Source organism: Variovorax sp. GW821-FHT09B01, assembly GCF_059418345.1.
The window spans coordinates 22,520-76,496 of sequence record NZ_JBWKPQ010000002.1 but is presented as its reverse complement, the minus strand read 5'-3'; the positions used below and the strand labels follow the sequence as shown (position 1 = coordinate 76,496).

54 protein-coding genes, 1 tRNA gene and 1 pseudogene (1 of these 56 only partly in view) are annotated in these 53,977 nt (G+C 69.9%); 24 read left to right on the top strand and 32 right to left on the bottom strand.

The window, feature by feature from the left end:
* On the bottom strand, positions 1–239 hold the start of the coding sequence (locus tag AC07RV_RS07465; protein WP_296781885.1) for an HAD family hydrolase. The gene continues 493 nt to the left of window position 1, outside the view; 239 of the gene's 732 nt are visible here — the first part of the coding sequence; it begins with the start codon at positions 237–239; the stop codon falls past the left edge of the window.
* Between the two features lie 15 nt (positions 240–254).
* Here AC07RV_RS07465 and hemH point away from each other — a divergent pair, with 15 nt between their 5' ends.
* Positions 255–1,277: a ferrochelatase gene (hemH, locus tag AC07RV_RS07460; protein WP_296781887.1), complete on the top strand. Its 1,023-nt coding sequence runs from the start codon at positions 255–257 to the stop codon at positions 1,275–1,277.
* Positions 1,274–2,122, top strand: coding sequence for a class I SAM-dependent methyltransferase (locus AC07RV_RS07455; RefSeq protein ID WP_296781889.1), 849 nt, complete (start codon positions 1,274–1,276; stop codon positions 2,120–2,122). The genes hemH and AC07RV_RS07455 overlap by 4 nt, the downstream gene beginning before the upstream one ends.
* 19 nt (positions 2,123–2,141) lie before the next feature.
* Here the strand turns inward: AC07RV_RS07455 and AC07RV_RS07450 are convergent, their stop codons facing one another.
* The 8 genes from AC07RV_RS07450 to AC07RV_RS07415 all read right to left on the bottom strand — a co-directional run bounded on the left by AC07RV_RS07450 (position 2,142) and on the right by AC07RV_RS07415 (position 9,397).
* Entirely contained in the window at positions 2,142–2,705 is a 564-nt protein-coding gene (locus AC07RV_RS07450; protein WP_296781935.1) for a thioredoxin family protein, read from the bottom strand.
* A 153-nt stretch (positions 2,706–2,858) separates the two neighbouring features.
* The gene (locus tag AC07RV_RS07445; RefSeq protein ID WP_296781890.1) at positions 2,859–3,365 is read right to left on the bottom strand and encodes a DUF1993 domain-containing protein; all 507 of its coding nucleotides are present in this window, start codon (positions 3,363–3,365) and stop codon (positions 2,859–2,861) included.
* Positions 3,366–3,431: 66 nt separating this feature from the next.
* A complete protein-coding gene (locus AC07RV_RS07440) occupies positions 3,432–4,322 on the bottom strand; it encodes an alpha/beta fold hydrolase (protein WP_296781891.1) in 891 nt (296 codons plus the stop codon).
* A gap of 21 nt (positions 4,323–4,343) precedes the next feature.
* Positions 4,344–5,417, bottom strand: a complete 1,074-nt coding sequence (locus AC07RV_RS07435) for a branched-chain amino acid ABC transporter permease (RefSeq protein ID WP_296781893.1) — start codon at positions 5,415–5,417, stop codon at positions 4,344–4,346.
* 10 nt (positions 5,418–5,427) lie between these two features.
* On the bottom strand, positions 5,428–6,408 hold the full coding sequence (locus AC07RV_RS07430) for a branched-chain amino acid ABC transporter permease (protein ID WP_209545137.1): 981 nt from the start codon (positions 6,406–6,408) through the stop codon (positions 5,428–5,430).
* Entirely contained in the window at positions 6,405–7,130 is a 726-nt protein-coding gene (locus AC07RV_RS07425) for an ABC transporter ATP-binding protein (RefSeq protein WP_203201312.1), read from the bottom strand. The genes AC07RV_RS07430 and AC07RV_RS07425 overlap by 4 nt, the downstream gene beginning before the upstream one ends.
* Positions 7,127–7,894, bottom strand: a complete 768-nt coding sequence (locus tag AC07RV_RS07420) for an ABC transporter ATP-binding protein (RefSeq protein WP_208508136.1) — start codon at positions 7,892–7,894, stop codon at positions 7,127–7,129. Before AC07RV_RS07420 ends, AC07RV_RS07425 begins: the two co-directional genes overlap by 4 nt.
* 45 nt (positions 7,895–7,939) lie before the next feature.
* Complete coding sequence (locus AC07RV_RS07415; protein ID WP_296781897.1) at positions 7,940–9,397, bottom strand: extracellular catalytic domain type 2 short-chain-length polyhydroxyalkanoate depolymerase; 1,458 nt, start codon at positions 9,395–9,397, stop codon at positions 7,940–7,942.
* Here AC07RV_RS07415 and AC07RV_RS07410 point away from each other — a divergent pair.
* Positions 9,360–9,593 (top strand): hypothetical protein, encoded by a 234-nt coding sequence (locus AC07RV_RS07410; protein ID WP_492713620.1) that lies wholly within the window; start codon positions 9,360–9,362, stop codon positions 9,591–9,593. The genes AC07RV_RS07415 and AC07RV_RS07410 overlap by 38 nt on opposite strands.
* Here AC07RV_RS07410 and AC07RV_RS07405 read toward each other — a convergent pair.
* The 5 genes from AC07RV_RS07405 to AC07RV_RS07385 form a co-directional block, all read right to left on the bottom strand.
* Positions 9,577–10,764 carry a substrate-binding domain-containing protein gene (locus AC07RV_RS07405; protein WP_057594307.1) on the bottom strand — a complete coding sequence of 396 codons (1,188 nt, stop codon included), beginning with the start codon at positions 10,762–10,764 and terminating at the stop codon, positions 9,577–9,579. The genes AC07RV_RS07410 and AC07RV_RS07405 overlap by 17 nt on opposite strands.
* Positions 10,765–10,908: 144 nt before the next feature.
* Complete coding sequence (locus AC07RV_RS07400) at positions 10,909–11,184, bottom strand: hypothetical protein (RefSeq protein ID WP_093344253.1); 276 nt, start codon at positions 11,182–11,184, stop codon at positions 10,909–10,911.
* A complete protein-coding gene (locus tag AC07RV_RS07395; RefSeq protein ID WP_057594309.1) occupies positions 11,181–11,513 on the bottom strand; it encodes a hypothetical protein in 333 nt (110 codons plus the stop codon). The genes AC07RV_RS07400 and AC07RV_RS07395 overlap by 4 nt, the downstream gene beginning before the upstream one ends.
* A 49-nt stretch (positions 11,514–11,562) precedes the next feature.
* On the bottom strand, positions 11,563–12,672 hold the full coding sequence (locus AC07RV_RS07390; protein WP_296781899.1) for a DUF4272 domain-containing protein: 1,110 nt from the start codon (positions 12,670–12,672) through the stop codon (positions 11,563–11,565).
* 40 nt (positions 12,673–12,712) lie between these two features.
* The gene (locus AC07RV_RS07385; protein WP_296781900.1) at positions 12,713–14,239 is read right to left on the bottom strand and encodes a sigma-54 interaction domain-containing protein; all 1,527 of its coding nucleotides are present in this window, start codon (positions 14,237–14,239) and stop codon (positions 12,713–12,715) included.
* A 302-nt stretch (positions 14,240–14,541) separates the two neighbouring features.
* Between AC07RV_RS07385 and AC07RV_RS07380 the strand changes: the two genes are divergently transcribed.
* From AC07RV_RS07380 to AC07RV_RS07365, 4 genes are read left to right on the top strand one after another with little or no spacing between them, the layout of a single operon-like run.
* A complete protein-coding gene (locus AC07RV_RS07380) occupies positions 14,542–15,306 on the top strand; it encodes a CerR family C-terminal domain-containing protein (protein ID WP_296781901.1) in 765 nt (254 codons plus the stop codon).
* Complete coding sequence (locus AC07RV_RS07375) at positions 15,303–16,901, top strand: efflux transporter outer membrane subunit (RefSeq protein ID WP_296781902.1); 1,599 nt, start codon at positions 15,303–15,305, stop codon at positions 16,899–16,901. The genes AC07RV_RS07380 and AC07RV_RS07375 overlap by 4 nt, the downstream gene beginning before the upstream one ends.
* Entirely contained in the window at positions 16,898–18,106 is a 1,209-nt protein-coding gene (locus AC07RV_RS07370) for an efflux RND transporter periplasmic adaptor subunit (RefSeq protein WP_296781903.1), read from the top strand. Before AC07RV_RS07375 ends, AC07RV_RS07370 begins: the two co-directional genes overlap by 4 nt.
* A 21-nt stretch (positions 18,107–18,127) precedes the next feature.
* The gene (locus AC07RV_RS07365; RefSeq protein ID WP_296781904.1) at positions 18,128–21,232 is read left to right on the top strand and encodes an efflux RND transporter permease subunit; all 3,105 of its coding nucleotides are present in this window, start codon (positions 18,128–18,130) and stop codon (positions 21,230–21,232) included.
* On the opposite strand, the gene AC07RV_RS07360 is transcribed toward AC07RV_RS07365, so the two are convergent.
* The 6 genes from AC07RV_RS07360 to AC07RV_RS07335 all read right to left on the bottom strand — a co-directional run bounded on the left by AC07RV_RS07360 (position 21,229) and on the right by AC07RV_RS07335 (position 28,582).
* Positions 21,229–23,658 (bottom strand): TonB-dependent receptor, encoded by a 2,430-nt coding sequence (locus tag AC07RV_RS07360; RefSeq protein WP_296781905.1) that lies wholly within the window; start codon positions 23,656–23,658, stop codon positions 21,229–21,231. The genes AC07RV_RS07365 and AC07RV_RS07360 overlap by 4 nt on opposite strands.
* A gap of 126 nt (positions 23,659–23,784) precedes the next feature.
* Positions 23,785–24,765 carry a FecR domain-containing protein gene (locus AC07RV_RS07355; RefSeq protein ID WP_296781906.1) on the bottom strand — a complete coding sequence of 327 codons (981 nt, stop codon included), beginning with the start codon at positions 24,763–24,765 and terminating at the stop codon, positions 23,785–23,787.
* Positions 24,762–25,274 (bottom strand): sigma-70 family RNA polymerase sigma factor, encoded by a 513-nt coding sequence (locus AC07RV_RS07350; protein ID WP_208507840.1) that lies wholly within the window; start codon positions 25,272–25,274, stop codon positions 24,762–24,764. The genes AC07RV_RS07355 and AC07RV_RS07350 overlap by 4 nt, the downstream gene beginning before the upstream one ends.
* Positions 25,275–25,444: 170 nt before the next feature.
* The gene (locus AC07RV_RS07345; RefSeq protein WP_093344269.1) at positions 25,445–26,965 is read right to left on the bottom strand and encodes a tripartite tricarboxylate transporter permease; all 1,521 of its coding nucleotides are present in this window, start codon (positions 26,963–26,965) and stop codon (positions 25,445–25,447) included.
* 1 nt (position 26,966) lies between these two features.
* The gene (locus AC07RV_RS07340; protein WP_296781936.1) at positions 26,967–27,506 is read right to left on the bottom strand and encodes a tripartite tricarboxylate transporter TctB family protein; all 540 of its coding nucleotides are present in this window, start codon (positions 27,504–27,506) and stop codon (positions 26,967–26,969) included.
* A gap of 116 nt (positions 27,507–27,622) precedes the next feature.
* Positions 27,623–28,582, bottom strand: coding sequence for a Bug family tripartite tricarboxylate transporter substrate binding protein (locus AC07RV_RS07335; RefSeq protein ID WP_093344272.1), 960 nt, complete (start codon positions 28,580–28,582; stop codon positions 27,623–27,625).
* 178 nt (positions 28,583–28,760) lie between these two features.
* Between AC07RV_RS07335 and AC07RV_RS07330 the strand changes: the two genes are divergently transcribed.
* The 5 genes from AC07RV_RS07330 (at position 28,761) to AC07RV_RS07310 (ending at position 32,506) form a co-directional block, all read left to right on the top strand.
* Positions 28,761–29,441 carry a response regulator transcription factor gene (locus AC07RV_RS07330; RefSeq protein ID WP_093344273.1) on the top strand — a complete coding sequence of 227 codons (681 nt, stop codon included), beginning with the start codon at positions 28,761–28,763 and terminating at the stop codon, positions 29,439–29,441.
* Positions 29,438–30,859 carry a sensor histidine kinase gene (locus AC07RV_RS07325; protein ID WP_296781907.1) on the top strand — a complete coding sequence of 474 codons (1,422 nt, stop codon included), beginning with the start codon at positions 29,438–29,440 and terminating at the stop codon, positions 30,857–30,859. Before AC07RV_RS07330 ends, AC07RV_RS07325 begins: the two co-directional genes overlap by 4 nt.
* A 3-nt stretch (positions 30,860–30,862) precedes the next feature.
* The gene (locus tag AC07RV_RS07320) at positions 30,863–31,291 is read left to right on the top strand and encodes an RNA-binding S4 domain-containing protein (protein WP_093344276.1); all 429 of its coding nucleotides are present in this window, start codon (positions 30,863–30,865) and stop codon (positions 31,289–31,291) included.
* A 62-nt stretch (positions 31,292–31,353) separates the two neighbouring features.
* Positions 31,354–32,160, top strand: a complete 807-nt coding sequence (locus AC07RV_RS07315; RefSeq protein WP_093344277.1) for a PPK2 family polyphosphate kinase — start codon at positions 31,354–31,356, stop codon at positions 32,158–32,160.
* 151 nt (positions 32,161–32,311) lie between these two features.
* Positions 32,312–32,506 carry a hypothetical protein gene (locus AC07RV_RS07310; protein WP_143129176.1) on the top strand — a complete coding sequence of 65 codons (195 nt, stop codon included), beginning with the start codon at positions 32,312–32,314 and terminating at the stop codon, positions 32,504–32,506.
* Between the two features lie 61 nt (positions 32,507–32,567).
* Here the strand turns inward: AC07RV_RS07310 and AC07RV_RS07305 are convergent, their stop codons facing one another.
* Positions 32,568–33,236 carry a hypothetical protein gene (locus AC07RV_RS07305; protein WP_093344280.1) on the bottom strand — a complete coding sequence of 223 codons (669 nt, stop codon included), beginning with the start codon at positions 33,234–33,236 and terminating at the stop codon, positions 32,568–32,570.
* A 146-nt stretch (positions 33,237–33,382) separates the two neighbouring features.
* Here AC07RV_RS07305 and AC07RV_RS07300 point away from each other — a divergent pair, with 146 nt between their 5' ends.
* From AC07RV_RS07300 to AC07RV_RS07285, 4 genes are all read left to right on the top strand, one after another.
* On the top strand, positions 33,383–35,206 hold the full coding sequence (locus AC07RV_RS07300; protein ID WP_296781908.1) for an ABC transporter ATP-binding protein: 1,824 nt from the start codon (positions 33,383–33,385) through the stop codon (positions 35,204–35,206).
* A 55-nt stretch (positions 35,207–35,261) separates the two neighbouring features.
* A complete protein-coding gene (locus AC07RV_RS07295; protein ID WP_296781909.1) occupies positions 35,262–36,320 on the top strand; it encodes a LacI family DNA-binding transcriptional regulator in 1,059 nt (352 codons plus the stop codon).
* Positions 36,321–36,464: 144 nt separating this feature from the next.
* Positions 36,465–37,316 carry an SDR family NAD(P)-dependent oxidoreductase gene (locus AC07RV_RS07290; protein ID WP_296781910.1) on the top strand — a complete coding sequence of 284 codons (852 nt, stop codon included), beginning with the start codon at positions 36,465–36,467 and terminating at the stop codon, positions 37,314–37,316.
* A 26-nt stretch (positions 37,317–37,342) separates the two neighbouring features.
* Positions 37,343–37,906 (top strand): carboxymuconolactone decarboxylase family protein, encoded by a 564-nt coding sequence (locus AC07RV_RS07285; protein ID WP_296781911.1) that lies wholly within the window; start codon positions 37,343–37,345, stop codon positions 37,904–37,906.
* Positions 37,907–37,912: 6 nt separating this feature from the next.
* Here the strand turns inward: AC07RV_RS07285 and AC07RV_RS07280 are convergent, their stop codons facing one another.
* Complete coding sequence (locus tag AC07RV_RS07280; protein WP_296781912.1) at positions 37,913–39,163, bottom strand: TetR/AcrR family transcriptional regulator; 1,251 nt, start codon at positions 39,161–39,163, stop codon at positions 37,913–37,915.
* Between the two features lie 218 nt (positions 39,164–39,381).
* Here AC07RV_RS07280 and AC07RV_RS07275 point away from each other — a divergent pair, with 218 nt between their 5' ends.
* Positions 39,382–40,614: an acyl-CoA dehydrogenase family protein gene (locus AC07RV_RS07275; RefSeq protein WP_296781913.1), complete on the top strand. Its 1,233-nt coding sequence runs from the start codon at positions 39,382–39,384 to the stop codon at positions 40,612–40,614.
* 23 nt (positions 40,615–40,637) lie between these two features.
* Positions 40,638–41,402 carry an SDR family NAD(P)-dependent oxidoreductase gene (locus AC07RV_RS07270; protein ID WP_296781914.1) on the top strand — a complete coding sequence of 255 codons (765 nt, stop codon included), beginning with the start codon at positions 40,638–40,640 and terminating at the stop codon, positions 41,400–41,402.
* Positions 41,403–41,430: 28 nt separating this feature from the next.
* Here AC07RV_RS07270 and AC07RV_RS07265 read toward each other — a convergent pair whose 3' ends face one another.
* Together AC07RV_RS07265 and AC07RV_RS07260 are read right to left on the bottom strand one after the other, a co-directional pair.
* Positions 41,431–41,658, bottom strand: a complete 228-nt coding sequence (locus AC07RV_RS07265) for a hypothetical protein (protein WP_093344290.1) — start codon at positions 41,656–41,658, stop codon at positions 41,431–41,433.
* 171 nt (positions 41,659–41,829) lie between these two features.
* Complete coding sequence (locus AC07RV_RS07260; RefSeq protein WP_296781915.1) at positions 41,830–42,108, bottom strand: hypothetical protein; 279 nt, start codon at positions 42,106–42,108, stop codon at positions 41,830–41,832.
* A 361-nt stretch (positions 42,109–42,469) separates the two neighbouring features.
* Between AC07RV_RS07260 and AC07RV_RS07255 the strand changes: the two genes are divergently transcribed.
* A complete protein-coding gene (locus AC07RV_RS07255) occupies positions 42,470–42,706 on the top strand; it encodes a hypothetical protein (protein WP_296781916.1) in 237 nt (78 codons plus the stop codon).
* Positions 42,707–42,879: 173 nt separating this feature from the next.
* Here AC07RV_RS07255 and AC07RV_RS07250 read toward each other — a convergent pair.
* The 6 genes from AC07RV_RS07250 to cysS all read right to left on the bottom strand — a co-directional run bounded on the left by AC07RV_RS07250 (position 42,880) and on the right by cysS (position 48,379).
* Positions 42,880–42,972 (bottom strand) — tRNA-Ser (locus AC07RV_RS07250).
* A 27-nt stretch (positions 42,973–42,999) separates the two neighbouring features.
* Positions 43,000–44,268, bottom strand: coding sequence for an aspartate kinase (locus AC07RV_RS07245; protein ID WP_057594462.1), 1,269 nt, complete (start codon positions 44,266–44,268; stop codon positions 43,000–43,002).
* A gap of 79 nt (positions 44,269–44,347) precedes the next feature.
* Positions 44,348–45,313, bottom strand: a complete 966-nt coding sequence (gene tilS / locus AC07RV_RS07240) for a tRNA lysidine(34) synthetase TilS (RefSeq protein WP_296781917.1) — start codon at positions 45,311–45,313, stop codon at positions 44,348–44,350.
* An 18-nt stretch (positions 45,314–45,331) separates the two neighbouring features.
* On the bottom strand, positions 45,332–46,312 hold the full coding sequence (locus tag AC07RV_RS07235; protein ID WP_093344296.1) for an acetyl-CoA carboxylase carboxyltransferase subunit alpha: 981 nt from the start codon (positions 46,310–46,312) through the stop codon (positions 45,332–45,334).
* Between the two features lie 16 nt (positions 46,313–46,328).
* Positions 46,329–46,982, bottom strand: a complete 654-nt coding sequence (locus AC07RV_RS07230; protein ID WP_093344298.1) for a DNA-3-methyladenine glycosylase family protein — start codon at positions 46,980–46,982, stop codon at positions 46,329–46,331.
* 17 nt (positions 46,983–46,999) lie between these two features.
* Positions 47,000–48,379, bottom strand: a complete 1,380-nt coding sequence (gene cysS, locus AC07RV_RS07225) for a cysteine--tRNA ligase (RefSeq protein WP_296781918.1) — start codon at positions 48,377–48,379, stop codon at positions 47,000–47,002.
* A gap of 251 nt (positions 48,380–48,630) precedes the next feature.
* Here cysS and AC07RV_RS07220 point away from each other — a divergent pair, with 251 nt between their 5' ends.
* From AC07RV_RS07220 to AC07RV_RS07200, 5 genes are all read left to right on the top strand, one after another.
* A complete protein-coding gene (locus AC07RV_RS07220) occupies positions 48,631–49,221 on the top strand; it encodes a tetratricopeptide repeat protein (protein ID WP_093344301.1) in 591 nt (196 codons plus the stop codon).
* Between the two features lie 119 nt (positions 49,222–49,340).
* A complete protein-coding gene (locus tag AC07RV_RS07215) occupies positions 49,341–49,928 on the top strand; it encodes a peptidylprolyl isomerase (protein ID WP_093344303.1) in 588 nt (195 codons plus the stop codon).
* Positions 49,929–49,970: 42 nt separating this feature from the next.
* On the top strand, positions 49,971–50,483 hold the full coding sequence (locus tag AC07RV_RS07210) for a peptidylprolyl isomerase (RefSeq protein WP_093344304.1): 513 nt from the start codon (positions 49,971–49,973) through the stop codon (positions 50,481–50,483).
* 19 nt (positions 50,484–50,502) lie between these two features.
* The gene (locus tag AC07RV_RS07205; protein WP_296781919.1) at positions 50,503–51,285 is read left to right on the top strand and encodes a UDP-2,3-diacylglucosamine diphosphatase; all 783 of its coding nucleotides are present in this window, start codon (positions 50,503–50,505) and stop codon (positions 51,283–51,285) included.
* Between the two features lie 14 nt (positions 51,286–51,299).
* Positions 51,300–52,106 (top strand): M90 family metallopeptidase, encoded by an 807-nt coding sequence (locus AC07RV_RS07200; RefSeq protein ID WP_208510412.1) that lies wholly within the window; start codon positions 51,300–51,302, stop codon positions 52,104–52,106.
* Here AC07RV_RS07200 and AC07RV_RS07195 read toward each other — a convergent pair.
* Together AC07RV_RS07195 and AC07RV_RS07190 are read right to left on the bottom strand one after the other, a co-directional pair.
* Positions 52,103–53,398 carry a flavin-dependent oxidoreductase gene (locus AC07RV_RS07195; RefSeq protein WP_296781920.1) on the bottom strand — a complete coding sequence of 432 codons (1,296 nt, stop codon included), beginning with the start codon at positions 53,396–53,398 and terminating at the stop codon, positions 52,103–52,105. The two genes, AC07RV_RS07200 and AC07RV_RS07195, sit on opposite strands and share 4 nt — an antisense overlap.
* 103 nt (positions 53,399–53,501) lie before the next feature.
* A pseudogene (locus AC07RV_RS07190) lies at positions 53,502–53,977 on the bottom strand (DUF349 domain-containing protein); the annotation flags it as partial.

The window sequence follows — 53,977 nt, the reverse complement described above, 5'->3', positions numbered from 1 at the left end:
GCGAGGTCGGAGCGCTCCTTGGCCGTGGCTTCGCGCAGTTCGCGCAGCACGCCCGGCGTGACCAGCAGCGCGGCCGTCTTCGGCGCCTCGCGCAGCAGCCAGGCACGCAGCACGGCCTCCGCGCGTTCGATGGTCGGCCAGATCGGCCAGAGGGTGTCGTCGAGGTCGAGGGTGATGGCGCTGATGCGCTTGAGATCGAGCGGCGCGCTGCTCGCGGGGACCGTGGGGTCGGAAGTCATGCCCGAGAATATCGCATGCCTCCAAGTCCCTCGCTCGCCCCCGGCAACGACCACCGCAGCACCGCCGTCCTCTGGTGCAATCTGGGCTCGCCCGATGCCCCCACCGCCAGCGCCGTGCGCAGCTATCTCGCGGACTTCCTCGGCGACCCGCGCGTGGTCGAGATCCCGCGCCTGCTCTGGCTGCCGATCCTGCACGGCATCATCCTGCGCGTGCGGCCCGCGAAGTCGGCCGCCAAGTACGCGAGCATCTGGCTGCCCGAGGGCTCGCCGCTCAAGGTCTGGAGCGAACGGCAGGCGCAGCGCCTGGGCGACACGCTGGGCCGGCGCGGCCACCGCGTGGCGGTGCGCGATGCGATGCGCTATGCCAACCCGTCGATCGGCGCGCGGCTCGATGCGCTGCAGGCCGAAGGCGTCGAGCGCGTGCTCGTGCTGCAGGGCTATCCGCAGTACTCGGCCACCACCACCGCGAGCGTGATCGATGCCGTCAACGACTGGAGCCGCACGCAGCGCAGCGTGCCCGAGTTCCGCTTCGTCAACCAGTTCCACGACGACCCCGGCTACATCGAGGCGCTGGCACGGCGCATCGAGGCGCACTGGCAGGACCAGGGCCGCGGCGAGGTGCTGCTGCTGAGCTTCCACGGCATTCCCGCGCGCAACATCGAGCTCGGCGATCCCTACCAGTCGCAGTGCCTCGAGACCGCGCGCCTGCTCGCCGCGCGCCTGGGCCTCGCGCCCGCGCACTACCGCGTGACCTTCCAGTCGCGCTTCGGCAAGGCCAAATGGCTCGAGCCCTACACCGAACCCACACTGCGCGAACTCGGCGCCGCGGGCGTGAAGCGCGTCGACGTGGCCTGCCCCGGCTTTCCGGCCGACTGCCTCGAGACGCTCGAGGAGATCGCGATGGAAGGCCGCGAGGCCTTCCTGCATGCGGGCGGCGAGCGGTTCAGCTACATCCCCTGCCTCAACGACGGCCCGGCCTGGATCGACGCGCTCGCCGACATCGCCGAGCGCCATCTCGCGGGCTGGAGCACGCGATGAAGCCCGAGCTGCACGAGGCCAACCGCCTCTCGTGGAATGCGGCCACGCTCGCGCACAACAGCCACAAGGGCGACCAGGCGGCCTTCTTCCGCGATGGCGGCTCCACCCTGTTCCCCGAGGAGGCCGAACTGCTCGGCGAGGTGAAGGGCCTGTCGGTGCTGCACCTGCAATGCAATGCCGGACAGGACAGCCTGAGCATCGCGCGCCTCGGCGCCGAGGTGACGGGCGTCGACATCTCCGACGAGGCCATCGACTTCGCCACCCGGCTCTCGCAACAGTCGGGCATCGCGGCGCGCTTCGTCCGCTCGGACGTCTACGACTACTTCCGCGACGCGCAGGCACGCGGCGAGCGCCACGACATCGTGTTCTGCTCGTACGGCACGCTGTGCTGGCTCTCCGACATCGCGGCCTGGGCACGCGGCGTGGCGCAGTTGCTCGCGCCCGGCGGCCGCTTCGTCTTCGTCGAGTTCCATCCGTTCGCGCTGGTGTTCGACCCGGCCTGGAAGTTCCATTACGACTACTTCAACGAGGCCCCCGTGCCCGAGGAAGGCGTGGGCGACTACGTGGCCGCATCGGGCGACGGCCTCGTGCGCGAAGGCTACGAGCGCGGCGTGGAGAACTTCAGCAACCCGCACCCGAGCTTCGAATTCACCTGGGGCCTGGGCCAGGTGACGACCGCGCTGTCGCAGGCCGGGCTGGTCATCGAGCGGCTCGACGAGTACCCGTACGCCAATGGCTGGAAGCCCTTCGAGGGCATGCGCGACATCGGCGGCCGCCGCATGGCGCCGCCCGAGGGCATGCCGCGCATTCCGCTGATGTATTCGATCCGCGCACGCAAGCCATGAGCTGCCGCCGGTGCTGCGCTCAGCTCGCGGCCCGGCGCGCCAGCAGCGCCTCGATCGCGGCTTCCATCTCGGCGTATTCGCCCTCGCCGAAATGCCGCCGCATCACCTGCCCCTTGGCGTCGACCAGATAGAACGCGGGCCAGTACTGGTTGTCGTAGGCCTTCCAGGTGGTGAAGCCGTTGTCCTGCGCCACCGGGTAGCGGATGCCGAAGCGCTCGATCGCGTCCTGCACGTTGCGCGTCGACTTCTCGTAGGCGAACTCGGGCGAATGCACGCCCACCACCACGAAGCCCTGGTCCTTGTACTTCTCGTACCAGCGCACCACGTGCGGCAGCGTGCGGATGCAGTTGATGCAGGAGTAGGTCCAGAAATCGACCAGCACCACCTTGCCGGCCAGCCCCCGCAGGGTGAGCGGCTCCGAGTTGAGCCACTTGTCGATGCCCGCGAACTCGGGGGCCTTGCCATAGTCGCGCAGGCCCGGCGACACGGCCAGCGCGCTTCGCACCGGCCATCCGCCGCCCACGGCCGCCACGAACGCGGAAGCGCCGACGGCCAGCCCCGAGAACGCCCTTCTGGACAACATGTTCATGATCGCGAACCTCGCTCGAATGTCAGACCGACAGCGGTCAGACGCGATTGTTCGCGGCACGCGCCGTGCCTGCGCAGGTGTCACGGCAATTTGAAGTTTGTCCCGGCGGCGTAAAGACCAGGGTCGGGGCCGCCGGCCTTCGCGGCTTCAAAACTTGCCGAGATAGTCCATCTTGCCCACCGGCACGCCGGCGTTGCGCAGCACGTCGTAGGCGGTGGTGGCGTGGAAGAAGAAGTTGGGCAGCGCGAACTGCAGCAGGTAGCGCTGCGCGGTGAAATGCACCTCGGTGCCGCGCGCGGTGATGACCACCGGGCGCTCCTCGTGGCCGTCGATCTGCGCGCGGTCCACGCCGAGCAGGAACTCCTCGGTCTTCGCGATGCGCACCAGCAGCTCGTCGTAGCTCTTCTCCTCGTCGGGGAAGCTGGGCGCGGTCACGCCCGCGATGCGCGCGGTGCCGAGCTTGCAGGCATCGCTCGCGCGCTGCACCTGGCCGGCCAGCGTGAGCATGTCGGGCGCGAGGCGCGCATCGACCAGGGTCGAGGGATCGATGCCGTTGGCCTGCGCATGGGCCAGGCCCTTGCCGAGCACGTGGCGGAGCTGGGCCAGCCCGCGGGTGAAGACCGGCACGGAAATGTCGTACATCGAAAGCGCCATGGTGCGAATGCCTCTGTGTGTTGCTGTGGGTGATGACCGGCGGCGATTGTGGAGGCCGCCGTCCCCTCAGCGGCCGGCGGCGCGAATAAACCCTTCGATGCACTCCAGTTGTTCGGGCACGTTGAGCGCGGGCGCGTGGCCGCAGCCCTGGATCTCGACCACCTCGAGCCGCCCCGCCGCGCCCGGGCCGCGATGCCGCATGGCCTCGACCACCTCGGGCAGCACCAGGTCGGACTCGGCGCCGCGCAGGCACAGCACCGGCGCCTCGATGACGTCGTAGTGCGGCCAGATCAGGTAGTCGTCCTCGCGCGTGCTGAACTGGCGCACCATGGCCGGGTCGTAGTGCGGCGTGACGCGACCGTCGGGCAGCCGGCGCGTCGAGGTCTCGGCGAGCCGGCGCCACTGCGCGTCGCTGAGCCAGCCATAGGGCTTGTAGACGCCACGGAAGAAGGTCTCGAGCTCGCTCACCGTGTCGAAGGCCGGCGGGTTGCCGGCATAGGCGCGGATGCGCTCGATCGCGGCCTGTGCGAGCTCGGGCGCGTTGTCGTTGAGCACCAGGCTCGCGATGCGCGCCTTCATGCGCGGCGCGAACAGGCCCGCGGCGCAGACGGTGCCGATCGCGCCACCCATCGAGGTGCCGACCCAGTGCACGCGCTCGAGCTGCAGCTCGTCGCACAGCGCCTCGGCCAGTTGCGCATAGAACGCGAGCCGGTACTCCTCGTCGGGCAGCGGGCTCCACTGGCTCAGGCCGCGGCCGATGGTGTCGGGGCAGATCACGCGGAAGCCGCGCGCGGCGAAGTGCTCGGCCAGCTCGTCCATGTCGCGGCCGGTGCGCGCCAGGCCGTGCCAGGCGATCAGCACCTGCGGGTCGGGCTCGGCCGTGGGCCAGTCCAGCCAGTGGATCTCGCGGCCCGCGAGCCGTGCATAGTGGGAGGAAGGAACGATGCGGGAAGTCATGGAGTCGCTCATCGCGCGGCCTCACGCGGCATTCGCGCGGCGGGCCCGCAGCTTGCCGACGATGCCGGTGGGGAAGTAATAGACGGACAGCACGAACAGCACGCCGAGCCACAGCAGCCAGCGGTCGGGCGACAGCAGCGCCGCCAGCCACGGCAGGCCGCTCGCGGCCTCGCTGCCCATGCGAAGCAGATCCTGCAGATAGCTCTGCGCGACCACGAACAGCACGGCGCCGATGGCCGCGCCGTAGATCGTGCCCATGCCGCCGATCACCACGATCAGAAGCACGTCGACCATGATCTCGAAGCTCAGCGAGGTGTCGGGGCCGTTGTAGCGCAGCCAGATCGCGAGCATGGCGCCGGCCAGCGTGGCGAACAGCGCCGACAGCACCGCGGCCGTGGTGCGGTAGACCACCACGCGGTAGCCGATCGCCTCGGCGCGGAACTCGTTCTCGCGGATCGCCTGCAGCACGCGGCCGAAGGGCGAGTTGACGATGCGCAGCATCGCCAGCACCAGCACCACGGCCGCCACGAACAGCAGGTAATAGCACAGCAGACGACCGTCGAGCGAGACGCCGAGGAAGGGTTCCTCCGCGAACTCGAAGCTCGGCGAGATCAGCTCGGGCAGCTTGAAGGTCAGGCCGTCCTCGCCGCCGGTGAAGTCCGACAGCTGCGAGGCCAGCGTCTGGAAGGCCGAGGCCACGGCCAGCGTGATCATCGCGAAGAAGATCGCGCGCACCCGCAGCGAGAACAGGCCGATGGCGAACGAGAGCACCAGCGAGACCGCGAGCGAGGCCCCCAGGCCCACCAGCACCGCGCCCCAGTCGGGCCCGAGCCGCGAGGCCGAGATCGCGATGCCGTAGGCGCCGATGCCGAAGAACATGGTGTGGGCGAAGCTCACGATGCCGGTGTAGCCCAGCAGCAGGTCGAAGCTCGCGACCAGCACCACGAACACCAGGATCTTGGCCGCGACGCTGAGCGCCTTCACGCCCGGGAACAGGAAGGGCGCGAAGGCCAGCGCGAGGAACAGCGCCACCAGCAGCACGGCCAGCAGGCGGCTTCGGGGCATGTCGTTGGAGAGGAGTCGTTTCAGGAACATGGCTCGGTCCTCAGCGGTTCGCCACCGGATACACGCCCTGCGGACGCCACAGCAGCACCGCCACCATCAGGAAGATGCTCGCGAACTGCGTGAGCGCGGGCAGCACGAAGCCGATGTAGTTGGTCATCAGGCCCACGAGCAGCGCGCCGAGCAGCGCGCCGCCGGTGGAGCCGAGGCCGCCGATGATGATGACGATGAAGATCAGCACGTTGACCTGCGCGCCCATCTGCGGCACCAGGTTCTGCTGGAACAGGCCCCACATCACGCCGCCCAGCCCGGCCAGCGCGCTGCCGACCACGAACACGCCGACGAACAGGCGGCCGATGCGGTAGCCGAGCGACTCGACCATCTCGCGGTCCTGCACGCCGGCGCGGATCAGCAGGCCGATCTTGGTGCGGCTCAGGGTCCAGGCCAGCAGGCCGAACACCACCACGCCCACCGCCACCGCGAGCAGCCGGTACTTGCTGATCGCCGCGTCGCCCACCAGCAGCGAGCCGCGCAGCGCCTCGGGCAACGGCAGCGGAACCTGCGCCGGGCCCCAGATCACCTTGATCAGTTCCTCGCCGATGATCATGCCGCCCATCGTGATGAGGATCTGCTTCAGGTGCTGGCCGTAGACCGGCCGCACGATGAAGCGCTCGAAGGCCAGGCCGACCGCGCCGGCCACCGCCATCGCGACCAGCATGGCCGGGAAGACCGCCACCAGGTTGCGCCACAGTTCCTGCGAACCGGTCCAGTCGCCCATCAGGCCGAGCACGCTGCTGGCCACGAAGGCGCCCAGCGCGATGAACACGCCGTGGCCGAAGTTCAGCACGTCCATCAGCCCGAACACCAAGGTGAGGCCCGAGGCGATGATGAAGATGATCATGCCCATCGCGAGCCCCGCGACCGTGAGCGTGAGCCAGGTCGAGAACGAGCCCGTGAGCGGCAGCGCGACCAGCGCGAGGACGGGCACCAGCAGCAGCGGCTTCCAGTCGAATTCGATTTTCATAGGGCCAGTCCCAGCAGCGACTGCTGCAGTTGCGCATCGGCCGCGAAGGCCGCCATCGAGCCGCTGTGCACCACGCGCCCGTTGTCCATCACCGCGACCGCATCGCCGAGGCGCAGCGCGAAGTTGATGTTCTGTTCCACCAGCAGGATCGTGACGCCGCTGCGCTTGAGCTCGTCGAAGGCGTCGATCATGTTGTTGATGATGGCCGGCGCGAGGCCCTTGCTGGGCTCGTCGACGATCAGCAGCTCGCGCGGCTCGACGATGGCGCGCGACACGGCCAGCATCTGCTTCTGGCCACCCGAGAGCTTGCCCGCCGGGTGGTTCCAGAACTTCTCGACCGCTGGGAACAGCTTGAAGATCCACTGCAGGCGCGTGTCGTCCATCTGCTGCGCGTTCTTCGCGCCGCGCGCGGCCAGCAGCATGTTCTCCTTCACCGTGAGGTCGGAGAAGATGCCCATGTTCTCGGGCACGTAGGCGATGCCCAGCTCGGCGATCTGCGGCGTGCGCAGGGCCGTGATGTCGCGCTCGCCGAAGCGCACCCTGCCCTGCGACGCATGCCACAGGCCCATGACGGTGCGCAGGGTGGTGGTCTTGCCCGCGCCGTTGCGGCCCAGCAGCATCGTGAGCTGGCCCTTGGGCACGGCGAGGTCGACGCCGTGCAGGATGTGATAGGCCCCGATGTGCGTGTGCACGCCCTCGAGGCTCAGCAGGTTGGTGCTCATGCGGCAGCCTCCTTCGCGATGCCCAGGTAGGCTTCCTGCACCACCGGCGAGGCGATCACGGTGGCCGGATCGCCGTCGGCCACCAGCGTGCCGTTGTGCAGCACGATGATGCGGTCGGCGAGCTCGCGCACCACGTCCATCTTGTGCTCGACCAGCAGGATGGTCTTGCTGCGGTCCTGCTTGAGCTGGCGGATCAGGTCGAGGATCACGGGCGCCTCGGCCGCGTTCATGCCGGCCGTGGGCTCGTCGAACATGAAGACCTTGGGCTCGAGCGCCATCAGCAGCGCCACCTCGAGCTTGCGCTGGTCGCCGTGCGGCAGGCTGGCCACGGTGGCGTGCTCGCGCGACTTGAGGTTGGTCTGCGCCAACAGCTCGTCGGCGCGCGCGGTCAGCGCCGCATGGTCGCTCCAGATGCTCCAGAGGTTGAGCCCGCGGCGGTGCGCGCCCTCGCGCGTGGCCTGCACCGCGAGGCGCACGTTCTCCAGCACCGTGAGGTTGGGGAACAGGTTGGTGAGCTGGAAGGCCCGCCCCAGCCCGGCGCGGGTGCGGGCCGACGGCGACAGCCCCGACAGCGGCTGGCCGTCGAGCGACACCGTGCCCGCGCTCGCCTTGAGCTGGCCCGAGATCAGGTTGAAGTAGGTGGTCTTGCCCGCGCCGTTCGGGCCGACGATGGCCGTCAGCGTGCCCGGCGCGAATGCGCAGCTCACGCCATTGACGGCCACGTGCCCGCCGAAGCGGATGGTCAGATCTCGGGTCTCAAGCATCGTTGGTCATTGCGAAAACGAAAAATCCAGGAAGGTCGACCGGCCTCAACAGCTGCCGATCACGTAGTAGTTGGGGCCGGTCTGCTTCAGCGTGGTGGTCACGTAGATGTTCCACAGGCCCATCGATTGCCCTGAGCCGTAGGCATAGGTCAGGCCCCACAGCGCATAGGCGCGGCCGGCCACCGTGTGGGCGTAGTTGCTCGCGGTGAAGCAGGTGCCGCCGCCGCTGCCGCCGGTGGTGGTGCCGGTGGCGGCGGTCGACATCGCGCCCTCGACATTGGCCGCGGTCAGGCCGGTCACGGTCCAGCTGTAGCTGGTCGAGGGCGCCAGGCCGGTGTCGGTGTAGCTGGTGCCGGCCACGGGCGAGGCGTTGACCTTGCTGCCGCCGCGGTAGACGTTGTAGCCGCTGGCGCCGGCCACGGCGGTCCAGCCGATGACCATGCTGCTGCTGGTCGCGCCCGAGGTGCCCACGCCGGTGGGCGCGGGCAGCGCGCTGCCGCCTCCGCCGCCGGTCAGGCGGTCGACCATGGCCTTGACGGCCGCCATCTGCGGGCCGGACTTCTTGGCGTAGTTGACGCTGCCGTAGCCCCACCAGTCCCAGCAGCTGTTGGTGGCCGCGGTGCTGGTCTGCGGATAGACCAGCACGATGTTGTTGGTGTCGGCCCAGCGGTTGTAGCCGGTCTTCTTCACGTACTGGTCGCCCACGTCCGTGTAGTTCTGCTTGCAACCGTGCAGCACCACGTGCACGCGGCAGCTGTTGCCGCTGCCGGCCGCGCAGGCCGCGGGCGTGTAGAGCCAGCCGGTGGCGGCCATGCCCGAGCCGCCCGAGAACTCGCCCTGGTTGAACTCGGTGAAGCTGCCGCCCAGCGTGCCGTTGTTGCGCGCGTTGAGCGGGCCGTAGAGGTGCTTGAGGATCTCGCCCGCGAGATCGAAGCCGCAGTTGTTGATGTAGGGCGAGGCCGTGGTGGCGCAGGCGCCGCCGTAGTCGTCGGTGACCATCGCGTGGCCCGCGCCGAGGTTGTTCTTGTAGACCGTGTTGGCCGCCGGCACGAAGCTCTGGTAGTAGGTCTTCAGGTCGTCCATCACCGGCTGCTTGACCGTGTTGTCGGAGGTGCCCGAGAACAGGTAGACCTTCGAGCCCGTGAGGTTCGACACCGGGTCGATCGCGCCGCTGGCGGCCCAGCTGTTGGTGGTGCTCACGAGCGTGGACACCGGGATGCTGCTCGCATGCGTCATGCAGCGGCCGGTGGCGTTGAGCACCGAGCCTTCGGCGCAGTAGTACGGGCCGCCGGCCACCACGCCGGCGCCGCGCTTGAAGGTGGCCGAATAGGCCACGTGCAGTTGCACCGCCATGAAGCCGCCGGCCGACAGGCCGGACACGCTGACCTCCGCCGGGTTCGCGCCGAGCGCCGGCAGCGGCACCGCCGCCGCCGCGCCCTGCGCGGCCACCGCCATGGCCGCGGCCATGGCCAATCTCTTCCAGTTCCAATTCATCGCTGGCATCGCTGTCTCCTTCCGTTATGGGTGTAAGAACGCTGCTTGGCTGATCGAGGACTCGGCCGTGGAGCGCGCCGCCCGCGCGGACGCAGACTGGCGCTTCGCCCGGCGGCCATCCGGGGCGAAAGAGAAAGAAAAAGGTGGCGGCGCGCGGCGCCGCGTTCGGGTGGCGGGAAGCGCCGGACTCAGCGCTTGTTCTTGATCGGGATGTCCATCTCTTCGGGCTTGATCTCGTGCACCAGCTCCGGCACGCCCCAGGCGAACGCCGGGTCGACCTTGATCTTGAAGTGGTACATCGACTGCATCGCCTGGTGGTCTTCCTTGCGGAAGGTCATCTTGCCCTTGGGCGTGTCGAAGCTCATGCCTTCCATGGTGCTGATGAGCTTGTTGGTGTTGGTGTCGCCGTTGGTCTTCTTGAGCGCCGTCACCACCGCCATCGCGGCCGAGAAGCCGCCGGCCGTGAAGAAGTCCGGCGGCGTCTTGAATTCCTTGTAGTGCGCCGCGACCATCGCCTCGTTCACCGGGTTCTTCGGGATGCCGAAGTAGTAGTAGGCCGCGCCTTCCATGCCCGGCAGCGCCTTGTAGGCCGCCATGGCCGGCAGGATGTTGCCGCCGGTGGCGATCTCGATGCCGTAGCGCTTGAGGTCGAGGTCGACGATCTTGAACGGGTTGCCCGCGCCGGCCCAGACGATCCAGATGATCTTGCGGCCCGGCTGGTCCTTGAGCTTGTCGATCAGGCGCTGGGCGCCGGCCGTGAAGTCGGTGGTGGCGGGCGGCAGGTACTCCTCGTGGACCAGCTTGGCCTTCTTGAGCGCGGCACCGAAGGCCTTCACGCCGTCGCGGCCGAAGGCGTTGTCCTGCGCCAGCGTGGCGACCGTCACGCCGGCCTTGTCGACGGCCACCGCGTTGGAGATCGCGTCCTGGCTCGAATTGCGGCCGGTGCGGAAGATGTACTTGTTCCACTTGTCGCCGGTGATCGAGTCGGCCACGGCGGGCTCGACCAGCAGGATCTTCTTGTACTCCTCGGCCACCGGCAGCATCGCCAGCGCCACGCCCGAGGCGGTCGGGCCGACGGCCAGCGCGGCCTTGTCGTCGGAATAGGCCGCGGCCAGCAGCGACTTGCCGAGGTCGGGCTTGCCCTGGTCGTCCTTCTCGATCACGACCAGCTTCTTGCCCGCGACGGTCATCGTGCCCTCGGTGGCGTAGTTCAGGCCCATCATGAAGCCGGTCTGCGTCTGCTTGCCGTAGGCCTCGAGCGCGCCGGTCTTGCTGTAGATGTGGGCGATGCGGATCTCCCCGGACTGGGCCCAGGCGGGTGCGGCGGCGGCGCAGGCAGCGAGCGCGGCCAGGGCGACGAGGTGGCGACGGTTCATTCGTTGTCTCCTGATAAAGATGACTGAATATTGCACACTTCGTGCCACGCGCTAAGCCGTTGATAACAAAGGTTTCTCCATTCGGAGAAAGCGCGATTCGGCTGAATTCAGAACAGTTGTCGTGTCTGAATTTCAGGCGACTGTCTATTTTTCAGTCAGGGTTTTCGCGGAGGCCCGGCGCTCCTCGATCCATTGCCTGAACTGCCGCTCGGCCTGCAGCCGGAATTCGTTGCGGGCGTGGTTGCAGGCCGCATGGGCCAGCCGCCGGTGCTTGGGCGAACGCACGCCGCCCAGGGTGGCATCGACCAGGTGCTCGATGGTGGCCGATTCGGGCCGGCCATGCGGCTCCTCGAAGTCCATCGGCAGGCCGCACCAGTGGCAGTTGGGGCCGAAGGTGGAACGCAGGGCGCGGACGCTCACAGGCTGGCGTACTCGAGGATTTCCTGGCCCATCAGCGTGCAGTCCTTGCCCGCCACGTGATAGATCAGCCGCATGCGGTAGTTGCCCTTGTAGATCGAGCCCCAGACCTCGAGCACGCGGAACTGCTGCGCCTTGTTGGCCGGGTTGCGCAGCGGCGGCAGCTCCTTGACCTCGGAGCCGACGCGGATGCGATCGTCCTCGCCGAAATGGAACACCAGCAGCTTCTTCGCGCGCGCGACCGCCTCGTCGGCGCAGGGCGGCGCGGCCAGGGCGGCGCCGGCACAGGCGCACGATGCGGCGAGGACGAGGGAGCGGATCGGTGTCTTCATGGAAGGCTCTGGTGGAAAGCAGGTTCGCAGGCGGGTGGAGGCCGCATTGTCAGGTGGGCGTGTCGACCTCGTCCCACTCGCGGTCCTCGAAGCGCACCAGCCAGTTCAAGGCGCGATGCCGCTCGGCGATCACGCCCGCATCGAGTTCCGGCGGCACGGGGACCTGCTGGAGCCCGGCCTGGCGTACGCGCCAGTGCAGGCGGTAATGCAGGTCGAGCCCATCGAGGATTTCGCCTTCGCCGCGCATGCGCAGCGAACGCAGCGCGCCCGGCAGGTCGCGGGCTTCCAGCATCGTGCGCGCGGCGAGCGGCACGTCGCAGATCGCGCCGGGAAAAGGCAGCGCATCGACCAGGCCCATCGCCCACTCGAGCAGATACAGGCATTCGTAGCGCCAGCCGAACTGGACGACATCGGACGCCAGCGGTTCGGGGTCCGAGAGGAAAGCCTGCTCCGCCGGCGTGAGATGCGCCCGTGCCGAGGGCAGCCGCTCGAACAGGTCCTCGGGCGCCAGCGGCTCCTTGCTCGCGAGGGACTCGGCCCGCGCCGATACCGCCAGCAGCGCGAAGGCCCGGCCCGCGATCTCCTGCGGCGCGCGCAGCCGCAGCTCGGGCTCGCAGACCAGCGGCGGCAGGTGCCGCGGGACCTCGATGCCCCGCGCCGCGAGCGCTGCCTCGGTGCGCGCCTTGCGCTCCCAGGCCTCGGCCGGATAGGGCAACGCGGCTTCGCCATCGGGCTCCTCGCCCGCCGCCGACAAGAGGATGCGCCCCCGGGGATCGCGGATGCTGCCGTCGGGCAGGAACACGATCGCGTTCGCGCGCACGGCCCAGTCCGAAAACGCATCGAGCAGGCCCTCGTCGATCGACAGGCTCAGGTGCTGGCGCACGCGCTGGACATGACGCATCACGTGATAGCGGTTGCGCGACATCGTGCCGTCGCCGCGGCTCAGCACGTAGCCGACGAAGCCGGCCAGGTGGGGCGCGAGTTCGGGGTCCGACAGATCGCGGCGACCCTGCAGGGCATGGGGAAACTCGAGCGCCGGTACATCGGCGCGCGTGCAGTAGGCGTTGACCAGGACCCGCTCGCCCTGCCCGGCCTCCTCGGAGCGGCTTGGCGCCGGCCGGCCCAGCGCCCCCTTCAATCGCGTCAACAAGCCCTTCATCGATGCTCTCCTCCTTCGTGGTCCGCGCTCGGCGCGCGGGTCAATCCGCCTGGTTCGTCATGCGCTCGTACAGGGTCGCCCGCGAGATGCCCAGCAGCCGCGAAGTCGCGAGCTTGTTGCCCCCGGTCGCCGCCAGCGCCGCACCGATCGCGCGGCGCTCGAGCTCGGCCACCTGCTGCGCGAGCGGCCGCAGCAGCGCGGCCTCCTCGTCGGCATCGTGGGCGTCGCGCAGCGCGGCGGGCTGCGCGATCTGCTCGAGGCCGGCTTCGCGCAGGATGCGTTCGAGCTGCGCCGCGTCGATGCGCTGCGAGTCGCTGCGCATGGTCACCTGCTCGAGCACGTTGCGCAGCTCGCGGATGTTGCCGCGCCAGTGCTGGCCGGCCAGCAGCGCGAGCGCGTCGGGCGTGAGCTCGGGCGGGGCCTCGCCGCTGCGCAGCGCCATGTCCTCGCCGAGCGCCTCGACCAGCGCCGGGATGTCGGAGCGCCGCTCGCGCAGCGGCGGCACGCGCAGCGGCAGCACGTTGAGGCGGTAGTAGAGGTCCTCGCGGAACTGGCCGCGGCGCACCAGCTCGGGCAGGTCGCGCGAGGTGGCGGCGATCACGCGCGCATCGAAGGGAATCAGCTTGTTCGAACCGAGCGGCTCGATCTCCCCTTCCTGCAGCGCGCGCAGCAGCTTGGCCTGCAGGCCCAGCGGCATGTCGCCGATCTCGTCGAGGAACAGGCTGCCGCCATCGGCCAGCTTGAACTTGCCCTCGCGCCCGCGCTTGTCGGCGCCGGTGAAGGCGCCCGGCGCGACGCCGAAGAACTCGGCCTCGAGCAGGGTGTCGGGCACGGCCGCGATGTTGAGGCTCACGAACTGGCCCCTGGCGCGCGCCGAGGCGGCATGGATCGCATGCGCGAGCAGTTCCTTGCCGGTGCCGGTCTCGCCGAGCAGCAGCACCGGGCTCGCCGACTGCGCCGCGCGGCGCGCATGGCGCTTGACCTCGACCGCGGCCGGGCTGCTGCCGATGAAGCTGGCGAAGGTGTACTTGGAACGCCGCTGGCCCTCGGCCGCCTGCTGGTAGAGCGGGTTGTTGCGCTGGCTCGCGAGCTCGCGCCGCGCATCGTCGAGGTCGCGCTGCAGCAGCGCGAACTTGCTGATCAGCGGCTGCAGGGTGGTCTCGGGCTGGTCGAACAGCACGATGCCGATGGCGCCGATCACCTCGCCCGCGCCGTCGGCGCGCTCCTCGCGCAGCGGGATGCGGCTCACGACGAAGGTGCCGGCCTTGTTGGTCAAGAGGTCGATCAGGATCGGCTCGCCGCTCTCGAGCACGCGGCGCATCTGGGTGTTGGGGATCACGTCCTCCACCATGTGGCCGAGGAACTGGTCGATCGACGAGAAGCCCAGCGCGGGCAGGAAGCGCCGGTAGCCCTCGTTGACCCAGACGATGCGCCCGCTGCGGTCGACCAGGAACATGCCCTGGCTCATGCGCGAGAACAGGTGGAACATGGAACGCGCGGCCAGCGCGAGGATGCCGTCGGCATCGAGCGGCAGGGCGGAGGGCGCGGCGGCGGTGGAGGCAGGCATGCGCGGATCGTAGCCTGCATCAATCCGCAACAAATCCGGCATCGCCGGCCGGCGCGGCCGGGTCAGAATGCACGGGCGCGCGAGCCGGCACCGCGATCGAAAACCACACCAGGAACAGGGTGCCGCCGCCAGGCAGCGATGGGCCCCCTCCCCGCCACCCACGCGCCCCGCCAGAACGCTGCGCCCCGCCCCCGTGTGCCCACCGTCCTGCGTTGCACCTGTCTTCAGGAGACCTTCAGCATCGCCTCAGGTGAGCCTAAGTTAATCAATCGTTTGATTTTCGGCATGGTGTAATCGCCCGCATGAAGTCCACGGCCCCTCCCTCGACGCTGCCGGCGCGCAAGACCGCCACCGCCCCGCGCGCGCCCCGCAGCGACGGCGCCGAGGCGCGCCAGCGGCTGCTCTACACCGCGCTGCGGCTGTTCGCGCAGAAGGGCTTCGCCAAGACCTCCACGCGCGAGATCGTGCGCGAGGCCGGGGTCAACATCTCGGCCATCAGCTACTACTTCGGCGACAAGGCCGGCCTCTATGCCGCCACCTTCAGCGAGCCCATGGGCGGCAACGCCGGCGACTTCGTGGCGCTCTACGCCGCGCCCGGCCTGTCGCTCGAGGAATCGCTGCGCATCTTCTTCGCCAAGATGGTCGAGCCCTTCGACCAGGGCGAGGTGGTGCGCCAGTGCATCCACCTGCACATGCGCGAGATGCTCGAGCCCACCAGCCTGTGGGCCAAGGAGCTCGAACGCGACATCAAGGACCCGCACCGCGCGATCGCCGCGATGCTGTGCCGCCATCTCGGCGTGGCCCGCGCCGACGACGACATCCACCGGCTGACCTTCGCGATCACGGGCCTCGCGATGCAGCTGTTCGTGAGCCAGGACGTGATCGAGGCGATCCGTCCCGCGCTGCTGCGCACGCCGCGCGCCGTCGACACCTGGGCCCGGCGCCTTGCCGGCTATGCGGTGGCGCTGGTCGAGGCCGAGGCGCAGCGCCGCGCCGCCGACCCGGTGCCGCCCGCGCGCACGCAGGCGCCCCGCCCCCCATCCCGCTCCGGGAGAAAGACAGCATGAGACGAGTTCCACGACCGATCGCCATCCTCTGCCTCAAGGCAGGCCTCGGGCTCGGCCTGGCCACCGGCCTCGCCGGCTGCGGCCTGACCCGCCCGCCCGCCGCGGTCGGCGCGAGCGCCCCCGCGCAATGGCATGCGCCGCTGCCGCACGGCGGCTCGCTCGCCCAGTTGGCCGAATGGTGGCGCCAGCTCGACGATCCCTTGCTGGTCGACCTGATCGCGGCCGCCGAGGGCGCGAGCCCCAACGTGGCGAGCGCCGCGGCGCGGCTGGCCGAGGCGCGCTCGACCCGCGTGCAGGCCGGCGCCGCGCTGCTGCCCAGCCTCGATGCGACGGGTTCGGCGAGCCGGGGCACCGCGGGGCTCACGGGCGGCACGCCCGGTGGAAGCAGCGGTGGCACCAGCTCGGGCTCGGGCAGCACCTCGGCCACCACGCCCATCACCACGCTGCAGGCCGGCCTGCAGACCAAGTGGGAGATCGACCTGTTCGGCCGCCTGCGCGCCGACCGCGACGCGGCCGTGCAGCGCGAGCGCAGCGCCGATGCCAAGTGGCACGAGGCGCGCGTGTCGGTCGCGGCCGAGACCGCCAACGCCTATTTCGCCGAGCGCGCCTGCCAGCAGCAGCTGCGCGTGGCCGAATCCGACACCCGCTCGCGCGGCGAGACCGCGCGCCTGACCGACCTCTCGATGCGCGCCGGCTTCACCGCGCCGGCCGATGCCGCGCTCGCACGCGCCAGCGCCTCCGACGCCTCGGGCCGGTTGACGCAGCAGCGCGCGCAGTGCGCCGTGCAGCGCAAGGCGCTGGTGGCGCTCACCGGCATTGCCGAGACCGAGCTCGAGACCCGGCTCGCGGCCGCGCCCGCGCAGCGCGCGCTGCCGGCCGTGGGCCGCATCGACAGCGTGCCGGCCAATGCCATCGCCCAGCGGCCCGACGTCTACGCGGCCGAGCTCGGCGTGGCCGCGGCCAGCGCCGACGTGGGTTCGGCCGAGGCCGAGCGTTATCCCCGGCTCACCATCTCCGGCAACATCGGTCGCACCGGCTTTCGCGTCAGCGGCTTCCGCGAATCGATCGAGACCTGGACCGTCGGCCCGGTGGCGCTCACCGTGCCGCTGCTCGACGGCGGCGCGCGCGCGGCCAATGCCGACGCGGCCAAGGCGCGCTACACCGAGGCCGTGGCGCTCTACCGCGCCAACGTGCGCCAGGCGGTGCGCGAGGTCGAGGAGGCGCTGGTCAACCTCGACGCCACCGATGCGCGCACCGGCGACGCCGACACCGCGGTGCAGAACTACCAGGCCTCGTTCAATGCCACGCAGGCGCGCTTCGACAGCGGCCTGGCGAGCCTGTTCGAGCTCGAGGATGCGCGCCGCACGCTGTTCAGCGCGCAGACCGCGCGCGTCTCGCTGCAGCGCGAGCGCGCCGAGGCCTGGGTCGCGCTGTACCGCTCCATGGGCGGCGGCTGGACCCGCCCGGGCACCGCGGCAGCCGCCGCCGAAGCCGCGCCGAAGCGCGTCCCCGTGACCATCATCACCACGCCGGGCCGCACCCTCACCATCTACCGCTCCTCCACCCCGGCCGCCAAGGTCGCGACGTCGCCATGAAAAGCCCCTCCCGCTCCACCCTCATCGTCGTCCTGGTCGTCATCGCCGCCGTGGCCGCGGCGCTGTTCCTGTTCGGCCGCGGCAAGCCCGCCGACGCACCGGCGCAGCAGGGCCAGCAGGCGCCCGCCAAGGATGGCAAGGCCGCGCCGTCGCGCCCCGTGCTCACGGTCACCATCGGCCAGCCCGAGACCACCGAGCTCGCGGTGACGCTGGCGGCCAACGGCAATGTCGCAGCCTGGCAGGAGGCCAGCGTGGGTTCGGAATCGAACGGCCTGCGGCTGGCCGAGGTGCGCGTCAACGTCGGCGACCTGGTGAAGAAGGGCCAGGTGCTCGCCACCTTCTCGCCCGAGACGGTGCAGGCCGACATCGCGCAGGCCAAGGCCTCGCTGGCCGAGGCCCGCGCCACCGCGGCCGACGCGGCCGGCAACGCGGCGCGCGCGCGCACCCTGCAGGCCACGGGCGCGCTGAGCCAGCAGCAGATCAACCAGTACCAGACCAGCGAGCAGACCGCGAAGGCGCGCGTCGAGGCCGCCGAGGCGGTGCTGGCGGCGCAGCAGGTGCGCGGCCGCAACACGCAGGTGCTGGCGCCCGACGACGGCGTGATCTCCGCGCGCAGCGCCACCGTGGGCAGCGTGGTGTCGGCCGGCACCGAGCTGTTCCGGCTGATCCGCCAGGGCCGGCTCGAATGGCGCGCCGAGGTCACCTCGGCCGAGATCGCGCGCATCGCGCTCGGCACGCCGGTGTTCGTGGTGGGCGCCAGCGGCGCGCAGGTGCAGGGCAAGGTGCGCAGCATCGCACCCACGGTCGACCCGCAGACGCGCGCGGCGCTGGTCTACGTCGACCTGCCGCCGGTGCAGCAGAACACCGGCATCAAGGCCGGCATGTTCGCGCGCGGCGACTTCGAGCTCGGCCGCAGCAGCGCGCCCACGGTGCCGCAGAGCGCGATCGTGCCGCGCGACGGCTTCAACAACCTGTTCCTGCTGAAGGACGACAACCGCGTCTCGCAGCTCAAGGTGCAGACCGGCCGCCGCGTCGGCGACCGCGTGGAGATCACGAGCGCGCTGCCGCAAGGTGCGCGCATGGTGGTCCAGGGCGCGGGCTTTCTCAACGACGGCGACCTGGTGAAGGTGGTCGATGCGCCCGCGCGCGCCCCGGCCGCCGCGGCATCCGCCCCGGCCGCGCCGCCCGCCGGCAACGGCAAGTAAGCCAGGTCCGGAGAAACCGCCATGAACGTTTCCGCCTGGTCCATCCGCAACCCCATCGCGGCGGTGATGCTGTTCGTGCTGCTCACCTTCGGCGGGCTGCTGTCCTTCAACGCGATGAAGGTGCAGAACTTCCCCGACATCGACCTGCCGACCGTCACCGTCTCGGCCTCGCTGCCGGGCGCCGCGCCCTCGCAGCTCGAGAACGACGTCGCGCGCAAGATCGAGAACTCGATCGCCACCGTGCAGGGCCTCAAGCACATCACGACCAAGGTGCAGGACGGCGCCGTCACGCTGATCGTCGAGTTCCGGCTCGAGAAGCCGGTGCAGGAGGCCGTGGACGACGTGCGCTCGGCGGTGCAGAAGGTGCGCGCCGACCTGCCGGCCGACCTGCGCGACCCGGTCATCACCAAGCTCGACTTCGCGGCCCAGCCGGTGCTGGCCTTCACCATCGCCTCGAGCCACATGGACGCCGAGGCGCTGTCGTGGTTCGTCGACAACGACGTGAGCAAGAAGCTGCTGGCGCAGCCCGGCGTGGGCGCGGTCGCGCGCGTGGGCGGCGTCACGCGCCAGGTGCACGTGGACATCGATCCCAACAAGCTGCAGGCGCTCGGCGCCACCGCCGCCGACATCTCGCGCCAGCTGCGCCAGGTGCAGGTGGAGAGCGCGGGCGGCCGCTTCGACCTCTCGGGCAGCGAGCAGCCGGTGCGCACGCTCGCCACCGTGACCTCGGCCGACCAGTTGAACGCGATGCAGATCGCGCTGTCGGACGGCCGGCGCGTGCGCCTGGACCAGGTGGCGCGCATCAGCGACACCATCGCCGAGCCGCGCGCGGCCGCGCTGCTCGACGGCAAGCCGGTGGTGGGCTTCGAGGTGGCGCGCAGCCGCGGCGCCAGCGAGGTGGAAGTGGGCGCGCTGGTGCACAAGGCGCTCGACGACCTCAAGGCCCAGCATCCCGACATCGAGCTCACCGAGGCCTTCAACTTCGTGGAGCCGGTGCAGGAGGAATACGACGGCTCGCTGCACCTGCTGTACGAGGGCGCCATCCTCGCGGTGCTGGTGGTGTGGCTGTTCCTGCGCGACCTGCGCGCCACCTTCGTCTCGGCCGTGGCGCTGCCGATGTCGGCGATTCCGGCCTTCATCGGCATGCACCTGCTGGGCTTCTCGATCAACGTGGTGTCGCTGCTGGCGCTGTCGCTGGTGATCGGCATCCTGGTCGACGACGCGATCGTGGAGGTCGAGAACATCGTGCGCCACCTGCGCATGGGCAAGTCGCCCTACGACGCGGCGATGGAGGCGGCCGACGAGATCGGGCTGGCGGTGATCGCCACCACCTTCACGCTGATCGCGGTGTTCCTGCCCACGGCCTTCATGAGCGGCGTGGCCGGCAAGTTCTTCAAGCAGTTCGGCTGGACCGCCTCGCTCGCGGTGTTCGCCTCGCTGGTGGTGGCGCGGGTGCTCACGCCGATGATGGCGGCCTACCTGCTCAAGCCCATCGTCGACCAGGAGAAGGAACCGCGCTGGCTGTCGGTCTACATGCGCTGGGTCACCTGGTGCATGACGCACCGCTTCAAGACCATGGTGCTGGCCACCCTGTTCTTCTTCGGCTCGCTGGCGATGATCCCGCTGCTCAAGACCGGCTTCATCCCGCCCGACGACAACTCGCAGACCCAGGTCTACCTCTCGCTCGCGCCCGGCGCCACGCTGGCGCAGACGCAGGCCACGGCCGAGGAGACGCGGCGCCGGCTGATGGAGGTGCGCCACGTGCGCAGCGTCTACACCACGGTGGGCGGCGGCAGCGCGGGGGGCGATCCGTTCGCGAACTTCGGCACGCCCGAGACGCGCAAGGCCACGCTGACGGTGAAGCTCGATCCGCGCGGCGACCGGCCGCGCAAGCAGGTGATCGAGAACGAGATCCGCCGCGCCCTCGAGACCCTGCCCGGCGTGCGCAGCACCGTGGGCCTGGGCGGCTCGGGCGAGAAGTACATCCTCTCGCTGTCGGGCGACGACCCGGCCACGCTGGTGGGCGCCGCGCGCGACGTGGAGCGCGACCTGCGCACCATCGCGGGCCTGGGCAACATCACCTCCACCGCGAGCCTGATCCGGCCCGAGATCGCCGTGCGCCCCGACTTCGCGCGCGCCGCCGACCTGGGCGTGACCAGCAGCGCGATCGCCGAGACGCTGCGCGTGGCCACCCTGGGCGACTACGACCAGTCGCTGCCCAAGCTCAACCTCGCGCAGCGCCAGGTGCCGATCCTGGTGAAGCTCGAGGACAGCGCGCGGCAGGACCTGGCGCTGCTCGAGCGCCTGACCGTGCCCGGCAGCCGCGGCCCGGTGATGCTGGGCCAGGTGGCGCAGCTCACCGTCGAGGGCGGCCCGGCCGTGATCGACCGCTACGACCGCTCGCGCAACGTCAACTTCGAGATCGAGCTCTCCTCGGTCGGCCTGGGCGACGCGAAGAACGCCGCGATGGCCCTGCCCTCGATCCGCAACCTGCCGCCGGGCGTGCGCGTGACCGAGGTCGGCGACGCCGAGGTGATGACCGAGCTGTTCAACAGCTTCGGCCTGGCGATGCTGACCGGCGTGCTGTGCATCTACATCGTGCTGGTGCTGCTGTTCAAGGACTTCCTGCACCCGGTGACCATCCTGTGCGCGCTGCCGCTCGCGCTGGGCGGTGCCTTCGTCGGCCTGCTGCTGGGGCAGAAGGCGCTGTCGATGCCCTCGCTGATCGGCCTGATCATGCTGATGGGCATCGCGACCAAGAACTCGATCCTGCTGGTGGAGTACGCGATCGTGGCGCGCCGCGACCACGGCATGAACCGCTGGGAGGCGCTGCTCGATGCCTGCCACAAGCGCGCGCGGCCGATCATCATGACCACCCTGGCCATGGGCGCCGGCATGGCGCCGATCGCCTTCGGCTGGAGCGCGGCCGACTCGAGCTTCCGCTCGCCGATGGCGATGGCGGTGATCGGCGGGCTGATCACCTCGACGGTGCTGAGCCTGCTGGTGGTGCCGGCGGTGTTCACCTACGTCGACGACATCGAGCACTGGATCCGGCGCATGGTGCGCAGGCTGCGCCGGCAGCCGCCGGATCCGCACATCGACGACGACCTGGCGAAGGCGCCCTAGAAGTCGAAGCTGGCCTGCACCTGCCAGGTCCGCGGCGGCGCCACCGAGATGAAGTTGCGCCCCGCGATGGTCCAGTAGTTGTCGTCGAGCAGGTTCGAGATGCCGGCGCGCAGCGTGGTGGCCACGCCGTTCACGCGCGTGGCGTAGCGCGCACCGATGTCGATGCGCTTCCACGAGGGCACGCGCTGCGAGTTCGCGAGGTCGACCCAGGCGCTGTCGGTGTAGATGTAGCGGCCGGTCAGCGTGAGGCCGGGCACGGCGGGCACGTCGTACTCCAGGCCGAGGTTGGCGGTGAACTCGGGCACGCCGATGGCCTTCCTGCCGTCGCTCGCGCCGCCCGCGGTCTTCGACATGCGCGCGTCGATCCAGGCCACGCCGCCCAGCAGGCGCAGGCCCTTGCCGATCTCGCCGAAGCTCTCGATCTCCACCCCCTTGTTGCGCTGCAGGCCGGCGGCGCGGAAGAAGTTGTCGCTGTCGACGAAGGCCGTGGCCTTGCGGATGTCGAAGTACGCGACGGTGAGGCCATGGCTGCCGCGGTCCCACTTGAGGCCGAACTCGTGCTGGCGCGACAGGTAGGGCGCGAGCTGCTCGCCCGCGTTGCGCGCGCCGGCCGGCGCCACCGCGCCCTGCGCCAGCGCCTCGGCGTAGTTGCCGTAGACCGAGATGCCGTTGTCGAACCTGTAGAGCGCGGCCACGGTGGGCGTGGTCTTCGACTGGTCGTAGGGCAGCTTCTTGATGCGCTGGTGGCGCGCGCCCAGCGTCACGAACAGGCGGTCGTCGAAGGCCGAGATCGTGTCGGCCACGGCGAGGCTGTCGAGGTCGAGCGCCGGGCTGTCGACGCCCGGCACCAGCGGCACGCCGAAGGCGAAGGGGTTCGGCACCAGGTTCTGCGTGTAGATGCTGCCGACCACGCGCTGGGGCAGCGGCAGCGACTGCGAACGCATGTCGAGCAGCTGCTGGCGCTGCGACACGGCGCTGAGCGCGAGCTTGTGCCTGGTCGCCCCGAGCGAGAAGCTGCCGCGCACGCCGATGTCGGCCACCTGGTTCGACTGCGTCCACAGCAGGCTCGAGGCGCTGCTGTAGCTGACCTGGCCCAGGCCGTTGATGGTGGTCTGGTCGATGTAGCGGCGCTCGGGCGCGGTCTCGCGCAGCTTGCCGAAGCGCGCGTAGGCGGTCCAGTTGTCCGCGAAGTCCCATTCGGTGCTCAGCAGCGCGAAGGGCTGGCGCACCTCGAGCATCTCCCAAGAGGGCTTGGGATGCACCTTGGGATCGGGCGGCGGCGGCAGCGCGGCGCCGGGCTGCAGCAGCCAGTGGTTGAACAGCGGCGACGAGGTACGCCGCGTGTAGCCGGCATCGAGCACGGCGCGGACTCGGTCGCCGCGGTAGTCGAGCGCGATCTGCGCCGCGGCCAGGCGCCGGTCGGCGCCGTCGTAGACCCGGCCGTCCTCGGCACTGAGGTTGATGCGCGCGCCGAACTGGTGGTCGGCGCCGAAGCGCTGGCCCAGGTCCACGTGGGTGCCGAGCAGCGAGCGCTGGTTGGCCGACAGCGTGATCGAGCGCACCGGCGCGTCGGTGGCGCGCTTGGGCACCAGGTTGAAGCTGCCGCCGGTCGTGCTGCCGTAGCCCGAGGCGCCGACCAGCCCGGCCGCCGGACCCTTGAGCACCTCGAGGCGCTCGTAGTGCTGGATCGGGATGTTGCTGTACGCGAACAGGCCCTCGAGGCCGTCGAACAGGTAGGCGTCGCTGTTGGTGAGGAAGCCGCGGATCGAACTCTGGTCGAGCGGCGAGGTGGCCGACAGGCTGGTGCGGATCGAGGGATCGTTGGCCACCATGTCGTTGACGTTGCGCGCGCCCTGGTTGCGGATCAGCTCGGCCGTGTAGGCCTTGGTGCTGAACGGCGTCTCGAAGATGTCGGCCGTGCCCAGCATGCCGAGCCGGCCGCCGCGCGCCACCTGCCCGCCCGCGTAGGGCGCCGCGAGGGCCTCGGCCGCGGGGCCGGCGGCCGTGACGGTCACCGGCGCCAGTGCCGCGCCGCCGGCGCCGGGGACCACGGGCGCGCGCGTCTCCACCCGGCGCAGTGAGAAGCCGCCGCCCTGGCGCGGCACGGCTTCGAGCGCGCTGCCGGCCAGCAGCGCGGCCAGTCCGCTCGCGATGCCGTGGCGGCCCTCGAGCCCGCGCGTGACGGCGCCCGCGACCAGCGCCGGGTCGTAGCTGAGGTTGACGCCCGCGCTGCGCGCGAAGCGGTCGAGCGCGGCATCGAGCGGGCCGGCGGGCACGCTGAAGCTGCGGATCTCGTCGGGCTCCTGCGCGCGCGCCGCCTCGGGCAGCGCGGCGGCGGCGAACACGCCGAGGGCCAGCGCGGCATGCAGCGCCGTGTGCAGCGCGAAGGTCGGCGCGCCGGCGGCGCGGAATCGGGAAAGGCTCATGGGTCTGGACAGGCTCGAAGGATGGAAGGCGCTCGTCGCCGAGCGGGTTCATCCAGGAGGTCGGACGAGAAACGCGATCCCCTCAGTTTTTTCGCGCCGTCCTCTAAATTTTTCTGAAAAGCCGGTTCAGGCCGGCGGGCCGACCGAGACCCAGTAGCGCGTGCGCAGCCGCACCGAGATCGGCTGCGTCTGCGCGAGGAACTGCAGCGCGCGGTCGCTGTCGCGCACATGGAACACGCCCGAGACGCGCAGCTCGGCCACGGCCGGATCGCACAGCACCACGCCATGGCGGTAGCGGCCGAGCTCGGCCAGCAGGTCGGCCATGCGGATGTTCCGGCCGGCGATCACGCCGTCGACCCAGCCGTCCTCGTCGAAGCCGCGGCTGGCGGCCGGCGTGCTGCCCGATTCGGCGAGCCAGCGGCTCTGGCCCGCCTGCACCACGGCCTCGGCGGGACCGTCGCCCGGATGCAGCGCCACCGCGCCCTGCTGCACGCTGACGCGCGCGCGCCGTTCGTCGATGCGCACCACGAAGCGCGTGCCCAGCGCCTGCATCCGGCCGAACGGCGTGTAGACCCAGAACGGGCGTTTGGCGGCGGCGGCGGCGGCGCCGGCATCGTCGCCGGTGCTGACCATGATCTCGCCGCGCCGCAGCACCACGAGGCGGCGCTCGTCGTTCAGCTCGGTGCTGACCGCGCTGTCGGTGTTGAGCACCAGCGTCGTGCCATCGGCCAGCCGCAGGGTGCGCTGCTCGCCGGTGCCGGTGCTGGCATCGGCCAGCAGGCGCTGCCAGGGCGCATGCTCGCGCAGCAGCCAGCCGGCGCCCAGCGCCACGCCGGCCAGCGACAGCAGCTTGAGCGCGCCACGGCGGCCGCGCTGCTGCCGATGCAGTTGCGCGGCCTGCAGGGTGTCGCGCGCGGGGCCGGCCGGCATGCCGGCAAAGCCGCGCCGCAGGTCGCCGACGCGCTGCCAGGCCTGCGCATGGCGCGGATCGGCCGCCAGCCATTGCGCGTGCGCGCGCTGCATCTTCGGGGTGGGCTCGCCATGGTCGAGTCGCACCGACCACAGGATGGCGGCGTCGATCACGCTGTCGGGCAGAACCACGCTCATGCTTCGAAGCGGAACGCGTAGCAGGCGCGCAGCGCCTTCGCCACGTAGCGCTCGGCGGTGGCGAGCGAGACGCCCAGCCGCTCGCCAATCTCGCGACAGCTCAGGCCGTCGAACTGGGCCAGCAGGAAGGCGCTGCGCACGGCGGGCTTGAGCGTGTCGAGCATGCGGTCGATCTCGACCAGCGCCTCGAGGATCAGCAGGCGTTGCTCGGGCGAAGGCGCGGTGGCCTCGGGCATCTGCGCGAGGGTTTCGAGCCAGGCCTGCTCGAGCTCGCGGCGGCGCCAGTGGTCGATCACCAGGCCTCGCGCCACCGACGACAGGTAGGCGCGCGGCTCCTTCATGCCCACCGGTTCGCGGCGCGCCAGCAGGCGCAGGAAGACGTCGTGCGCGAGGTCCGCGGCATCGAAGGCATTGCCCAGGCGACGGCGCAGCCAGCCCTGCAGCCAGCCGTGATGGTCGCTGTACAAGCTTCGGACTTCCTGCTGCAAGGCGGATTCGGCCGCGGCCATGGCACTTCTCCAACGAGTGCCGGGCACCCATCAACGAATAAGAATAGTTCTCATTTTATGGAATTCAGCCGGTGTCTGAAACCGTTCGTGTTCGCGCGCAGGGCGGCAACCCAAAGAAAAAGCGCCGCGGGCATCGCTGCCCGCGGCGCTGTGTCGAACGAAGACCGGTCTCAGCTCGAGGCCGCGAGCCGCGCGAGTTTCTTCTCGCTCATGCGCTTGGCCACGCGCGGCAGCACCAGCACGGCGACGATCACGATAACGATCACGATCGACTCGGGCCGCTGGAAGAACACCACCGGGCTGCCCTGCCCCATCGAGATCGCGTTGCGCAGGTTGGCCTCGGCCAGCGGGCCCAGGATCATGCCGACCACCACCGGCGCGGTCGGGAAGTCGAAGCGCCGCATCACCACGCCCAGCAGGCCGATGGCATAGAGCAGGAACAGGTCGAAGGTGTTCTGGCGCATGCCGTAGGCACCGACGGTCGCGAAGATCAGGATGCCGGCATAGAGCTGCGGCTTCGGGATCTTGAGCAACTTGACCCACAGGCCCACCATCGGCAGGTTCAGCACCAGCAGCATGAGGTTGCCGATGTAGAGCGAGGCGATCAGCGCCCAGACCAGCGCGGCCGAGGTGGTGAACAGCTGCGGGCCCGGCTGGATGCCGTAGTTCTGGAACGCGCCCAGCATGATGGCCGTGGTGTTCGAGGTCGGGATGCCGAGCGTGAGCAGCGGGATCAGCGCGGCCGTCACGGTGGCGTTGTTCGCGGCCTCGGGACCGGCCACACCCTCGATGGCGCCGGTGGTGCCGAACTCCTGCTTGGCGTCCGCGTCCTTCGCCATCTTCTTCTCGGTGGCATAGCTCAGGAAGGTCGGGATCTCGGTGCCGCCGGCCGGGATGCAGCCGAAGGGCGTGCCGATGGCGGCGCCGCGCAGCCAGGCCGGGATCGAGCGCTTCCAGTCGCGCTTGGTCATGTGCACCCGGGTCAGCTTGTTCTGGCCCTCGACCACGCGGCCTTCGTAGAGCACCGCGTAGAGCACCTCGGCCACCGCGAACAGGCCCACGGCCACCAGCACGATCTCGATGCCGTCGAGCAGCTCGGGCATGTCGCCCGTGTAACGGCCCTGGCCCGAGATCTGGTCGAGTCCGACGCAGCCGATCGCGAGGCCCGCGAACAGCGCCGTCATGCCGCGCAGCGTGCTCTTGCCGAGCACCGCGCTCACGGTCGTGAAGGCCAGCAGCATCAAGAGGAAATACTCGGGCGCCGCGAGCCGCACCGCGTAGTCGGCCACGAAGGGCGCGAACAGCGTGACGACCACGGTGGCGATGGTGCCGGCGACGAAGGAGCCGATGGCCGCGGTGGCGAGCGCCGCGCCCGCACGGCCGCTCTTGGCCATCTTGTTGCCCTCCATCGCCGTCACCATGCTGGCGGTTTCGCCGGGCGTGTTGAGCAGGATCGAGGTGGTCGAGCCGCCGTACATGGCGCCGTAGTAGATGCCCGAGAAGAAGATCATCGAGGCCGTGATATCGACCTTGCCGGTGATCGGCAGCAGCATCGCCACCGCGACCGCGGGGCCGATGCCGGGCAGCACGCCGACGGCCGTGCCCAGCGCGCAACCAATGAGGCACCACAGCAGGTTGATCGGGGTGATCGCGGCCGCGAAGCCGCTCATGAGGGCGTTGAAGATGTCCATGTCAGATCCACCCTGTGGCAGTGAGGCCCGGCAGGCTGATGGCCAGGAACTTGGTGAACATCCAGAACACCGGCGCCGAGATCGCGACGCCGGTCAGGAAATCGACCACCCAGGTGCGCGCCGAGCCGGCGGCCGACTGGCCGCTCGCGCGGCGCAGGCCCTGCACCGCCAGCAGGTAGCACAGCGCGCAGCTCAGGATGAAGCCGATGGTGGTGATCAGCGCCGCGTTGAGCAGCAGCCCGGCCGAGACCCAGACGAAGCCGGGCCAGTAGGCGCGGTCGTCGCCCGAGGGCGCCTCGAGTTCGCGGAAGCCGCCGCTGCGCGCTTCCCAGGTGATCCAGGCGCCGCAGATGATCAGCACGATGGACACCAGCCAGGGCAGGAAGTTGGGGCCGACGCCGCCGTAGCCGGCCTCGGAAGAGATGCCGATGGCGCCGAAGGCCAGCGCGGCGCCGGTCAGCAGCACGCCGACGCCGACGACCGTCTGGGGCCACGGCGCGGACGGCGCGGCGGGGGCGGCGCCCGGGTCGGGCGGCGCCATCGAGGGATTTGGTGTTGTCATTTCTGGCTCCCGGATTCGAGCGAGACGGGCTGGATTTGAAAACGGCACGCTGTCGTGAGGGACAGCGCGCCGTGTGGGCTGGGTGGAGCGGAGGCTCAGACCATGCCGGACTTGGCCATGATGGCGCGCAGGCTCGCGAAGTCGTCGTCGACGAACTTGCTGAAGGCGTCGCCCGACAGCACGGCCGGCGTCCAGTCGTTCTTCTTGAGCGATTCGGCCCACGAGGCGCTCTTGAGCGCGGCCAGCACCATCTCGGTCAGGGCCTTGCGCTGCTCGGCGCTGATGCCGGGCGCGCCGTACACGCCGCGCCAGTTGCCGATTTCCACGTCGATGCCCTGCTCCTTGAGCGTGGGCACGTTGATGCCAGGCAGGCGCTGGGCCGAGGTGACGGCGATGGGCTTCATCTTGCCGGCCGCGATGTATTCGGCGAACTCGCTGTAGCCGCTGCCGCCGATGGTGACGTTGCCGCCGAGGATGGCCGCGGTGGCCTCGCCGCCTCCGCGGAAGGCCACGTAGTTGATCTTCGAGGGATCGGCGCCGACCTTCTGCGCGATCATGGCCGCGGCGATGTGCTCGGTGGAGCCGCGCGAACCGCCGCCCCACTTGACGCTGCCCGGGTCCTTCTTGAGCTGCTCGACCACGTCCTTCATGGTCTTGAACGGCGAGTTCGAGGGCAGCACGAAGACGTTGTATTCGGTGGTCATGCGCGCGATCGGCGTGGCCTGCTCGAGCTTGACCGGCGGCTTGCCGGTGATGATGCCGCCCAGCATGACCGAGCCCATCACCATCAGCGCGTTCGGATCGCCCTTGGAACCGTTGACGAACTGGGCCAGGCCCAGCGCGCCGGCGGCGCCGCCCTTGTTGTCGTAGGCCACCGTGTCGGCCACCTTGGCGTCGGTCAGCGCCTTGCCCAGCGCGCGACCCGTGGTGTCCCATCCACCGCCGGGGTTGGCGGGAATCATCATCTTGACGTTGGCTGCGGCGCGTGCCGACAGCGGCAGCGCGCCGGCGGCGGCCAGCGCGGCCAGGGACTTCAAAAAGGTATCGCGACGCATCGTTGGTGTCTCCTGAGGGGGAAAAGGAACGGAACCTGACTTGGACCTGAACCGCTATCATGCGCCGCCCCGCTGTCAGTTGGCTGTCCACCGGACTGGGGAAAACACCGAAGCCCATCCCCCGCCCCGAGCCCCTTTCCGAGCTTTGCGTGCGCGCCCCCGCCGGCCGCCCCGATCCATGAAGTTGCTGCTGGTCGAAGACGATCCCTCGATGCAGGTCACGCTGCAGCGCAGCCTCGCGCGCCGCAAGATCGACGTGCGGGTCTGCGGCGATGGCGCGCTCGCGCTCGAGCACTGGCGCGCGGTCGAGCCCGACGTGGTGGCGCTCGACCTGAGCCTGCCCAACCTCGATGGCCTGCAGGTGCTGGCGCAGGCGCGCGCCGAGGGCCTGCGCACACCGGTGCTGCTGCTGACCGCGCGCGGCACCGTGGGCGACCGCATCGTCGGCCTCAATGCCGGCGCCGACGACTACCTGCCCAAGCCCTTCGACCTCGACGAGCTCGAGGCCCGCATCCGCGCGCTGCGCCGGCGCAACCAGAACGCCGGGCCCGACCCGGTGCTCAATCCGCAGGAGGTCGGCGGCCTGCGCTTCGAGCCCGACAGCGGCGCCATCTACCACCGCGCCGAGGTGCTCGAGCTCACCCCGCGCGAGCTCGCGCTGCTCAAGGCGCTGATGATGAAGCCCGGCCACGCGCTCACCAAGGAACGGCTGTTCGAGCTGGTGTTCCCGGGCGAGACCGACGTGCAGTACGAGGCGGTCGAGGTGGTGGTGTACCGGCTGCGCAAGAAGCTCGTGGGCACCGGCGCCGCGCTGATGACGCTGCGCGGGCTCGGCTACCTTCTTCGCGCGGAGCCATGACGACCAACCTGTCGCTGCGCGCGAGGCTGCTGTTCGGCATCCTCGCGCCGGTCGCGCTGCTGATCGTGATCAACAGCGTGAGCCTCTACCGCCAGAGCCTGGCCGCCGCCACCACCGCCTACGACCGCACGCTGCTCGCCTCGGCCAAGACCATCGGCGAGCAGCTCGACGTGGAAGGCTACGACGAGCGAGCCGAGCTGCGCGCGATCGTGCCCTACTCGGCGCTCGAGGCCTTCGAGGCGGACAACCGCAGCCGGCTCTTCTACCGCGTCTCCACGCTGCAGGGCGAGATGATCTCGGGCTTCGCCGAGCTGCCGTTCTGGCACGGCCGCATTCCCGATCGCACGCCCTATGCCGCGCTGGTCGACTTCTACGACGCGCGCTTTCGCGACCAGCCGGTGCGCGTGGCGGTGCTGCTGCAGCCGGTGGCCAGCGCGCGCGGCCGCGGCATGGCCGTGGTGCAGGTGGCCGAGACCCTGGAGCTGCGCGAGACCCTGGTGCGCAAGCTGCTGCTCGACACGCTGTGGCGCCAGCTGCTGCTGATGGGCGTGATCGCGGCCGTCACGGTGTTCGTGGTGCAGCGCGCGACCCGGCCGGTGCGCCAGCTCGGCGAGGCGATCGACCGGCGCGCCGCCGACGACCTGTCGCCGATCGACGCACCCGATGCGCCGCGCGAGCTGCGCCCGCTGATCGATGCCACCACCGAGGTCATGGGTCGGCTGCAGCGGCTGCTCGACCACCAGAAGCGCTTCGTGCGCGACAGCGCGCACCAGCTGCGCACCCCGCTGGCGGTGCTCAAGGCGCAGGTGCAGTCGGCGCGGCGCGGCGACCTGGCGCCCGAGCAGGCGCTGGTCGAGATCAATCAGACCGTGGACCGCGCGACCGCGCTGGCCAACCAGATGCTCTCGCTGGCCAAGGTGGAGCAGCTGCGCCAGCAGCCCGAGTCGGTGCGGCTCGACCTGGCCGAGGTGGCGCGCCAGATCGTGCTCGACCTGTCGCCGCTGATCGCCGACAAGGCGCTGGACTTCGAGCTCGACGCCGACGAGCCGGTGCCGGTGCGCGCCCACCGCTGGATGCTGCAGGAGCTCACGCGCAACCTGCTGCACAACGCGATCAAGCAGTCGCCGGCCGGCGGCGCGCTGTCGGTGGCGGTGCGCGCCGAGGCCGGCGAGGCGATGCTGCGGGTGCGCGACGGTGGCCCGGGCATCTCCGCCGAGCTGCGACAGCGACTGTTCGCGCCCTTCTCGGCCGGCGACAGCGCTAGCGGCTCGGGCCTGGGCCTCGCGATCTGCCGCGAGATCGTGCTCGCGCTCGACGGCCGGATCGCGCTCGACAACCGCACGGGGCCCGACACGCGGGACAATATCGCCGGGCTCGACGCCGTCGTGCACCTGCCCCTGGACCGGCACACCTCCTGATTTATGGATCGTCTTCGCATCGACAAATGGCTTTGGGCCGCCCGCTTCTTCAAGACCCGCTCGCTGGCGGCCGAGGAGATCGGCAAGAACCGCATCCTGGTGAACGGCGACGTCGCCAAGGCCTCGCGCGAGGTCAAGGTCGGCGACGCCGTCGCGATCCGGCTCGGCCCGCTGACCCGCACCGTCACCGTGCGCGGCCTCAGCGGCCAGCGCGGCCCGGCGCCGGTGGCCCAGCAGCTCTACGAGGAAACGCCCGAGAGCCTGGCCGCGCAGGCCGCCTTCCGCGAGCAGCGCCGCATGGGCAGCGAGCCCGCGCTCGCCATCGAGCAGGGGCGCCCGACCAAGCGCGACCGGCGCGTGCTCGACGACGCGGCGCGCCATGCCGAGTGGGACAACCGCTGGAGCGCCTCGATCGATCCCGACGAGCGCTGACAGCCGCGGCGCGCGCATCGCGTACCCTGTGGCCTTCGTTCATTCAACGGAGACCGCAGGCCATGGCCAGCTTCAAGAAGTACCGCGTCGGCAGCAAGTTCCAGCTTTCCCGCATCGATCCCGGCGACACGCCCTTCCTCAAGGGCAACGAGGCCGCGCAGCGCGACCGCCTCGACGCCCTGGCGATCGAGCTCGACGAACTGCAGAACCTGCTGCATGCCGAAGGCCGGCGCAAGCTGCTGGTGGTGCTGCAGGGCATGGACACCAGCGGCAAGGACGGCACCGTGCGCTGGGTGTTCTCGCGCACCTCGCCGCTGGGCGTGCGCGTGAGCGCCTTCAAGGCGCCCAACGACGAGGAGCGCGCGCACGACTACCTGTGGCGCTGCCATGCCGTGGTGCCGCGCACCGGCGAGGTCATGGTGTGGAACCGCAGCCACTACGAGGACGTGCTGGTGCCGGTGGTCGAAGGCTGGATCGACAAGGCCGAAACGAAGCGCCGCTATGCGCAGATCGAGGACTTCGAGCGCTTGCTCGTGGAGACCGGCACCACCATCGTGAAGTGCATGCTGCACATCGACAAGGAGGAGCAGCGCCAGCGGCTGCAGGCGCGCATCGACACGCCCGGCAAGGAATGGAAGTTCAGCATGGCCGACCTCGAGGTGCGCACCAAGTGGGATGCCTACCAGCGCGCCTACGACAAGGCGCTGGGAGCGACCTCGAGCGCGCATGCGCCCTGGCACGTGATCCCGGCCAACAGCAAGCGGCACCGCAACCTCATGATCGCCGAGCTGCTGGTGAAGACCCTGCACGAAATGGACCTGAAGCCGCCGCCGGCCGATCCCGCGCTGCGCGGGCTGGTCGTGAACTGAGCTGCACGCCTTCAAGGGCCGCGCGCCCGCGCGCGGACTGCGCGAGCGCCTACGCGACGCCGTCACCGAAGCGAACTAAGGTTCCACCGTGCGGATCGAAGCCCCTGCGACGGTGCTTCGCCGCGCATCCACTCCCATGAAGGACTCCAACATGAAAAAGACCCTCTTCATCCTCGCGGCCGCCCTCGGCCTGCTCGCTTCCTCCGGCGCCGTCATGGCCCAGCCCCATGGCGGCCCCGGCTACGACCGGCCGCACATGGCGCCCCACCACCGCAAGCACAAGGTCTGGGTGCCGGCCCACCGCGAGCACGGCCGGCTGGTGCGCGGGCACTACGTCTGGCGTTGAGCCAGCCCAACGAAAAAGCGGCGCCGAGGCGCCGCTTTTTTCTTGACCGGTCGAACCCGGTTCAGGAGCGCCGCATGGGCGCCTGCGCCAGCACGCGGCACTGGCCGAACTCGCAGCGCACGGCCCAGCTGCCGCCGTTCTCGCACGGCACGGTGTAGGCCTCGTAGCCCGGGCCCTTGGCCGTGAGCTCAGCGCGCGGCTGCAGGTTGCAGCGGCCGTTCTTCGCGATCCGCTCGACGTTGTAGGTGTCGACGCCGGTGCGGCGCGGCGCGAACGACTCGACCGGCGAGTAGCCGTAGGCATAGAAGCTGTCGCGCACGTTGGGGTCGAGGTTGCGGTAGCCGCGCTTGGCCATGCAATGGACCACGGCGATCTGCTGGTGCTCGGCGATCACGGCTTCGGGCGGGCGCGAAGTCATGTCGGCCACGACCGCGGCAACGCTGGTCCAGGCGGCGGCGCCCGCGATGCCCTGGCCGTGCACGGTGATCAGTCCCAGGCCGAAGGCGGCCCACATGCCGTTGTTGTCCTCGTTGCGCGCCGTGATGCGCAGGGCGGAGGTACGGCAGTCGGCCACGTCGGCGTCGTAGCGCGCCTTGTCCACGCCCTGCATCGCCACCATGGGCACATAGGACAGGCCGCGGCCGGTTCCCGGCTCGGTCGGCGTCGGCGGCGTGCTGACGCAGCCGGCCAGGGCCACGACCGCGCACGCAAGGCTCAACAGCAGCTTCATGGGATCCCTCGTCCTCTACTTCGCGTAAGTTGCGGCGGATTTAACCATACATAAAGTTACTTTTGCATTGCCTCGTTGCGGATCAGCGACGCGTGCGTGCCGCGCTCCTACGCCGGGCAACCCTCGGCCTTGGGCACACTGCGCCCATGCAATCCACGAGCACCCGGCCCGGCAGCGCCATCCGCGAACTCTATGCAGCCCTGTGGCACTTCGCCGCCGGCGCGCGAGGCCAGTTGCTGGGCGCCACCGCGCTGCTGGCCAGCTCGCAGCTGATCCGCCTCACCCTGCCCTACCTCGCGGGCCAGGCCATCAACGCGCTGCAGCGCGGCGACTTCGGCGGCGCCGGCCGCTGGATCGCCACGCTGGCCGGGGTCTACGTGGGCGCCTGGGCGCTGCACGGGCCGGGCCGCATCCTCGAGCGCAACGTGGGCGTGATGGTGCGCGAGACGCTGGCCGACCAGCTCTATGCACGCATCGCCGCGGCACCGCTGGCCTGGCACGACGGCCACCATTCGGGCGAGCTGCAGCACCGGGTGCACCAGGCCAGCCGCGCGCTGTCGGACTTCGCGCAGAACCAGTTCATCTGGCTCACCAACCTCGTCAACTTCGTCGGGCCGCTGGTGGCGCTGGCGCTGCTGTCGCGCACCAGCGGCGCCACCGCGCTCGCGGGCTACGTGCTGATCGCGGTCGTGATCCTGCGTATCGACCGCGCGCTGATGCGGCTGGCGCGCACCGAGAACGACGCCGACCGCCGCTACGTGGCGGCGCTGCTCGACTTCCTCGGCAATGCCTCGACGGTGATCGGCCTGCGGCTGCAGGGCGCCTCGCGGCTGCTGCTGCGCCGGCGCATGCGCGCGGTGTCCGAGCCGCTGAAGCGCACCGTGGTGCTCAACGAGGGCAAGTGGTTCGCGGTCGACCTGATGGGCCTGGCGCTGACCTGGGGGCTGGTGGTCATCTACGTCTGGCAGTCGCGCACGCCGGGCCAGGCCGTGATGCTGGGCGGCGTGTTCATGATCTACCAGTACGCGCAGCAGGCCGCGGGCGTGGTCACCTCGGTGGCGGCCAACTTCAGCTTCTTCGCGCGCATGCACACCGACTACGGCAGCGCCGCGCCGATCTGGGACGCGCCGAAGGGCGACTCGCTGACCACGCCACCCGAGCAGGTGCCCGCGGCCGAGCGCATCGATGCCGAGGCGGCGTGGCAGACGCTGGCCGTCGATGCGCTGGACTGGAACTACGCGCCGCGCGGCGGCGCACCCGCAACAACGACGGTCCCCGGCGAGGAACGCCCGCGCGGCGGCCTGCACGCGGTGTCGCTCGCATTGCGGCGCGGCGAACGCGTGGCGCTGGTGGGCCCGAGCGGTGGCGGCAAGAGCACCTTGCTGCGCGTGCTCGCGGGCCTCTATGCACCGCAGGGCGGCGTGCTCGCGCTCGACGGCCAGCCCGCCGACTGGACGCAGTTGCGCCGCATCGCCACGCTGATCCCGCAGGAGACCGAGCTGTTCGAGGCCAGCGTGCGCGAGAACCTCGCCTTCGGCCTGCCCTTCGACGACGACGCGCTGCGCGCCGCGCTGCATGCGAGCACCTTCGACGAGGTGCTGGCCGCCACGCACGGCGACCTCGACACGGCGGTGTCGGAGCGCGGCTTCAACCTCTCGGGCGGCCAGCGCCAGCGGCTGTGCCTGGCGCGCGGCGTGCTCGCGGCCCAGGGCAGCTCGCTGCTGCTGCTCGACGAACCCACGAGCGCGCTCGACGCCGCCACCGAGGCGCGCGTGCTCGAGCGCATCGCGCAGGCCTTTCCGCGCGCCTGCGTGGTGGCCTCGGTGCACCGGCTGAGCCTGCTCGAGCGCTTCGACGCGGTGGTGCTGATGGAGGCCGGCCGCGTGGTCGATGCCGGTCCGCGCGACGCGGTGTTCGCGCGCCAGCCCTTCCTGCAGCGCATGGTGGCGCCCGCGGCCGCAACGCCCTGAGCCGGACCCCGCTGCATAGAATCTCGCGCTTTCGGGCACGAGCACCGCACTGCGCATGAAACCCAAGGCCGGCAAGGCGAGCATCAAGGACGTGGCCACGCTCGCCGGCGTGTCGCTGGGCAGCGTCTCGCGCGTGATCAACAAGGTCGAGAACGTGAGCCCCGCGCTGCGCGAGCGCGTCGAGCGCGCGATGCGCGAGCTCGACTACCGGCTCAACCACGCGGCGCAGGCGCTGCGCTCGCGCAGCTCGCGCACGGTGGGCTGCATGTTCACCGACGTCGCCAACCCGCTCTACGCCAAGCTCTACCGCACCTTCGAGGCCAAGCTGCGCGAGGCCGGCTACATGGTGCTGCTGGCCAACAGCCTCAACGATCCGCAGTGGGAGCTCGAGATCCTCGCGATGTTCCAGGGCCGCCGCATGGACGGCGTGATCATCGCACCGGGCAACGAGCGCGACCCGGCGGTGCTCGAGGCGGTCGAGAAGCTCGGCATCCCGGCCGTGATCCTCGACCGCGACATGGACGTGGCGCAGGACCAGTTGCTGTTCGACCATCCGCGCGGCGTGAAGGAGGCCGTGCTGCACCTCGCAAGCCTGGGCCATCGCGAGATGGGCCTGGTGGTGGCCGACATGCAGAACCGGCCGATGCGCCGCCGCATCGAGGGCTTCGAGGCCGGGCTCGAGGCCAGCGGCCTGGCGGCGCGGCCCGCGCACATCGTGCGGCTGCCGACCTCCACCAGTCCCGCCTTCGACGCGGTCACGCAGCTGCTCGAGGGCGCGGTGCGCCCCACCGCGCTGGTCACGCTCGGCACCAGCGTGCTGGCCGACGTGCTCAACGCCATCGCCGCGCAGGGCCTGCGCATTCCGCAGGACATCTCGCTCGTCACCCTGGGCGACCCCGACTTCGCGCGCAGCCACCACCCACCGATCAGCAGCGTGACGGTGGACCTCGACCGCGCGGCCGAGGACGGCGTGCGGATGCTGCTCGAGCGCATGCGCGACGCGCCCGATGCGCCGCCGCGCCGCGTGCTCGCGCCCATGCAGTTCGTGCTGCGCGGCTCGTGCGGGCCGGTGCCCGCGCAGGCCGCTCCGAAGCCGCGCAAACGCGCGGCCTGATCCTCCACCACGGTGGCCCGTCCGATCGCCCTACACCGATCAATGAAACGATTCACCCTGGGAGAAACACCGTTCGCCGGTGCCAGCCTCGCGACTTAAGCTGCGGACCATTCCCTCCACCGTCCCCGGCCCCGCGCCCGCACCGTGAACACATCCACCGCCTCCACACCCCATGCCGAAGCCGCCAGCAGCGGCCTCGAAGGCCGCGTCGCGATCGTGACCGGCGCCGGCTCGCGCAGCGCCGAGATCGGCAACGGCCGCGCCGCCGCCCTCCTGCTCGCGCGCCGCGGCGCGCGCGTCTTGCTGCTCGATGCGCAGCTCGACTGCGCGCGCGAGACCGAACGCATGATCGCGGCCGAGGGCGGCAGCGCGCTCGCGCTGGCTTGCGACGTGTCGGACGCCGTGCAATGCCGCCAGGCGGTGGCTTACGCGGTCGAGGCCTGGGGCCGCGTCGACATCCTGGTCAACAACGTCGGCATCGGCGGGCCGGCCGGCAATGCGGTCGATCTCGACCTCGAGGAGTGGGACCACGCGCTGCGGGTCAACGTCACCTCGATGATGCTGATGGCGAAGTACGCGATCCCCGAGATGCGCAAGCTGGGCCGCGGCGCCATCGTCAACATCGCCTCGGTCGCGGGCCTGATCGGCGGCACGCCGGCGCTGCTCTATCCGACCTCGAAGGGCGCGGTGGTCAACATGACCCGCGCCATGGCCGCGCACCACGGCGTCGAGGGCATCCGCGTCAACTGCGTGGCCCCCGGCATGGTCTACACGCCGATGGTCGCAGGCCGCATGACGCCCGAGGTGCGCGAGCAGCGCCGCAAGCGTTCGCTGCTGCAAACCGAGGGCTCGGGCTGGGACGTGGGCCAGGCCGTGGCCTACCTCGCGAGCGACGAGGCGCGCTGGGTCACGGGCGTGATCCTGCCGGTCGACGCGGGCGCCACGGCCGGCAACGTGCCCTCGCCCGGCCTGCGGCCCGACACCCGCGCCGCCTGACATCCACCGAACGAGGACCCAGCGCCATGCCCCGCGTTCCCCTGCTGCCCGAGCATCCCGAAGATCCCGCCGCCGCGGCGCTGTTCGAGCGCGTGCGCGCCGCGCGCGGGCCGGACTTCCACCTGCCGCATCTCTACCGCGTGCTGGGCAGCGCGCCCGAGCTGTTCCGCGGCTGGCTCGACTTCGCCTGGCCGCTGCGCCTGAATGCGAAGACGCCCCGGCTGCTGCGCGAGCTGATGATCCTGCGCGGCGCGCAGCTCTCGGGCACCGCCTACGAATGGGCCCATCACCTGCCGATGGCCACCGAAGCCGGCGTGAGCGAGGCGCAGATCGATGCGCTCGCGCACTGGCGCGACAGCGATCTCTTCGATGCCGACGCGCGCGCGGTGCTGCAGCTCGCCGAGGAGGTCACGCGCGGTCCCTCGGCCTCGGCGGCCACCGTGGCGCAGCTCAGGGCGCGCGGCTTCGACGACGCGGCCGTGGTCGAGCTGGTGCTGACCGCGAGTTTCTATGTCTGCGTGAGCCGCTTCCTGCAATCGATGGACGTGGAGCTCGAGCCCGGCTACGAGGCGTATCGCGCGCGCATGTGAACGCCGTCAGGCGGCAGCAGATGCTTCGCTGAGCAGCCCCATGAAGATCGGCCGCACGTAGAGCGCGACCACCGAGGCCTCGTTCGCATCGGGCACCCAGCGGTGCAGCTCGGCCGCGCCGTTGATCAGGCCCACCACCAGCTGTGCCGCGATCGCGGCATCGAGCGGCCGCAGCGATCCATCGACGAGACCGTCGACCAGCATCGCCGCCATGCGCTCGATGCGCTGCTGCAGCGTCCGGTGAATCTGCGCGCGGTCGGCCGCCTCGGGCAGCGCGCTGGTCGACGAGAGGCGCAGCAGCGGGCCCTCGGCCGAGAGCTGGAAGCGCACCAGCATGCGCGCCGCCAGGCCCGCGCGCTGCCAGCCGCTGCCGCCCGTTTGCTCGGCGAGGTCGAAGGCGCGGCGGATGACCTCGAAGGTGCGCTCGAAGCAGGCCGAGATCAGGTCCAGCTTGTTGTCGTTGTGGTGATAGAACGAGCCCTTGGTGACATTGAGCCGCGCCGAGATCTTGTCGACCGAGGCGCCGCGGTAGCCCTGCTCGTTGAGCAGCGCGGTGGCCGCGCGCAGGAAGGCATCCATCGCGGGGTTGTCGGTGGGCGCGTGCAGCGCGGCATCCTCGGACAGCGCCGCCGCTTCCCATCGCGCCGCCGGCGCGCCGAGCCCGTTGAGCACGATGTCGGCGACGCGCGCGACCATGCGCGGGTACTGCGCCTCCTCGTAGCGGCCGAACCAGGCCGGCAGCCAGTGCACCAGCGACAGCAGCAGATGGGTACGCGCATTGCGCATCTCGCGCGGCCAATGCGCCGTGGCCTCGTCCTTGAGCAGCCCGCGCACGCGGCGGAACATGCCGGTGTAGGCGGTGTGCACGGTCTCGAGCTGCGGGCTCGGCAGCGCGCGCACGTCGCTGAAGGCCACCACCGGCGGATGCTCGCCGAGCGCCACCGCCGCCAGCAGCGCGGCATGGCCCGCCAGGAAGGCGCGCACCCGCGCCGCCACCGTGGCCTCGCGCGCCGCGGCCTCGGCGATGCCGTCGAACAGCACGATGGCGCGCAGGAAGCAGGCGGTGGCCAGGTCTTCCTTCTTGCGGTAGTAGTAGGTGACGCTGTTGGTCACCAGACCCACGCTGGCCGCGATGCCCGCCAGGGTCGCGCCCTTGACGCCCTGTGCGTTGAACTGCGCCGCGGCCGCGTTGAGGATGGCATCGCGCTTTTCCTGGAAACGCGCGGTCTGCGGCTCGCGGGCGGTGACGGCGGTCATGGGGGCAAGCTTCTTCGGCGGCGGGAAGGACGGTGGGCCGCGATGATACCGAGCAGGAATCGAAGAACAAGTATTCGCGCATTCATCGGCATCAGCCATACGAGTCACCTATGTTCCACCATTTTGGAATGACCGGTTTGTACTGGAACGGCGCCCTTGCTATCGTCGCCAGGCCCGGCTCGCGCCGGATCCGACGAACGAAGAAAGAGGAGACCGTCATGGACTTCACCCTGTCCGACAAGCAAGTGCACTGGCGCGATCGCGTAATCGCCTTCATGAAGGCGCACGTCCACCCCGCCGTGCCCACCTACATGGCGCAGATGCAGGGCTTCGGCGAGAACCGCTGGCAGGTCGTGCCGATCGTGGAGGAGCTCAAGGCCAAGGCGCGCGAGGCCGGGCTGTGGAACCTGTTCCTGCCGCTCGATTCGGTGCCCTCCGACAGCCCCTACAAGGGCGCCGGCCTCACCAACCTCGAGTACGCCGTCTGCGCCGAGGAAATGGGCAAGGTCGGCTTCGCCTCCGAGGTCTTCAACTGCTCGGCGCCCGACACCGGCAACATGGAAGTGCTGATCCGCTACGGCAGCGACGAGCACAAGAAGCGCTGGCTGCAGCCGCTGCTCGAAGGCCGGATCCGATCGGCCTTCCTGATGACCGAGCCCGACGTGGCCTCGTCCGACGCCACCAACATCGAGACCTCGATCCGCCGCGACGGCGACCACTACGTGATCAACGGCCGCAAGTGGTGGTCCTCGGGCGTGGGCGATCCGCGCTGCGAGATCGCCATCGTGATGGGCAAGACCGACCCCGAGGCACCACGCCATTCGCAGCAGTCGCAAATCCTGGTGCCACTGAACACGCCCGGCATCGAGATCGTGCGCATGCTGCCGGTGTTCGGCTTCGACGACGCGCCGCACGGCCATGCCGAGGTGGTGTTCCGCGACGTGCGCGTGCCGGCGGCGAACCTGCTGCTCGGCGAGGGCCGCGGCTTCGAGATCGCGCAGGGCCGGCTCGGGCCCGGGCGCATCCACCACTGCATGCGCTCGATCGGCGGCGCCGAGGTGGCGCTCGAGAAGATGGTGCGCCGGCTGCAGTCGCGCACCGCTTTCGGCAAGCGCATCGCCGACCAGTCGGTGTGGGAGCAGCGCGTGGCCGAGGCCCGCATCGACATCGAGATGACGCGCCTCTTGTGCCTCAAGGCGGCCGACCTGATGGACCGCGTGGGCAACAAGGTGGCGCGCCTCGAGATCGCGATGATCAAGGTGGCGGCGCCACGCACCGCGCTGCGCATCATCGACATGGCGATCCAGGCCCATGGCGCAGCCGGCGTCACCACCGACTTCGGCCTGGCCAAGCAGTACGCCAGCATGCGCACGATGCGGCTGGCCGACGGACCCGACGAGGTGCACAACCGCTCCATCGCGCGCATGGAGTACGGGCGCTACGCGGACTGACAACTTCGAGGAGACACAAAACCATGTCCTTGTTCTCGCTGGCCGGCAAGGTGGCCATCGTCACCGGTTCCTCGCGCGGCATCGGCCGCGCCATCGCCGAGCGCCTGGCCGAGCACGGCGCGAAGGTCGTGATCTCGTCGCGCAAGCCCGAGCCCTGCGCCGAAGTGCGCGACGCCATCAACGCCGCGCACGGCGCGGGCGCGGCGATCTCGATCCCGGCCAACATCTCGTCGAAGGAAGAGCTGCGCCACCTGGTCGAGGAGACCACGCGCCAGCTCGGGCGTGTCGACATCGTGGTGTGCAATGCCGCCTCGAACCCCTACTACGGCCCGCTGGCCGGTATCGAGGACGACCAGTTCCGCAAGATCCTCGAGAACAACGTGATCGCCAACCACTGGCTGATCAACTTCGCGGTGCCGCAGATGATCGAGCGCAAGGAAGGCTCGATCATCATCGTCTCCTCGATCGGCGGCCTGCGCGGCTCGCCGGTGATCGGCGCCTACAACGTCTCGAAGGCGGCCGACTTCCAGCTCGCGCGCAACCTCGCGGTGGAGTACGGGCCGCACAACGTGCGCGTGAACTGCATCGCGCCGGGCCTGATCAGGACCGACTTCGCGCGCGCGCTCTGGGAAGACCCCGAGAACCTGCGCCGCCGCACCGAGAGCACGCCGCTGCGGCGCATCGGCGAGCCCGACGAGATCGCGGGCGCGGCGGTGTTCCTGGCTTCGCGCGCGGGGGCCTTCATGACCGGGCAGAGCCTGGTCATCGACGGCGGCGTGACCTGCTGAGCGCCGCGGCGCCGGGACCGAGCCGGGCTCAGTCGGCGCTGCAGGTCCAGGCGCGGACGAACTGGACCGCCTTGGACTGGGCGCGCTGGAAGGCGATGTCCCAGGTCGGCTGCTCGGAAATCACCAGGGCGCAGCGCGGGACGCCGTCCAGGAAGATCTCGGCCACTCCGGCGCAGGAGCCGTCGGCGTTCATCGTGGGTTCGAAGGCGCCGGTCCAGTGGTCCGGCAGTTCGAGAACGAGGGATGGGGCGTGCATGTGCGACCAATCTTAGGACGCACGCCCGAAATCGACAACAAAAGTTAACATTCCCGCCGGAACAAAGTCACGCTTCCCGCGCAAAAGCGGAAATGATTTGCTAGCAATCCGGCGGGATTTCGCTGGAGGTTCCGATCTTCGGGCCGCCCGCGGGTGGCCGACGGCCCCGACTCAGGGCCGCGGCAGGCTCGAGAGAAAGGTCGAGACGAACAGCGACGCGGCGCGACCGACGTCGAGCACCTCCGACAGGTCGAAACGCTGCGGCGTGGCGCCGCTGTCGTCGCCCGCGTGCCTGACCTCGATCAGGACCTCGCTCGCGAGCTCGCGGTCGCCGCGGGCCTTTCCATTGGGCATCAACCAGGTGTCGAGCGTCTCGTGTGGAATCCGGCGAAAGATGGCGACCGCCGGAACATAACGAAAACACCGCTCTTCGGCCGTGGCGATGGGCATGCTGACGCGACAGGCGAAGCTGTCCTGCAATGTGTTTGTCACTCCCTGTACCTTTTTTATGTGACGAGTTACGTAAGTTAATTCCTCCCCGCATGCCAGAGAAGAATCAGGTTACGTTTTGCACTGGCTGTTTGTGAATAACACACGCTTGGGGATTCACAGTTCACGTTTTCACAGCCACATCGCGCCCACTCCACGCGCTGGAGCGGCTCGATTCACAAGGCTTGGCAGTCCGGCGCTAAGGTTTTGACCTTCGTCACATGCGCGATTCGGCCTACAGCCGAAGACATCAGGTAACTGACGGCAACGTTTGTTAAACGCCCTGACCATCGCTCCAGCCCATCGACAACAGGAGGTACTGATGAGCTTCAAGGAGATCAACGATCGTTTCGGCCTGCAGTTCCAACGCGGCAGCCGCGTGTTCTGCGACGGACGCCTGGGCACCATCACCGGCGCGACCCACTCGCACATCCGCGTGCGCTTCGACGGCCGCCAGAACGGCGCGCCCTGCGATCCGCTGGAAGTGCGGCTGGTGGACAGCATGCCGGCGGTGCTGCCCACCATGCCCGCTGCACCGCTGTCGGCGCTCGGGCAGTAGGCGAGAAGCGATCGGGCGGCGGTGCGATACCGCTGCCGTGCTGTCAGGCCGCGAAGGAACGAAAAGAAGGAAGCGCCACCCAGAGCGCATTCCGAGCGGCCAAGAAAAAAGCCCAGAAGCAGCGATGCTTCTGGGCTTTTCCGTCCTTGGACTTTCGTCCTCGGCACGGGTCTTGGCGGAACCGGAGGGATTCGAACCCTCGATGAGGCTCTACACCCCATACTCCCTTAGCAGGGGAGCACCTTCGGCCACTCGGTCACAGTTCCTGAAAGAAGCCGAGATTATGCCATCACTCAGGCGGCTGGTTGGTCCAGATCGAAGGCTTTGTGCAACGCGCGCACCGCCAACTCCATATATTTTTCGTCGATCACGACCGAGGTCTTGATCTCGCTGGTCGAAATCATCTGGATGTTGATGCCCTCTTCGCTCAGCACGCGGAACATCTTGCTCGCCACGCCCACGTGGCTGCGCATGCCGATGCCCACGATGCTGACCTTGCAGATCTTGGTGTCGCCGACGATTTCGGTCGCGCCCAGCGAAGGCATGACCTTGGCCTGCAGCAGGTCGACGGTGCGCGCGTACTCGTTGCGATGCACCGTGAAGCTGAAGTCGGTCTTGCCGTCCTTGCTGAGGTTCTGGATGATCACGTCGACTTCGATGTTGGCGTCGGCCACCGCACCGAGGATGTGATACGCGATGCCCGGCTTGTCGGGCACGCCGAGCACCGAGATCTTGGCTTCGTCGCGGTTGAAAGCGATGCCGGATACGACGGCTTGTTCCATGTTTTCGTCTTCCTCGAAAGTGATCAGCGTGCCGGACTTGGCCTCTTCATTGATGTCGATGTCCCAGGGCGTGAAGCTGGACAGCACGCGCAGCGGCACCTTGTACTTGCCGGCGAATTCCACCGAGCGGATCTGCAGCACCTTGGAGCCCAGGCTCGCCATCTCGAGCATCTCCTCGAAGCTCACGGTCGAGAGGCGGCGCGCATCGGGCTCGACGCGCGGGTCGGTGGTGTAGACGCCGTCGACGTCGGTGTAGATCAGGCACTCGTTGGCCTTCATCGCGGCCGCGATTGCCACCGCCGAGGTGTCGCTGCCGCCGCGGCCCAGCGTCGTGATGTTGCCGGCATCGTCCACGCCCTGGAAGCCGGTGATGACGACCACGCGGCCGACCGCGAGGTCGGCGCGCACGCGGGCGTCGTCGATGCTCTCGATGCGGGCCTTGGTGTAGGAGCTGTCGGTGCGCACCGACACCTGCCAGCCTGCGTAGCTCACGGCCTCCACGCCCTCGGCCTGCAGCGCGATGGCCAGCAGCGCCGACGAGGCCTGCTCGCCGGTGGAGGCGAGCATGTCGAGTTCGCGGTTGTGCGCCTCGGCCGGTTTGCTGGGTGCGAGCTCTTTCGCCAGGCCGAGCAGGCGATTGGTTTCGCCGCTCATGGCACTCGGGACCACGATCATCTGGTGGCCGGCGCGCGCCCACTTGGCGACGCGCTTGGCGACATTGCGGATGCGCTCGGTCGAGCCCATCGACGTGCCGCCGTATTTGTGAACGATCAATGCCATGGGTGAATTCTGAGAGAAGAAAAATCCCGCGCTTCAACCATATGCGGCGCATGCGGCGAAGGCGGCGCCCCGCAGGCTGTCAGCGCGAGGCTGGTGGCGAGGGCGGGGCATTGTACCAATGCAGCCGATCCCCCCTGCGTTCGGCGAAACCGTCCGCCACCTTGAGGTGGATCCGGTGGCCGCGCGTGGTGCAGGCGCGGACCTGGTCGAGCAACTGGTCGAGCTGCGCCGCGCTCGGTGCGCGGCCATGCGTGCGCGCGAGCCAGTGACGCAGCAGATTGGCCTGGCGTGCGCGCGACAGCGCCTGCAGCGCGGCGATCCGCGGCGGCTCGCCGACGGCCTCGAGGTCCTGCGCAGCGACCTCGTCGAGCAGTTGCTGCGCCTGCGCCGCATGGCCGGCACTGCGCGCGAAGGTGCCGCGGAACTGCGGGAAGGCCTCGGCCAGCGCGGGCAGCAGCACGGCGCGGATGCGGTTGCGCGTGAAGCGCGCGTCGGTGTTGGTCGGGTCCTCGATCCAGGGCAGCCCGGCGGCCGCGAGCCATGCGCGGATCTCGCTGCCCGGCACCGCGAGCAGCGGCCGGTGGAAGTCGATGCCGCCGCGCAGCGCATGCGCTGGCATGGCCGAAAGACCCGGCAGCCCCGCGCCGCGCGACAGGGCCAGCAGCAGGGTCTCGATCTGGTCGTCGGCGTGATGGCCCAGCGCGATGGCGCGCACGCCCTGCTCGCTCGCCATCGTGGCCAAGGCCTCGTAGCGCGCGCGCCGCGCCGCATCCTCGGGGCTGTCGCCGGACGCATGGCGCGCATCGACGCGCCGAACGCTCACGGGCACGCCGAGCCGCTCGCAGACCGCGCGGCAATGGCGTTCGAAATCGTCGGCCGCCGACTGCAGGCCGTGGTGCACGTGCAAGGCACGCACCTGGCCCGGCCAGCGCGCGGCGCAGGCCGCCAGCAGTGCGGTGGAATCGGCGCCGCCACTGAAGCCCACGGCCAGCGGCAGATGCGCCGGCTCGAACGCGGCCATGGCCCGTTCGAAGGCGGCGGTCATGGCGGTGCCGCGGCCGGCTCAGCGGCCGGCGTCGGCCTTGGTGTCGGTGAAGCGGCCGTAGCTTTGCAGGCGCTCGTAGCGGCGGTCGAGCAGTTCGCGCGGCTTCAGGTCGCTGACCTGGCGGAACGCATCGTTGAGCGCGCGCTTGAGGAAGGCGGCCATCTGGCGATGGTCGCGGTGCGCACCGCCCACCGGCTCGCTCACGATCTTGTCGACCAGGCCCAGGGCCTTGAGACGGTGCGCGGTGATGCCGAGCGCGTCGGCGGCTTCCTGCGCCTTCTCGCTGGTCTTCCAGAGGATCGAGGCGCAGCCTTCGGGGCTGATCACCGAATACACGGAGTACTGCAGCATCAGCACCTGGTCGCCGACCGAGATCGCCAGCGCGCCGCCGGAGCCGCCCTCGCCGATGATGGTCACGATGATCGGCACCTCGAGCTGCGCCATCTCGAAGATGTTGCGGCCGATGGCCTCGGACTGGCCGCGCTCCTCGGCGTCGATGCCGGGATAGGCACCGGGCGTGTCGACGAAGGTGAAGACCGGCAGCTTGAACTTCTCGGCCGTCTTCATGAGGCGCAACGCCTTGCGGTAGCCCTCGGGCTTGCTCATGCCGAAGTTGCGCGCGGTGCGCTCCTTGGTGTCGCGGCCCTTCTGGTGGCCGAGCACCATGCAGGGCGTGCCGTTGAAGCGCGCGAGGCCGCCGACGATCGAGAGGTCGTCGGAGAAATGGCGGTCGCCGTGCAGTTCGACGAAGTCGGTGAAGATCTCGTGGACGTAGTCGAGCGTGTAGGGGCGTTCCGGATGCCGTGCGATCTTGGTGATCTGCCAGGGCGTCAGGTCGCTGTAGATGTCCTTGGTGAGCTGCTGGCTCTTTTTGCCGAGCTGATCGATTTCTTCCGAGATGTCGACCGCGGATTCGGTCTGCACATAACGCAATTCTTCGATCTTGGTTTCGAGTTCCGCGATGGGTTGCTCGAAGTCTAGGAAGGTTCGTTTCGCCAACGTCTTCTCCTGTTTTTCAGTATGCGACGACCGGCGCCGGGTCGAGAGAGCGCCAAATATACCAAGTCGCCACGCTGCAATACGGGGCCCAGGCCACGGCCACGTCGCGGGCATCGCTGCGGCTGACCGGATCACCCGAAAAATAGTTGACGCTGATGCCGTTGAGCAGCCCCAGGTCGTCCACGGGCAGCACGTTGGGCCGCATCAGGTGGAAGATCAGGAACATCTCGGCGGTCCAGCGGCCGATGCCGCGGATGGCGACGAGCTCGTCGATGATGAGCTCGTCGGCCATGTCGTTCCAGGCATCGACATGCACCTTGCCCGAGTCGAAGTGCAGCGCCAGGTCGACCAGGTAGTCGATCTTGCGCACCGACAGGCCGGCCGCGCGCATGTCGTCGACCTTGAGCTTGAGCACGTTGCGCGGCGTGAGCTTGCGCGGCAGCGCGGCGAAGCGGTCCCAGACCGATTGCGCGGCCTTCACCGAGATCTGCTGTCCGACGATGCTGCGCGCCAGCGTGACGAAGGCGTCGCCATGCGATTCGAGGCAGGCGTCGCCGAACTGCGGAATCAACCGCTTCATCACGCGGTCCTTCTTGGACAGGTGCCTGCAGGCCTCCTCCCAATAGTCCGGCGTGATGATCTCGACGCTCGTCTTGGGCAGGGTGGGCATGGGATTGGTCGTTCCGTTCACTGGGCAACGGCCCAGGTGGTGCCGGTGGGCGAGTCCTTGAGCACGATGCCCTGGTCGAGCAGCTCCTTGCGGATGCGGTCGGCCTCGGCGAAGTTCTTCGCGGCCTTGGCATCGGCACGCTGTGCGATCAGCACCTGGATGGCGGCGTCGTCGAGCGCGCTGCCCGCCTGCAGGAAGGCCTGGGGGCTGTCCTGCAGCAGGCCGAGCACGCCGCCCAGCGCCTTGAGCAGGCCCGCGCTCTCGGCCGATCGCGTGCGATTGACCTCGCCCGCGAGTTCGAACAGCACGGCGATCGCCTCGGGCGTGCCGAAGTCCTCGTCCATCGCGGCCTTGAAGCGTGCCGCGTGCGGCTGCGTCCAGTCGATCGCCACGCTCCCCGGCGCCACCGCGTCGAGCGCGGTGTAGAGGCGCTTGAGCGAGTTGCGCGCATCGTCGAGATGCACGTTGCTGTAGTTCAGCGGGCTGCGGTAGTGCGTGCGCGCGACGAAGAAGCGGATGGTCTCGGCGTCGTACTTCTTGAGCACGTCGCGGATCAGGAAGAAGTTGCCCAGGCTCTTGGACATCTTCTCGTCGTCGACGTTGATGAAGCCGTTGTGCATCCAGGTGCGCGCGAACGGCGCCTGGCCGGTCGCTCCCTCGGATTGCGCGATCTCGTTCTCGTGGTGCGGGAACTGCAGGTCGGCGCCGCCGCCGTGGATGTCGAAGCGTTCGCCCAGCAGGTCGCAGGCCATGGCCGAGCATTCGATGTGCCAGCCCGGTCTGCCGGGTCCGAACTCGCTGGCCCACTTCACCTCGTCGGGCTCGCTGGGCTTGGCGCTCTTCCAGAGCACCGGGTCGAGCGGATCGTCCTTGCCGTCGAGCACGGCCACGCGCTCGCCCGCATGCAGCTCGTCGAGCGACTTGCCGCTGAGCTTGCCGTAGCCGGGAAACTTGCGCACCGCGTAGTTCACGTCGCCGTTGGGCGCGCGGTAGGCCAGGCCCTTCTGCTCGAGCGTGCCGATCATCGCGAGCATCTGCGGAATGAACTCGGTGGCGCGCGGCTCGTGCGTGGGGCGCTCGATGCCAAGCGCATCGGCGTCCTCGTGCAGCGCATCGATCATGCGGTCGGTCAGCGCGCGGATGCTCTCGCCGTTCTCGACCGCGCGGCGGATGATCTTGTCGTCGATGTCGGTGATGTTGCGCACGTAGGTCACGGCGAAGCCGTTGGTCTTGAGCCAGCGCTGGACCACGTCGAAGGCGATCATCGAGCGCGCATGGCCCAGGTGGCAGAAGTCGTAGACCGTCATGCCGCAGACGTACATGCGCACCTGACCGGGCCGCAAAGGGGAGAACTCCTCCAGTTCACGCGAAAGCGTGTTGTAGATGCGCAGACTCATGAGATTCGGAAAGCGTCGTGTCGCGCTCGTGCGATGCGGGCGAACGACGGTGTTTTCAGGGGTGATGGGGCTGTGGCGACGAGGCGGCTGGACAGGGCCCCTCGGCTACAATGCCGGGCAGTATAAACGGCTGCCGCCGAGTCTTCTTCCGGGTGTTTTCGAGCCCTTGCGCAGCGCAAGGCTTGCTCCCGACCCGGCTCCACCCCGCCCCCAATTCCGCAGCATTCGTGCCGCACTTTTGCAGAGGCTTCATGAAGAACGCCGTGTTTCCCAGACTTTCGATCGCCATCGCCCTGCTGTTCGGCCTGTGGGCCTCCGCGGCCCAGGCCAACGACTACGACGACGTCAACCTGCTGCTGCGCCAGGGCAAATCGAACGAGGCGCTGGCCAAGGCCGACACCTACATCGCCGGCAAGCCGCGCGATCCGCAGATGCGCTTCCTGCGCGGCGTGATCCTCACCGAGCAGGGCAAGAAGGACGAGGCCGTCAAGACCTTCACCCAGCTCACGCAGGACTTCCCCGAGCTGCCCGAGCCCTACAACAACCTCGCGGCGCTCTATGCCTCGCAGAGCCAGTTCGACAAGGCGCGCGATGCGCTCGAGACCGCGCTCAAGCTCAACCCCAACTACGCCACGGCCGAGGAAAACCTCGGCGACGTGTATGCGCGCCTCGCCGCCCAGTCCTACACCAAGGCGCAGCGCTTCGCGACCACCAACACCAGCGTCGCGCCGAAGCTGGAACTGATCCGCCAGATCTTCACGCCGAAGACCGAGGCCGACGCGGCCGCGCTGCCCGGCGCCGCGCCCGTGGTGCGCAAGCCGGTGGGCCGCACCAGCAAGTAGGCGGCGAAAGCCAGCCGCTCGCACGCACCCGCGCAGCCGCACGCCGGAACGTTTGCCGCAGGCTCGCGCTCTCACGGCCAGCCTTCATCCTTTTCATCCCTCGGACACGGAGCTCTTCCTTGACGATCCAAGCCCTCTCCCGTTTCAGCCGCCGCGGCGCCCTCGTGCTCGCGGCCACCCTCGCCATCGCCGCCACGGCCCATGCCCAGGCGCAGCAGCGCGTGAAGCTCGCGACCTCGGCCGGCGACATCGTGGTCGAGCTCGATGCGGCCAAGGCGCCGAAGACGGTCGAGAACTTCCTGCAGTACGTCAAGGACAAGCACTACGACGGCACCGTCTTCCACCGCGTGATCGACGGCTTCATGATCCAGGGCGGCGGCTTCACGGCCGACCTGCAGCAGAAGCCCACGCGCGCGCCGATCCCGCTCGAGGCGAGCAACGGCCTGAAGAACGACAAGTACACGATCGCCATGGCGCGCACCGGCAACCCGAACTCGGCCACCTCGCAGTTCTTCATCAACGTGAAGAACAACGACTCGCTCAACGCCCCCAACCCCGATGGCTACGGCTACACGGTGTTCGGCAAGGTGGTGGCGGGTACCGACGTGGTCGACAAGATCCGCGGCGTCGCCACCGGCAACAAGAACGGCATGCAGAACGTGCCGGTCACGCCCGTCGTGATCCAGTCCGCCACCCTGGCGAAGTAAGCCGGCCCCGCCAGGCATCCACCCCTTTCAAGGAGCATCAGCATGAGCAATCCCCAAGTCGACCTGCATATCCAGAACCTCGGCGTCATCACGCTCGAACTCGACGCCGCGAAGGCGCCGAAGTCGGCCGCCAACTTCATCGAGTACGTGAAGAAGGGCCACTACGACAACACGGTGTTCCACCGCGTGATCCCCGGCTTCATGGTGCAAGGCGGCGGTTTCGAGCCCGGCATGAAGCAGAAGCCCACCGGCGCCGAGATCGAGAACGAAGCCAACAACGGCCTCAAGAACGATGTCTACACCGTCGCCATGGCCCGCACCAGCGCGCCGCACTCGGCCACCGCGCAGTTCTTCATCAACGTGGCCGACAACGGCTTCCTCAACCACACCGCGCCCTCGGCCCAGGGCTGGGGCTACGCCGTGTTCGGCAAGGTGGTCAAGGGCACCGAGGTGGTCGACAAGATCAAGGCCGTGAAGACCGGCCGCAAGGGCTTCCACGACGACGTGCCGCTCGAGGATGTCGTGATCGAGAAGGCCGTCGTCGTCGGCGAATGACGGCACGGCCGACGGCGGCATGAACACGGCAGCCACGCCTCCCGCGGCCTTCGCGGAACTGGTGGCGCCTGGCGCATGGCGCACCGTCGACCTGATCTCCGACCTGCACCTGCAGGCCGGCGAGCCCGCCACCTTCGAGGCCTGGCGCGGCTATCTCGAGACCACGCCGGCCGACGCGCTGGTGATCCTCGGCGACCTGTTCGAGGTCTGGGTCGGTGACGACGCGGCCGCCGAGCCGGGCTTCGAGGCGCAGTGCGCCGAGCTGCTGCGCCGCACGGCCGCGCGGCTGCCGGTGTTCTTCATGCACGGCAACCGCGACTTCCTCGTCGGCGCCGCGCTCGCCGCCCGAAGCGGCCTCACGCTGCTCGACGATCCCACGGTGCTGGTGCTGCACGGCGAACGCTGGCTGTTGAGCCATGGCGACGCGCTGTGCCTGGACGACACCGACTACCTGCGCTTTCGCGCCCAGGTGCGCACGCCCGAATGGCAGTCGGCCTTTCTCGCGCGTCCGCTCGCCGAGCGCCGTGCCCTGGCACGTGCGATGCGCGTGCAGAGCGAGGACCGCAAGCGCGATCCCTCGGTGGTCTGGGCCGACGTCGATGCCGATGCCGCGCGCGACTGGCTCGCGCGCGCCAATGCACGCACGCTGATCCACGGCCACACGCACCGTCCCGCCGACCACGACCTCGGCGGCGGCCTGCGCCGCCTCGTGCTCAGCGACTGGGATGCCGCCGCGCATCCGCCGCGCGCGCAGCTGCTGTGCCTGTCTCCCGCGGGCGCTCAGCGCGTCGATCTGCGCTAGGGGTTGCCGACGCGATGCTCGACTGGCTGCGCCGCCTGCGCCATCCGCGCGCCCTGCCCCCGATTCCCGAAGCCGCCTGGCAGGCCACGCTCGCGCGCTATGCCTTCCTGGCCGAGCGCCCGGCCGCCGACGTCGAGCGGCTGCGCGCGCTCACGGCGCAGTTCCTGCGCGACAAGCAGTTCCATGGCGCCCAGGGCTTCGTCATCACCGACGAGGTCGCGCTCGCGATCGCGGCGCAGGCCGTGCTGCCGGTGCTGCACCTGCGCGGCGGCCTGGTCTGGTACGACGATTTCGTCGGCATCGTGGTGCATCCGTCGGAGGTGGTCGCCCAGCGCAAGGTGGTCGACGAGGCCTCGGTGGTGCACGAGTACGAGGAAGTCGTGGCCGGCGAAGCCATGGACCACGGCCCGGTGATGCTGAGCTGGCAGGACGTGCTGGCCAGCGGCGTCACCAGCGAGGGCGGCTACAACGTCGTGATCCACGAGTTCGCCCACAAGATCGACATGCGCGGTGGCGATGCCGACGGCTGCCCGCCGCTGCCGCCGGGCTTCGCGGGCAGCCGCAATGCGCGCGAGGCCCGCGCGGCCTGGCTCGGCGTGCTGCAGCCCGCCTACGAGGCCTTCCGCGAGCAGACCATCATGGCCGAGCGCTTCGGCGCGGAGCCGCCCTGGCTCGACGACTATGGCGCGACCTCGATCGGCGAATTCTTCGCGGTGGCCTGCGAGGCCTACTTCGTGAACCGCGCGAACTTCGGGCGCGATTTCCCGGGCGTGCTCGAACTCTTCGACCGCTTCTTCGGGCCGCCGCAGAGCCGAGGCTAGATGGCGACCCGCGCGCCCGGCGCGATCGTCGACGGCGCCGCGTTGAGGGTCTCGATCGCGAAGCCGGCCGCGGCCTTGTAGCGTGCCATGTAGGCCTCGCGCTCCGCCGCCGGAATGACCTGCTCGATGTCGTCGAACACGCCGCCGCAGCGCTCGTCGACCAGGCCCAGCAGGCCGAACGGACCGGCACCGCGGTTGCGCAGCACCAGCGCCGAGATGTCGGCGCACAGGCGCTCGTCGTAGGCGCGCAGCGCCGCCGGCGTCACACCGTGCGAGAGCATGGAAGCGCCAAGCACGCGCGCATCGACGATGGCCTGGCTCGCGCCGTTGGAACCCACCGGGTACATCACGTGCGCGGCATCGCCGAGCAGCGCGACATGGCCGTCGACCCAGGTCGACACCGGGTCGCGGTCGATCATCGGGTACTCGAAGACCTCCTTCGCCCCGCGCAGCATCGAGGGCACGTCGAGCCAGCCGAAGTCCCAGCCCTCGAAGTGGTGAGCAAAGTCGCTCAGTTCGACGCGCCGGTTCCAGTCGCCCTGCGTCCAGCCCTCGGCGTTGTCGACCGTGATCTCGGCGATCCAGTTGATGGTGGCCAGGCCCGTGGCGGGATCGGCCGGCGAGATCGGATAGAGCACCACGCGGTGCCGCATCGAACCGACGCCGACGAAGGACGCACCGCTGCGCACCGGCACGCCCGGCGTGGTGCCGCGCCACATGATGGCGCCGCCCCACTGGATCGGCGGCTGCTGCGGATGCATCTGCGCGCGCACGGCCGAATGCAGGCCGTCGGCCGCCACCAGCAGCCGGCCCTCGACCTCGCTGCGCTGGCCGTCGCGCGACTCGATCAACGCGGTGACGCCGTGCTCGCCGTTGCGGTAGCCCGCGACCCGCTGGCCGAGCTGGATGGCATCGGGCCCGAGCCGCTCGAGCGCCGTGCGGTACAGCAGCATCTGCAGCTCGCCGCGATGCAGCGAGTACTGCGGCCAGCGGTAGCCCGCACGCAACCCGCGCGGCTCGGCATAGACCTCGTTGCCGTTGCGCCCGACCAGCGCCCATTCGCGCGCCTGGATGCCGATGCGGTCGAGCACGTCGTTGCCGATGCCGAGCTCGTGCAGCTCGCGCACTGCGTTGGGCTGCAGGTTGATGCCCACGCCCAGCGGTTGCAGCGCGGGCACCGCCTCGAACACGCGGCAGGGCACGCCGATCTGGTGCAGGGTCAGCGCGAGCGAAAGGCCGCCGATGCCGCCGCCGGCGATCAGTACGGGGGATGCGTCAGGAGTGGAGGCCATGCGGCGATCGTCGGAGGTCGGAAAAAGGAGGGGCCGCACGAGGCGGCCCGAGGAATGCCGGGCTCGCCACGGGCGCTCGGGCCCGCGGCGGCGCGTCGGTCTCTTACTTGCGCAGCAGCGCCTTCAGCGCGTTCTGCAGGCGGCGCGCGCTGTTCGCGTCGTGCGCAGCCGCCAGCACCTTGCCGGCGTCCTGGCCCCAGGTCTGGGCCGGGGCCGGGTCGCCGCGCTTGGTCAGCAGCTTGAGCTGCAGCGCGCGGCGCGCTTCGAGCTGCTCGGCGGGCGTGGGCACCTCGGCGGCCATTTCGAGGCGCAGCAGCGCTTCGGCAGCCTCGTCGGCCCGCGCGGCCGGCGAGGCACCGATCGCCTGCGACCAGTTGCTGCGCACGGCCGGCGTGACCGCGCGGCCGAGCTCCTGCACGCTCGGCAGGCGTGCGGCATCGCGCTGCTCCCAGGCGCCGAGCACCTGGGTCAGGGCTTCGCCATGGGCCTGGGCCGCCAGCTTGCGCAGCGCCATGTCGGCGCGCTCGAGCGCCTCGCGCTGGGCGCGGAAGGCGGTGTCGCCCAGGCGAGGACAGAGGT

What these genes read in the sequence shown, in the direction of transcription:
- AC07RV_RS07320 (WP_093344276.1), top strand. Translation starts at nt 30,863, where the DNA reads ATGGATCGTCTTCGCATCGACAAATGGCTTTGGGCCGCCCGCTTCTTC.
- AC07RV_RS07295 (WP_296781909.1), top strand. Translation starts at nt 35,262, where the DNA reads ATGAAACCCAAGGCCGGCAAGGCGAGCATCAAGGACGTGGCCACGCTC.
- AC07RV_RS07205 (WP_296781919.1), top strand. Translation starts at nt 50,503, where the DNA reads ATGAACACGGCAGCCACGCCTCCCGCGGCCTTCGCGGAACTGGTGGCG.
- AC07RV_RS07245 (WP_057594462.1), bottom strand. Translation starts at nt 44,268, where the DNA reads ATGGCATTGATCGTTCACAAATACGGCGGCACGTCGATGGGCTCGACC.
- AC07RV_RS07270 (WP_296781914.1), top strand. Translation starts at nt 40,638, where the DNA reads ATGTCCTTGTTCTCGCTGGCCGGCAAGGTGGCCATCGTCACCGGTTCC.
- AC07RV_RS07255 (WP_296781916.1), top strand. Translation starts at nt 42,470, where the DNA reads ATGAGCTTCAAGGAGATCAACGATCGTTTCGGCCTGCAGTTCCAACGC.
- AC07RV_RS07275 (WP_296781913.1), top strand. Translation starts at nt 39,382, where the DNA reads ATGGACTTCACCCTGTCCGACAAGCAAGTGCACTGGCGCGATCGCGTA.
- AC07RV_RS07440 (WP_296781891.1), bottom strand. Translation starts at nt 4,322, where the DNA reads ATGACTTCCCGCATCGTTCCTTCCTCCCACTATGCACGGCTCGCGGGC.
- AC07RV_RS07360 (WP_296781905.1), bottom strand. Translation starts at nt 23,658, where the DNA reads ATGAGCCTTTCCCGATTCCGCGCCGCCGGCGCGCCGACCTTCGCGCTG.
- AC07RV_RS07445 (WP_296781890.1), bottom strand. Translation starts at nt 3,365, where the DNA reads ATGGCGCTTTCGATGTACGACATTTCCGTGCCGGTCTTCACCCGCGGG.
- AC07RV_RS07435 (WP_296781893.1), bottom strand. Translation starts at nt 5,417, where the DNA reads ATGTTCCTGAAACGACTCCTCTCCAACGACATGCCCCGAAGCCGCCTG.
- AC07RV_RS07280 (WP_296781912.1), bottom strand. Translation starts at nt 39,163, where the DNA reads ATGACCGCCGTCACCGCCCGCGAGCCGCAGACCGCGCGTTTCCAGGAA.
- AC07RV_RS07395 (WP_057594309.1), bottom strand. Translation starts at nt 11,513, where the DNA reads ATGAAGACACCGATCCGCTCCCTCGTCCTCGCCGCATCGTGCGCCTGT.
- AC07RV_RS07230 (WP_093344298.1), bottom strand. Translation starts at nt 46,982, where the DNA reads ATGCCCACCCTGCCCAAGACGAGCGTCGAGATCATCACGCCGGACTAT.
- AC07RV_RS07355 (WP_296781906.1), bottom strand. Translation starts at nt 24,765, where the DNA reads ATGAGCGTGGTTCTGCCCGACAGCGTGATCGACGCCGCCATCCTGTGG.
- AC07RV_RS07375 (WP_296781902.1), top strand. Translation starts at nt 15,303, where the DNA reads ATGAGACGAGTTCCACGACCGATCGCCATCCTCTGCCTCAAGGCAGGC.
- AC07RV_RS07455 (WP_296781889.1), top strand. Translation starts at nt 1,274, where the DNA reads ATGAAGCCCGAGCTGCACGAGGCCAACCGCCTCTCGTGGAATGCGGCC.
- AC07RV_RS07195 (WP_296781920.1), bottom strand. Translation starts at nt 53,398, where the DNA reads ATGGCCTCCACTCCTGACGCATCCCCCGTACTGATCGCCGGCGGCGGC.
- AC07RV_RS07200 (WP_208510412.1), top strand. Translation starts at nt 51,300, where the DNA reads ATGCTCGACTGGCTGCGCCGCCTGCGCCATCCGCGCGCCCTGCCCCCG.
- AC07RV_RS07315 (WP_093344277.1), top strand. Translation starts at nt 31,354, where the DNA reads ATGGCCAGCTTCAAGAAGTACCGCGTCGGCAGCAAGTTCCAGCTTTCC.
- AC07RV_RS07220 (WP_093344301.1), top strand. Translation starts at nt 48,631, where the DNA reads ATGAAGAACGCCGTGTTTCCCAGACTTTCGATCGCCATCGCCCTGCTG.
- AC07RV_RS07340 (WP_296781936.1), bottom strand. Translation starts at nt 27,506, where the DNA reads ATGGCGCCGCCCGACCCGGGCGCCGCCCCCGCCGCGCCGTCCGCGCCG.
- AC07RV_RS07285 (WP_296781911.1), top strand. Translation starts at nt 37,343, where the DNA reads ATGCCCCGCGTTCCCCTGCTGCCCGAGCATCCCGAAGATCCCGCCGCC.
- AC07RV_RS07265 (WP_093344290.1), bottom strand. Translation starts at nt 41,658, where the DNA reads ATGCACGCCCCATCCCTCGTTCTCGAACTGCCGGACCACTGGACCGGC.
- AC07RV_RS07310 (WP_143129176.1), top strand. Translation starts at nt 32,312, where the DNA reads ATGAAAAAGACCCTCTTCATCCTCGCGGCCGCCCTCGGCCTGCTCGCT.
- AC07RV_RS07430 (WP_209545137.1), bottom strand. Translation starts at nt 6,408, where the DNA reads ATGAAAATCGAATTCGACTGGAAGCCGCTGCTGCTGGTGCCCGTCCTC.
- AC07RV_RS07350 (WP_208507840.1), bottom strand. Translation starts at nt 25,274, where the DNA reads ATGGCCGCGGCCGAATCCGCCTTGCAGCAGGAAGTCCGAAGCTTGTAC.
- AC07RV_RS07305 (WP_093344280.1), bottom strand. Translation starts at nt 33,236, where the DNA reads ATGAAGCTGCTGTTGAGCCTTGCGTGCGCGGTCGTGGCCCTGGCCGGC.
- tilS (WP_296781917.1), bottom strand. Translation starts at nt 45,313, where the DNA reads ATGACCGCCGCCTTCGAACGGGCCATGGCCGCGTTCGAGCCGGCGCAT.
- AC07RV_RS07210 (WP_093344304.1), top strand. Translation starts at nt 49,971, where the DNA reads ATGAGCAATCCCCAAGTCGACCTGCATATCCAGAACCTCGGCGTCATC.
- AC07RV_RS07325 (WP_296781907.1), top strand. Translation starts at nt 29,438, where the DNA reads ATGACGACCAACCTGTCGCTGCGCGCGAGGCTGCTGTTCGGCATCCTC.
- AC07RV_RS07260 (WP_296781915.1), bottom strand. Translation starts at nt 42,108, where the DNA reads ATGCCCATCGCCACGGCCGAAGAGCGGTGTTTTCGTTATGTTCCGGCG.
- AC07RV_RS07405 (WP_057594307.1), bottom strand. Translation starts at nt 10,764, where the DNA reads ATGAACCGTCGCCACCTCGTCGCCCTGGCCGCGCTCGCTGCCTGCGCC.
- hemH (WP_296781887.1), top strand. Translation starts at nt 255, where the DNA reads ATGCCTCCAAGTCCCTCGCTCGCCCCCGGCAACGACCACCGCAGCACC.
- AC07RV_RS07450 (WP_296781935.1), bottom strand. Translation starts at nt 2,705, where the DNA reads ATGTTGTCCAGAAGGGCGTTCTCGGGGCTGGCCGTCGGCGCTTCCGCG.
- AC07RV_RS07380 (WP_296781901.1), top strand. Translation starts at nt 14,542, where the DNA reads ATGAAGTCCACGGCCCCTCCCTCGACGCTGCCGGCGCGCAAGACCGCC.
- AC07RV_RS07385 (WP_296781900.1), bottom strand. Translation starts at nt 14,239, where the DNA reads ATGCCTGCCTCCACCGCCGCCGCGCCCTCCGCCCTGCCGCTCGATGCC.
- AC07RV_RS07390 (WP_296781899.1), bottom strand. Translation starts at nt 12,672, where the DNA reads ATGAAGGGCTTGTTGACGCGATTGAAGGGGGCGCTGGGCCGGCCGGCG.
- AC07RV_RS07420 (WP_208508136.1), bottom strand. Translation starts at nt 7,894, where the DNA reads ATGCTTGAGACCCGAGATCTGACCATCCGCTTCGGCGGGCACGTGGCC.
- AC07RV_RS07345 (WP_093344269.1), bottom strand. Translation starts at nt 26,965, where the DNA reads ATGGACATCTTCAACGCCCTCATGAGCGGCTTCGCGGCCGCGATCACC.
- AC07RV_RS07335 (WP_093344272.1), bottom strand. Translation starts at nt 28,582, where the DNA reads ATGCGTCGCGATACCTTTTTGAAGTCCCTGGCCGCGCTGGCCGCCGCC.
- AC07RV_RS07365 (WP_296781904.1), top strand. Translation starts at nt 18,128, where the DNA reads ATGAACGTTTCCGCCTGGTCCATCCGCAACCCCATCGCGGCGGTGATG.
- AC07RV_RS07300 (WP_296781908.1), top strand. Translation starts at nt 33,383, where the DNA reads ATGCAATCCACGAGCACCCGGCCCGGCAGCGCCATCCGCGAACTCTAT.
- AC07RV_RS07415 (WP_296781897.1), bottom strand. Translation starts at nt 9,397, where the DNA reads ATGCCAGCGATGAATTGGAACTGGAAGAGATTGGCCATGGCCGCGGCC.
- AC07RV_RS07330 (WP_093344273.1), top strand. Translation starts at nt 28,761, where the DNA reads ATGAAGTTGCTGCTGGTCGAAGACGATCCCTCGATGCAGGTCACGCTG.
- cysS (WP_296781918.1), bottom strand. Translation starts at nt 48,379, where the DNA reads ATGAGTCTGCGCATCTACAACACGCTTTCGCGTGAACTGGAGGAGTTC.
- AC07RV_RS07425 (WP_203201312.1), bottom strand. Translation starts at nt 7,130, where the DNA reads ATGAGCACCAACCTGCTGAGCCTCGAGGGCGTGCACACGCACATCGGG.
- AC07RV_RS07410 (WP_492713620.1), top strand. Translation starts at nt 9,360, where the DNA reads ATGGCCAATCTCTTCCAGTTCCAATTCATCGCTGGCATCGCTGTCTCC.
- AC07RV_RS07370 (WP_296781903.1), top strand. Translation starts at nt 16,898, where the DNA reads ATGAAAAGCCCCTCCCGCTCCACCCTCATCGTCGTCCTGGTCGTCATC.